Raw genomic sequence first — 55918 nt, forward strand, 5'->3', positions numbered from 1 at the left:
GGCGCCACGGCCCGGCTCTGGGCCGCCCGTCGCGCCGCCCGCGAGGCGCACCGCACCTCCACCCGGGTCCTGGAGACGTGCGAGCGGCTCGCCGCCGAGCTCGCGGCCGGGCGGCCGCCGGTGCTGGCCCTCGGCCACGCCGCCCAGGAGTGGGCGGCCCTCTCCCCGGTCGCCGAGAGCCTGCGCCTGGGCACCGACGTCGCCGAGGCGTGGCGCACGGTCGCGCGGCAGCCGGGCGCCGGTGACCTGCGCCTGCTGGCCGCGGCGTGGCAGGTCGCCCACCGCACCGGTGTGGGTCTGGCCGCCGCCGTCGACCGGGTCGCCGTCGACCTGCGCGCCGTGCGCTCCACCGAGCGGGTGGTCCGCGGCGAGCTCGCCTCGGTGCGGGCCACCGTCAAGCTCGTCGCCGCACTGCCGCTCCTCGCGCTCGCCATGGGGTCGGGTGCCGGCGGCGACCCCTGGGGCTTCCTGCTCGGCGAGCCGGTCGGCCTGGCCTGCCTGGCCGCCGGCGTGACCTGCGCCCTGGCCGGTGTGGCCTGGGTCGAGGCCATCGCCCGGTCGGTGGAGCAGGGCCGGTGACGCCCGGGCTCCTCGCGGCCCTCGCCGCAGCGGCGGCGGTGGCGCTGCTGCTGCCGAGCCCGGCGCGGCCTCCCGACCCGTGCTCCGGCGACGCGTGGGGCGGCCCCGCAGGCACCGCTGCGGCCGCCGGCGGCGCGTCCGGCTTGGGCTGGCTGCACCGCCACCGTCTGCTCTGTTCGCTCCTCGGCGCCGTCGGGGCCTGGGCCTTCGTGTCCGGCACGGCCGGCGCCGTGCTGGCCCCGGCCGTGGGCGCGGCGGTGTGGGTCGGCGTCGGACGCGCCGAGCCGGCGCCCGCCCGACGCGAGCGCGAGGCGGTGAGGCGCGAGCTGCCCCACCTCGTGGCGCTCGTGGGCTCCGCGCTGGGGGCCGGGGCCTCTCCGGGGGCCGCCGTGGAGCTCGCGACCGCTGCGCTCCCGGGGCCCGCCGCCGAGCGTCTGGAGCCGGCGGTGCACCGCCTGCGCCTGGGCCTCGACCCGGGCGAGGTCTGGCGCCTCGTCACCGCCGACGCCGACCTGGCCCCTCTGGGCCGGGCCCTGGGCCGGGCCCACGAGACGGGCGCCCCGGTGGTCGCCGCCGTCGAGCGGCTCGCGGAGGAGCTGGCGCGCTCCGCCCGGGCCGACGTGGAGGACCGCGCCCGGGCCGTCGGCGTCCGGGCGGCTGCCCCGCTGGGGCTGTGCCTGCTGCCGGCCTTCCTCCTCGTCGGGATCGTGCCGGTGGTCGCGGGCCTGCTCGAGAGCCTCGCGTGGTGAGCGACCTGACCACCAACCGTGCACACGCCCACCCTGTGGCTTGGCCCTCCACAGGCTCGGCCGCGGGCCGCACCGCCAGGGGTCGGCGGCGGCAGGGTCGAGACACGGCGCCGCGCCCGCGGCGCCACGACGCGAGGAGAGAGATGACCACGACCGCCGAGCACCACACGGCCCCTGCCGGCCCAGTCCCCGGCCCCGCCGCCAGCACCGCCGCCAGCACCGCAGCCGGCAACGCCGCCGGCAACGCCGCTGCCTCTGGCACCCCCGCCCCGACGCCTCGCCCGCCCCGGGCCCTCCGCCTGGCGCGCCCGGGCGTCGACCGCCCCGGCCCGTGGCCGGTCTCGCGGACCGGCCGCCGTCGCCGGCCGGCGCTCTACGCCGTGCCCGGCACCCGTCCGGACGCCGCGTCCCCGGCAGCGTCCCCGGCGGGGCCCCCGGCAGACACCCGCGCTGCGGCCCCCGAGGCGGGCATCACCACCGCGGAGTACGCCGTCGGCACCGCTGCGGGCGCCGGCCTGGCCGGGCTGCTCTACAAGATGCTGACCGGTGGCTTCGGCGACCAGCTGCTCACCCGGCTCTTCGATCACGTGCTCGGGCTGCTGGGCATCGGATGAGCCGGGAGCCGTCGCCCCGACGCGGCGAGCGCGGCGCCGTGACCGCCGAGGCCGCGATGGTCCTGCCGGCCATGGTGGCCGTGACCGCGGCCCTCGTGTGGGTGCTCTCGCTGGTGCTGGGCCAGGTCCGCGTGGTCGACGCGGCCCGGGAGGGAGCGCGGGTGGCGGCGCGGGGCGACGGCGAGGCGGCTGCGGTGGCAGCGGCGCGCCGGGTGGCCCCGAGCGGCGCCACCGTCTCGGTGGTCCGCTCGGGTGACACCGTCACCGTCACCGTCACCGCGCGACTCGACGGCCCGGGGGGAGTCGTCGGGTCGCTGCCGGGTGCGGAGGTGGCCGCCGATGCGGTCGCCGCGGTGGAGGTGGGCGTGTGACCGTCCCGGTCACGAGGCCCGCCGGCGGGCCGGCCGCGCCCGAGCGGGGGGAGCGGGTGGAGCGGGGGGAGCGCGGTCAGCGCGGTGCGGCCACGGTGCTCGGCGTCGCCCTGCTCGGGGTGCTGCTCCTGGTGGCGGCGGCGCTGGGCACGGTGGGGGCGGTGTTCGCCGCGCACCGCTCGGCCCAGGCCGCCGCCGATCTCGCTGCGCTCGCCGGGGCCGGCGCCCTGCAGCAGGGCGCGGACGCCTGCTCCGCGGCCGCCCGGGTGGCGGGCGACAACGGCGCCGAGGCCGTGCGGTGCACGGTCACGGGCTCCGAGGTGGAGGTCGAGGCGCTGGTGCGCGGGCCGCGGTGGCTGGGCCGGTCCGCCGATCCCGTGGGCGTCGCCCGCGCGGGCCCGGCCTGACGCGGGCGCTGCGGTCGTGGCCGGTCTCAGGCCCCGGCGGCGGACCCGTCGGGGTCGGCGCCGGTGAGCAGCAGGTCGAGCAGCCGGCCCGCTGCGGCCTTGTCGAGCGGGTTGTTCTGGTTGCCGCACTTGGGCGACTGCACGCAGGAGGGGCAGCCGTCGGCGCACTCGCAGGTCGCGATGGTCTCGCGGGTCGCGGTCAGCCACGCCCGGGCGGCGTGGAAGCCCCGCTCGGCGAAGCCGGCCCCGCCCGGGTGGCCGTCGTGCACGAAGACCGTCAGCTCGCCGGTGTCGGGGTGCATCGCGGTCGACACACCGCCGATGTCCCAGCGGTCGCACGTCGCGAAGAGCGGCAGCAGGCCGATCGAGCAGTGCTCGGCGGCGTGGGCGGCCCCGGGCAGGTCGTCGGCGGCCAGGCCCGCCGCGGCCAGGGTCGTGGCGGGCACGGTCCACCACACCGCGGTGGTGCGCAGCGCCCGCTCGGGCAGGTCGAGCAGCTCCTCCCCGACGACGTCGCCCCCGGGCTGGCGGCGCTTGAGGAAGGAGACGACCTGCTGCGACACGTCGACCTCGCCCACGCTGAGCCGGCACGGCCCCCAGGTGCGGTGACCCCGCTCGGCGACGATCGAGATGTCGGTGACCTCGCGCGCGGAGGTGGAGTAGTCGGGGTCGGCGCGGTGGATGACGGCGACGTGCTCCTCGAGGTCGAGGGAGTCGACCAGCCAGGTCTCGCCGCGGTGCACGTAGACCGCTCCGGGGTGGGCCGTGCCGTGGGCGCTGGAGGCGTCGACCGTGCCGACGACGCGACCGGTGCCGGCCTCGACGAGCGAGACCGGCGCGCCGCCGGTGGAGCGGATGTCGGCCAGGTCGGCCGCGCGGCGCGCGTCGGTCCAGTACCAGCCGCGGGGGCGGCGACGCAGCAGCCCGCCGGCGACCAGCTGGTCGAGCACGCCGCGCGTGGTGGGGCCGAAGAGGTCCAGCTCGTCGGCGGTGAGCGGAGCCTCCTGGGCGGCGGCGCACAGGTGGGGGGCCAGGACGTAGGGGTTGCCCGGGTCGAAGACGCTGGCCTCGACGGGGGCCCCGAAGAGGGCGTCGGGGTGGTGCACGAGGTAGGTGTCGAGCGGGTCGTCGCGGGCCACGAGCACCCCGACGGCGTCCTGGGCGCCGCGCCCGGCCCGGCCCACCTGCTGCCACAGGGCGGCGCGGGTGCCGGGGAAGCCGGCCATCAGCACCGCGTCGAGGCCGCTGACGTCGATGCCGAGCTCGAGGGCGTTGGTGGCGGCCAGTCCGCACAGTGACCCGTCGCGCAGCGCGGTCTCGATGGCGCGGCGCTCCTCGGGAAGATAGCCGCCGCGGTAGGCCGCGACCCGGCGGGCCAGGGACGGCTCGACCTCGGCGACCAGGGCGGCCGCGGTCATCGCCACCTGCTCCGACCCCCGTCGCGACCGCACGAAGGCCAGCGTGCGCACGTCGTCGACCACCAGGTCGGCGAGCAGGTCGGCGACCTCCGAGGAGGCGGCGCGGCGCACCGGGGCGCCGTTCTCGCCGGTGTGGGAGGTCAACGGCGGCTCCCACAGCGCCACCGACACCCGACCCCGCGGCGACCCGTCGTCGGTGACCGGCTCCACGTCGAGCCCGGTGAGGCGGTGGGCGGCGGCCGCCGGGTCGGCCACCGTGGCCGAGGCCAGCACGAAGGTCGGGTCGGCGCCGTGCAGGGCGCACACGCGTCGCAGCCGGCGCAGCACGTGCGACACGTGCGCGCCGAACACGCCGCGGTAGTGGTGGCACTCGTCGACCACGACGTAGCGCAGCGAGCCGAGGAATCCGGCCCAGCGGGCGTGGCCCGGGAGCATCGAGCGGTGCAGCATGTCGGGGTTGGTGAGGAGGTACTCCCCGTGCTCGCGGGCCCAGTCGCGCTGGTCGCGGCCGCTGTCGCCGTCGTGGGTCGTGGCGCGCACGTCGAGCCCCAGCGAGCGCAGCGAGGTCAGCTGGTCCTGGGCGAGCGCCTTGGTCGGGGCGACGTAGAGCACGCCCGCGCCGCGCTGTCCCCGGCTGCCCCGCGACTCGCGCACCGCGGTCAGCGCCGGCAGCTGGTAGGCCAGCGACTTGCCCGACGCCGTGCCGGTGGCGACGACCACGTGCCGCCCGGCCCGCACGGCCTCGGCGGCCTCGCCCTGGTGGCTCCACAGCCGCTCGACTCCGCGCGCCTCGAGCGCGCCCCGCACGTCGGACGCGACCCAGGTCGGCCACGGGGCGTGGCGCGGATCGCGCGCGGCGAGCTCCTCGACGTGGGTCAGGCGGTCCTCGCGGCCCGGCACCGCGGCGAGGCGGTCGACCAGACCGGCTCGGGGGCGCAGGGGGAGGGCGGCGGTCATGGATCCGAGTGTCCCAGGGTCCACCGACAGCCCCGCAGGGCCGGGCGGCGCGGACCGGTGGCGGCCGTCGCGGGGGCCTTCGTGCCACTGTCCGGGAGCGGCCAGGGCGCTGCGTCGGGGCGCAGCGCGGCGCGGGCGTCCGACCTTTACCCTTTTTGTGCGCCGGGGCCGCGAGCGTGGTTTCATATGGCTGGCCGAGTGTCATGGCGTCGCCCGCCCTCACGAGGTCCGCCAGCTCGACTGGCACGGATTCCGCAGGCCGACATGGGAGTAGACGTGGACCTCACTCTTGCGACGCGCGACGTCGATGGGAAGACCATCGTTGCCGTCGGTGGCGAGATCGACGTCTACACCGCCCCCAAGCTGCGCGACAAGATCACCGAGCTGGTCGCCGCCGGCACCTACGACCTCGTGGTCGACATGGAGGCCGTCGAGTTCCTCGACTCCACGGGCCTCGGCGTGCTCGTCGGCGGGCTGAAGAAGGTCCGGGCCCACGACGGCTCGCTGCACCTCGTGTGCACCCAGGACCGTCTGCTGAAGATCTTCCGGATCACCGGGCTGGCCAAGGTCTTCATGATCCACGACAGCGCCGACGACGCGCTGGCCGCCAGCTGACCGGTCCTCAGGACCGACCGCCGGCCCCTCCCCTCCTCGCTGAGGAGCACCGGACCCGACCACCGTGGGGCCCGGCCGCGACCCGCGCCCCGGGCCGACACGTGTGACCCACGACACACAGTCGTGCGGTGAAGGGCGTCGGCGTGCGTAGACTCCGGCTCGTCCGTGAGACGCAGATCACGTTCCTGCGCCTGATCGTTCACTCCACCGCTCGCTCACCCAGCACGTAGGAGGAATCAGATGACGGGGATCCGACCCTTGGTCGTGGAGCTCTCCGGCGGCAACCTCGTCCTGGTCGTCATCGTTGCCCTCGTCGCGCTCGGTGCGCTGGCGATGGCGGCGATGTTCCGCCGGGAGGTCCTCGCCGCCGGTGAGGGCACCGCCAGCATGCAGACCATCGCCCAAGCCGTGCAGGAGGGCGCCAACGCCTACCTCACCCGACAGTTCCGGACGTTGGCGATCTTCGCCGCCGTCGCCTTCTTCGCCCTGCTGCTGCTGCCCGCGGACGACACGGTGGTGCGGATCTTCCGCTCGGTCTTCTTCGTCGTGGGAGCCGGCTTCTCCGCCACCGTCGGCTACCTGGGCATGAACCTCGCGGTGCGGGCCAACCTGCGCGTCGCCGCCGCGGCCGAGACCTCGGGCCGCGAGCCGGCGATGACGATCGGGCTGCGCACCGGGGCCATGGTCGGCATGCTGACCGTCGGCCTGGGCCTGCTGGGCGCGAGCCTGGTGGTGCTCTTCTTCCAGGACGAGGCCCCCGACGTCCTGGAGGGCTTCGGCTTCGGGGCCGCCCTGCTCGCGATGTTCATGCGCGTGGGCGGCGGCATCTTCACCAAGGCCGCCGACGTCGGCGCCGACCTGGTGGGCAAGGTCGAGAACAACATCCCCGAGGACGACCCGCGCAACGCCGCCACCATCGCCGACAACGTCGGCGACAACGTGGGCGACTGCGCCGGCATGGCCGCCGACCTCTTCGAGTCCTACGCCGTGACGCTCGTGGCGGCCCTCATCCTGGGCTCGCAGGCCTTCGGCGACCAGGGGCTGGTCTACCCGCTGCTCATCCCGGCCATCGGGGCCCTCACCGCGGTGGCGGGGGTCTACCTCACCCGCCCCAAGGCCGGCGAGAACGGCCTCACCACCATCAACCGGTCCTTCTACCTCTCCTCGGGCATCGCCGCCGTGGCCAGCGTGCTCCTCTCCTACGTCTACCTGCCCGGCAGCTTCGCGGAGTTCGCCAACATCGCCCCCGACCTGGCCCAGGCCGACGGCGACCCGCGCTTCATCGCCTCGGCCGCCGTCGTCATCGGCATCGTGATGTCGGCCGGCATCCTGGCCCTCACCGGCTACTACACCGGCACCGAGTTCCGCCCGGTCAAGGACGTCGGCAAGACCTCCCTCACGGGCGCGGCCACCGTCATCCTCTCGGGCCTCTCGGTCGGCTTCGAGTCGGCCGTCTACACCACGCTGGTCATCGGGGCGGCGGTCTTCGGGGCCTACCTGCTCGGCGGAGCCGCGCTCACGGTGTCGCTCTTCGCGGTGGCGCTGGCCGGCACGGGCCTGCTGACCACGGTCGGCGTCATCGTCGCCATGGACACCTTCGGCCCGGTCTCCGACAACGCCCAGGGCATCGCGGAGATGTCCGGCGACGTCAGCGAGGAGGGGGCGCAGATCCTCACCGAGCTCGACGCGGTCGGCAACACCACGAAGGCCATCACCAAGGGCATCGCGATCGCCACGGCCGTGCTCGCCGCGACCGCGCTCTTCGGGTCCTACGCCACCTCGGTCTTCGAGTCCCTGGCCGACGCCGACCCGAGCCTGGAGGAGGCCAACCTCCTCGACTTCAGCGTCTTCAACCCCGCCGTCCTCGTCGGTGTGCTGCTCGGCGCCGCGGTGGTCTTCCTCTTCTCCGGCCTGGCCATCAACGCGGTCGCCCGTGCGGCCGGCGCGGTCGTCTACGAGGTGCGCCGCCAGTTCCGCGACATCCCCGGGATCATGGAGGGCACCGGACGCCCGGAGTACGGCAAGGTCGTCGACATCGTCACCAAGGACTCCCTGCGCGAGCTCGTCACGCCGGGCATCCTCGCGGTGTTGGCCCCGATCGCCGTCGGCTTCGGGCTGGGCGCGACCGCCCTGGCCGGCTTCCTCGCGGGCGCCATCGGCACGGGCACGCTGATGGCGGTCTTCCTGGCCAACGCCGGCGGGGCCTGGGACAACGCCAAGAAGCTCGTCGAGGACGGCCACCACGGCGGCAAGGGCTCCGAGGCCCACGCCGCCACCGTCATCGGCGACACCGTCGGCGACCCCTTCAAGGACACCGCCGGCCCGGCGATCAACCCGCTGATCAAGGTGATGAACCTCGTCTCCCTGCTCATCGCCAGCGCGGTGGTCTCCCTCAGCGTGGGCAAGGACCAGAACGACGTCCTGCGCGTCGCGATCGCGGTCGCCGCCGTCGTCGTCATCGCGGTCGCGGTCTACATCTCCAAGCAGCGCGAGACCGCCATGGGCGACGAGCCGGCGCCGCCGAGCGCGCCACCGCCGCCCCCGACCGACGGTTACGTCGACCCGACGCCCACCGTCCAGCGCGAGCTGTGAGCACCGACCCGCCCGGTCCCCGACCGGGCGGGTCGCTCTCGTCGGGGCCTACGCTCGCCTGCGTGAGCGACCTTCCCCACCTCCTGCGCGAGGCCCTCGTCAGGGCCGACTTCACCTACGACGCCGTGGCCGGCCTGCTGGGTCGCCAGGCCCACGACGCCCTGGCCCGCAACGAGACGACCCCGGGGCTGCTCGCGACGGGCGACGGCTCGCCGCTGGCGACCCTGGTGCGCCTCTTCCTGCTCCAGACCGCCGTCTCGCGCGACGCCGCGGAGCGCGCGCTGCCGGGGCTGCTCGACGCGATGGCGGCGCAGGGTCTGGTCGAGCAGTCGGTGGGCGAGGTCGCGGCGCGCCTCGACGTGCGCCCCTACGCCACCGACCACGCCGACGAGACCGCGCACCTGTGGGTCGTCAGCGACCTCACGCCGGGTCTCGACGGCCTGCCGCAGCGCGTCGGCGGCGACCACGTGCTCGGGATCAGCCCGGCCTCGACCTCCCTGGCCCAGCTCACCCTGCGCGAGGAGGTCGGCCGCAGCCTCGACCTCGGCACTGGGTGCGGGGTGCAGGCGCTGCACCTCGCGCGCCACAGCGGCCGCGTCGTCGCCACCGACGTCAACGCCAAGGCCCTGCGCCTGACCCGCTTCAACGCCGCGCTCAACGACGTCGCCGACCGCGTCGACGTGCGCGACGGGTCCTTCTTCGAGCCCGTCGCGGGGGAGCGCTTCGACCTGATCGCCACCAACCCGCCCTTCGTCATCAGCCCCGCCACCGGCGAGCGGCTGGTCTACCGCGACTCCGGTCTGCCCGGTGACCGGGTGGTGGAGGACATCGTGCGGGCCGCCCCCGACCACCTCACCGCGGGCGGCTGGTGCCAGGTGCTGGCCAACTGGGTCATCGCCCGCGACACGCCGTGGGACGAGCGCCTCGCCGGCTGGGTGGCCGACGACTGCGACGCGCTGGTGGTGCAGCGCGAGGTCCTCGACCCCGCGGCCTACGTCGAGCTGTGGCTCAAGGACGCCGGGCAGCACCCGAGCACCGGCGGCGCGAGCGCCGAGGACTACCGGCGTCGTTACGACACCTGGCTGTCGTGGTTCGACGAGCAGGGGGTCGAGGCCGTCGGCTTCGGCTGGATCAACCTGCGCCGCGGGGCGTCGGCCGCGCCGGACACCGCCGCGCGGACGCTGCTGGACTGGCCCTACGAGGTCGAGCAGCCGGTGGCGCCCGCCGTGCGCGACTGGGGCCGGGCCGCCGACGTCGTCGTCGAGGCCGGCAGCCGACTCGTGCTGCGCGTCGACGTGCTCCAGGAGACCGTCGGCGCGCCGGGCGCGGAGGATCCCGAGACCATCGTGCTGCGCCAGCAGCGCGGGCTGCGTCGCGCGCGCAAGGTCGACACCGTCGAGGCCGCCCTGGCGGGAGCCTGCGACGGCGAGCTGAGCATCGGCCAGATCCTCGACGCGGTCGCCGACCTGCTCGACCGCGACGCGGCCGACCTGCGCGCGCAGTACCTCCCCGTGGTCGCCGAGCTCGTCCGCGAGGGGTTCCTCGTCGCCTGAGCGCCCGGTCAGGCGGCCTCGCGCGCCTCGCGAGCCCGCTCGCGCAGCCGCGTCAGACGGACCCGGGTCGCGGCCGTGAGCAGGTCGGGCCTGCCCAGCGGCAGCAGGTGGGGCGCCTCCCGCGGTCGTTCGCGCCCCTCAAGGTCGCCCCACCGCAGGCCCACGAGGGCCCGCCGGACCAGCCCGCCGACCGCAGCGGGCGAGCCGGGCAGGGCGAGGGCGTCCTGGACCATCGTCAGGCGCAGCGACCCGTGGGGGTGGAACCACCCGTTGGCCCGGCCCACGGCCCAGCACAGCCCCCCGGCGAGGTGCGCGGCCGACCGCGCGCCCGTGACGACCTCCGGCTCCAGGACGCTCAGCGCCACCAGGGCCCGTCGCAGGGCGTAGGACGACTCGACGTCGAGGTGCGCGGCGGCCACGGCGTCGAGGAGCTCCCCGACTCCCTCGGCGCGGCGCCGGAGGGGCAGGTCCTCGAGGGTGTCGGGCAGATCGGTGCCGTCGTCGTCCAGCGGGAGGTCGTCGAGGGCCTCCAGGGCCTCGCGCCCCCCGCAGACCCGCTCCAGCCAGGCCTGCACCTGCTCGTGCGCCGGCGGGGGTGGGGGAGGCGGTGGCGGCAGGGGCCGCCGCTCCTGGTCGTGCCGCCGCGCGACGTGCTCCCAGTCGGTGTGCTCCACCGGCTCGCTCCAGGCGTCGACCAGGCGGCCGTCGACGAGCACCAGGTGGGTCAGGCGGTGCTCACCGACCCCTCCGGGCCGCGGGTGGCGCGGCGCCGCGGACGGCTCGAACCAGCCCTGCCGTCGGTCGCTCTCCCAGATGTCGGGGTCCTGCACGGGGTCCTCCCAGGCTGTCGTCGGTGTCGGAGGGACCACGCTGGCACGCCGCGCCGACCCTCCGCAGCGCTCGTCCACAGGGCCCCGGCGTACGGGGCCGGGAGCTGTGGAGGAGGGCGCGGCGCGGCCGCGGGCCGGCGGGGCCTCGTGCGGACCGCGGCGGGGATCGTGGGGGTCACGCGCTACCGTGAGCCGCCGTGGGCCCCGTCTGGTGGCCCTCGTGCATCCCCCGAGCTCAGAACGGCTGGTCGCGTGGCACACAAGTTGGTGATCGTCGAGTCCCCGGCGAAGGCCCAGAAGATTGGTGGCTTCCTCGGCCGGGGCTACGTCGTGGAGTCCTCGGTCGGTCACATCCGCGACCTGCCCCAGAGCGCCGCCGACACCCCGGCGAAGATCAAGGACAAGCCCTGGGGCCGTCTCGCCGTCGACGTCGAGAACGGCTTCGAGCCGCACTACGTCGTGCCGCAGCGCCAGCGCGAGCAGGTGCGCAAGCTCAAGGGCCTGCTCAAGGAGGCCGACGAGCTCTACCTCGCCACCGATGAGGACCGCGAGGGCGAGGCCATCGCGTGGCACCTGCTCGACGAGCTGAAGCCGAAGAACATCCCCGTCAAGCGCATGGTCTTCCACGAGATCACCGAGCCGGCCATCCTCGCGGCCGCCGAGAACCCCCGCGACCTCGACATGGACCTCGTCGAGGCCCAGGAGGCCCGACGCATCCTCGACCGGCTCTACGGCTACGAGGTCTCGCCGGTGCTGTGGAAGAAGGTCATGTCGGGCCTGTCGGCCGGGCGGGTGCAGTCGGTGGCGACCCGGCTGGTCGTCGACAAGGAGCGCGAGCGGATGGCCTTCGGCGTCGCGTCCTACTGGGACCTCGAGGGCACCTTCGACGCCGGCAGCAAGCACGAGCAGCGGATGTTCCCGGCCAAGGTGCACTCCGTCGACGGCTCCCGGGTGGCCCGCGGCTCCGACTTCGGGCAGGACGGCGTGCTGAAGTCGAGCGCCCAGGGCAAGGTCGTCCACCTCGACCGCGCCGCCGCCGAGGCCCTGTCCTCGGCGCTGCAGGAGACCTCCTTCGAGGTCCGCTCGGTCGAGTCCAAGCCCTACCGTCGCTCTCCCTACGCGCCCTTCCGCACCACGACGCTGCAGCAGGAGGCCAGCCGCAAGCTCGGCTTCAGCGCCTCCTCGACGATGTCGGTGGCCCAGCGGCTCTACGAGAACGGCTTCATCACCTACATGCGCACCGACTCCTCGACCCTCTCGGGCGGGGCGATCGACGCGGCGCGGGCCCAGGTGCGCGAGCTCTACGGCACCGACTACCTCCCCGACGCCCCCCGGGTCTACGCCGGCAAGGTGAAGAACGCCCAGGAGGCGCACGAGGCGATCCGCCCGGCGGGCGACACCTTCCGCACCCCGGCTCAGACCGGTCTGACCGGCGACCAGTTCCGTCTCTACGAGCTGATCTGGATGCGCACCGTCGCCTCGCAGATGAAGGACGCCGTCGGCAACACCGTCACGGTGCGCCTGGGCGGCGCGGCCGACACCGGCCAGGACGTCGTCTTCTCCGCCTCCGGCCGCACCATCACCTTCCACGGCTTCCTCAAGGCCTACGTCGAGGGCACCGACGAGGGCGCGGCCAAGGACGACGCCGAGACCCGCCTGCCCAACCTCAGCGAGGGCGACGCGCTCAGCGCCGCCTCGCTCTCCGCCTCCGGCCACGAGACCAAGCCCCCGGCCCGCTACACCGAGGCCACGCTGGTCAAGGAGCTGGAGGAGCGCGAGATCGGGCGTCCCTCGACCTACGCCGCGATCATCAAGACCATCACCGACCGTGGCTACGTCTACAAGAAGGGCACCGCGCTCGTGCCGGCGTGGCTGGCCTTCTCGGTCGTGCGACTGCTCGTGGAGCACTTCCCGCGCCAGATCTCCTACGAGTTCACCGCCGAGATGGAGGACGTGCTCGACGAGATCGCGGCGGGCCGCAAGGACCGCAACACCGAGCTCGGCGAGTTCTACTACGGCAGCGGCGACGTGGTCGGCCTCAAGCGGCTCGTCGACGAGCTCGGCGACATCGACGCCCGCGAGCTGGCGACCTTCCCCGTGGGCGGGCCCGACTCCGGCATCCACCTGCGCGTGGGCCGCTACGGGCCCTACCTCGAGGGCCCCGACGACGAGGGCAACCCGGTCGGCAAGCGCGCCAACGTGCCCGACGACCTCCCGCCCGACGAGCTGACGCTGGAGAAGGCCACCGAGCTCTTCGCCAACCCCGCGGGCGAGGAGATCCAGCTCGGCGTGCACCCCGAGACCGGTCTGCAGGTCGTGGCCAAGAACGGCCGCTTCGGGCCCTACGTCACCGAGGCGCTGCCCGAGGATGCCAAGAAGAGCGCCAAGCCCCGCACGGGCTCGCTGTTCAAGACCATGTCGCTCGACACGATCACCCTCGACGACGCCGTGCGCCTGCTCTCGCTGCCCCGCGTGGTGGGCGTGGGCGAGGACGGCGAGGAAATCACGGCGCAGAACGGCCGCTACGGGCCCTACCTGAAGAAGGGCAGCGACTCGCGCTCGCTGACCGCGGAGGAGCAGCTCTTCACCGTCACCCTCGACGAGGCGCTGAAGATCTACGCCCAGCCCAAGCAGCGCGGACGTGCCGCCGCGGCCCCGCCCCTCAAGGAGCTCGGCGACGACCCGGTCTCGGGCCAGCCGGTCGTGGTGAAGTCGGGCCGCTTCGGGGAGTACGTCACCGACGGGGAGTACAACGCCACCCTGCGCAAGGACGACTCGGTGGAGGCCATCACCCTCGAGCGCGCCGCCGAGCTGCTGGCCGAGCGCCGCGAGCGGGGGCCGGCCAAGAAGGCGGCCAAGAAGGGCGCGAAGAAGGCCCCGGCGAAGAAGACGGCGGCCAAGACCGCCGCCAAGAAGACGACCGCCAAGAAGACCGCGACCAAGACCGCCGCCAAGAAGACGGCGACCAAGACCGCCGCCAAGAAGACCGCGACCAAGACCGCCGCCAAGAAGGCCACGACGTCGACCACGACGACCACCGCGAAGAAGGCGGCGACGAAGGCGACGGCCGAGAAGGCCTGATCGGCGTGGACCGGCGTCGGCGGCTGTCGGCCCGGACACGTAGGTTCCTCGCGTGAGCTCTCCCGGCGTCTTCTCCCCCCGCGGCGTCTTCGTCTGCCTCGAGGGCGGCGAGGGGTCGGGCAAGTCGACCCAGTCGGCGCTGCTGCGCGCCTGGCTGGAGGAGGCCGGCCACACCGTGGTGTCGACGTTCGAGCCCGGTGACACCCCGGTCGGGCGCGAGCTGCGCCGCATCGTGCTCAGCCCCGAGACCGGTGCCCTCTCCGACCGCACCGAGGCTTTGCTCTACGCCGCCGACAAGGCCGAGCACGTCGACACCGTGGTGCTGCCGGCCCTCGAGCGCGGCGAGGTAGTCGTCACCGACCGGTACGTCGACTCCACGCTGGCCTACCAGGGCGCGGGGCGCACCCTGCCGGTCGCGGAGGTGGAGCGGGTCGCGCGGTGGGCCACCGGCGACCTGAGGCCCCACCTGACCGTGGTGCTCGACCTCGAGCCGGCCGCGGGGCTGGGCCGCTTCGAGGGTCGCGACCGCATCGAGGGCGAGTCGCTGGACTTCCACGAGCGGGTGCGCGCGGCCTTCACGACGATGGCCGCGGCCGACCCCGAGCACTACCTCGTCCTCGACGCGCGCGCCGACCGCGACGAGATCGCCGCCGCGGTGCGCCGCCGCGTCGAGCCGCTGCTGGTGCAGGCGGTGCGGGCATGACCGTCTGGGAGCAGCTGGTCGGCCAAGCCCGTGCGGTCGAGGCCCTGCAGACCGCGGCCGCGGGCCACGGCATGAGCCACGCCTGGCTGTTCACCGGCCCGCCAGGGTCGGGTCGCTCCAACGCCGCCGTCGCCTTCGCCGCGGCCCTGCAGTGCGACCGCGCCCCGGAGCAGGCCGGCTGCGGGCAGTGCCACCAGTGCCACACGGTGCTGGCCGGGTCGCACGCCGACGTGGCGGTCATCCGCACCCAGAAGCTCTCGATCGGTGTCGACGAGGTCCGCGACCTGGTGCGCCGGGCCGCGCTGTCCCCGGTGGGCCGGCGCTGGCAGATCCTGGTGGTCGAGGACGCCGACCGCCTCACCGACCAGGCGTGCAACGCCCTGCTCAAGGCGATCGAGGAGCCCACCGACCGCACGGTGTGGATGCTGTGCGCCCCCACCGTCGACGACGTGCTGCCGACCATCCGCTCGCGCTGCCGGCTGCTGACCCTCACCACCCCGACGGCCCGCGACGTCGCGGCCTTCCTCGAGCGCACCGACGGCGTGGCCCCCGACCTCGCGGCCTACGCCGCCCGCGCCAGCCAGGGTCACATCGGCCGGGCCCGGGCGCTGGCGCGCGACGAGGGCACCCGCGCCCGCCGCCACGAGGTGGTCTCCCTGGCGCGCCGGGTCACGTCGCTGGGCGCGGCCATGCGGGCCGCCGGGGAGCTCGCCCAGGTCGCCAAGGACGAGGCGGAGGTGCAGACCGGCGACCTCGACGCCCGCGAGCGCAGCGACCTCGACGCCTCCTACGGCGTGGTCGAGCGCGGCCGCCGCCCGCGCGAGTACGGCCCGGCACTCGCCGCCCTGGAGAAGGGGCAGAAGACCCGCGCCAAGCGGCGTCACCTCGACGTCGTCGACCGGGGCCTCATGGACCTCGTCTCGGTCTACCGCGACGCGATCGCGCTCGCCTCGGGTGCGCCCGGCGACCTGGTCAACGAGGACATCCGCGCCGACGTGGAGGAGATCGTGCGCACCTCCAGCCCCGAGCACAACCTGCGCCGGATCGCCGCGATCTTCGAGGCGCGCGAGCAGATGCTGGAGTTCAACGTGCCGCCGGCCTTGGCGCTGGAGGCCATGATGGTCGCCCTGCAGGCGCCCGAGGGGAGCAGTCGATGAGCCCGTCCACCACCCGCATCGTCGCGATCGTGCTGGCGGTGGTGCTCGTGCTGGGCGCGGCCGGCGTCGCGATCGGCTACGGCCTCTCGGCCCGCGACGGCGACGACTCCGCCGACGGTCCCGAGCGCGCGGGCCCCGCGCCCACGTCGACGCCGTCGGCCGACGCCACCGAGCCGCCCGACCCCGCGCTCGCGGCGTACTACGGGCAGAGCATCGACTGGGCGGCCTGTGAGGACGACGACGACATGGAGTGCGCCTCGCTCACCGTGCCCGTCGACTACGCCGAGCCCGACGGCGAGACCATCGACCTGCGGCTGCTGCGCGACCCCGCCGACGAGCCCGGCCAGCGGGTCGGCTCGCTCGTGGTCAACCCCGGCGGACCCGGCTCGCCCGGCACCTCCTACGCCGCGGCCGGCACCCAGGCCTTCCGCCAGCCGCTGCTCGACGCCTTCGACATCGTCGGCTTCGACCCGCGCGGCACCGGCGGCTCCGACCCGGTCGACTGCCTCTCCGACGACGAGCTCGACGCCTTCCTCGCCGCCGACCCCGACCCCGACGACGCGGCCGAGGAGCAGGCGCTGGTCGAGGACCTCGACGGCTTCTTCGCCGGCTGCGTCGAGCGCTCCGACGCCCTGGTGGGCCACGTGACGACCGTCGAGGCCGCCCGCGACATGGACGTGCTGCGCGCCGCGCTGGGCGAGACCACGCTGACCTACCTCGGCGCCTCCTACGGCACCAAGCTCGGCGCGACCTACGCCGAGCTCTTCCCCCAGCGGGTGGGCCGCCTGCTGCTCGACGGCGCCGTCGACGTCTCGCTGAGCACCCGCGAGTCGTCGCTGGGCCAGGCGCGCGGCTTCGAGACCGCCCTGCGCGCCTACGTCGAGGACTGCGTGTCCGGCGACGACTGCCCGCTCGGCGGCTCGGTCGAGGAGGGTCTCGCCACGATCACCGACCTGCTCGACGACATCGACGCCCAGCCGCTGCCGACCTCCGACGACCGCGAGCTCACCGTCGGCAGCGCCTTCTACGGCGTCGTGACCCCGCTCTACGTGCGCGACTACTGGCCGCTGCTGACCCAGGGCCTCGAGCAGGCCCTCGACGGCGACGGCACGACGCTGATGCTGCTCGCCGACGCCTACGCCTCGCGTGACTCCTTCAGCGGCGACTACCTCAACAACTCCGCCGAGGCCATCTACGCCATCAACTGCCTCGACGACCCCACCGCCCTGGCCCCCGAGGACGTCCCGGCGCAGTACGCCGACTTCGAGGAGGCCTCGCCGACCTTCGGGCGGGTCTTCGCGTGGGGCCTGGTGGGCTGCGCGGGCATCGAGGTCGAGGCCTCCGAGCCCGCCCCGCAGATCGACGGGGCGGGCGCGGCGCCCATCGTGGTCGTCGGCACGACCCGTGACCCGGCGACGCCCTACGAGTGGGCGCAGGCGCTGGCCGAGCAGCTCGACTCGGGGGTGCTCGTCACCCGCGACGGCGACGGCCACACCGGCTACAACTCCGGCAACGAGTGCGTCGACACCGCGGTCGAGGACTACCTGGTCGAGGGGACCGTGCCCGACGACGGGCTCGAGTGCTGAGGCAGTCCCGCTGACCTCAGCGGCGGTGGATCGGCTCGGCCACGGCGCGGATGCGCGCCGTGGCCAGCTCGATCATCAGTCGCGCGGCCGGTGACAGCACCGCGTCGGCGCGGTGCACCACGGCGAAGGTGTCGAACTGGCGCGGGCGCAGCGAGACCCACCCGGCGTCGGGCGCGAGGCGGGGGAGCAGCTGCTCGGCGGCACCGCGCGGGATGACGGTGTCGGCCAGGCCCATCCCGACCAGCTCGACGGCGGTCTCGATGTCCTCGACCTCGATGCGGGTCTGCGGGTTGCGGCCGGTCTCGTGCAGCATCTGGCGCAGCGTCTGCCGGGTGGAGTCGACGGCGCGGTAGGTCGTCTCGGGCATCACCAGGGAGGCCTGCGACAGGCGGTGGGCCGTGACCGGGGTGGTGAGCCGCTCGGGGTCGGCGCTGACGTAGACCAGCTCCTCGCGCGCCACCGGCGTCACGCTCATGCCCTCGCTGGAGACGTTGTGCACCGCGAGCATCGCGGCCTCCAGCCGGCCGCGGCGCAGGTCCTCCTGCACCTCGGTGGAGTTCTGCCCGATGAGCTCGACGCGCACCCCGGGGTAGCGGGCCAGGACGTCGGCGACCAGGCCGGCCCCGGCGTAGAGGCGGGCGATGCCGAACATGCCGAAGCGGATGGTGCCGGTCTCGAAGGACTTCACCCCCTGCACGGCCTTCTGGGTCTCGTCGAGGGCGGCGAGCACGCGCTCGGCGTGGGGCCGCATCTCGTCGGCCACGGTCGTGGGCACGACGCCGCGCCCGACGCGCCGGAACAGCTGCACCCCCAGCGACCTCTCCAGGGTGCGGATCTGCTCGGAGACCGACGGCTGGGCGTACCCCAGGCGCTCGGCGGCGCGGGTCAGCGAGCCCTCCTCGTAGGCGGCGAGGAAGCATGTGAGCTGGTGCACACTGAGCACAAGGTGCAGCCTATGGCATCTGATGGGAGGTGGTCCTACCCCTATGGCCGGGTGCGACAGAGAATTGATTCACCACCTCACCCGATGCCTCAGGAAGGACCCGCCGTGCTCACCCACCTCTGCAGCGCCTGCGACAAGCGCCAGCTCATCTTCCCCTCCCAGATCACCGCGGTCGCCGACTCCGACCACGGCGTCCTGGCCACCTTCACCTGCTGGTGCGGCGCCGAGCAGACCGCCCCGCTCGACCTCGTGCCGAGCCGTGCGCGCGGCGAGAAGGTCCTCGCCGCCTGAGGCGATTTCGGCGCCTGCCGGGTCCGTCCGTATACTTCGGCGGGTTGTCCGGCCTCGGTCCCTGACCGATCCGGCAGCGCGCCGCCTTAGCTCAGTCGGTAGAGCGTCTCACTCGTAATGAGAAGGTCGTCGGTTCGATTCCGACAGGCGGCTCCACCACAAGCCCCTGACCTGCAGTGATGCGGTCGGGGGCTTCGTCGTTCCCGGGCCGTGAGGGGACAACTCAACAGAAACTCCGTGGAGTCCCTGCCCCCCACGTGTTTGTGAGGCCGACCGGCTGCGTGTCCGTCCGATCTGTGGTGCTGCGTCCTGGGTAACGACACGGCGACAGAACACCCAGATGATGGCGACCCCACCAGGTTGGTTTCCCGACGCCCAGGACCAGAGCATCGTGCGGTGGTGGGACGGCCAGCAGTGGACCGGCCACACCCAGCCGCTCGTGACCCCTCCGCCGGGGCAGGGGTTTGTCACAGCGCGCGAAGCCCAGGCTGGTTGTGATTGGGCCGCGGCCGCTGATCGAAACAACTCCCACGCGGCCCGACCGCGCTTCCTGCCGGCGGCGCTGCGGGCGAGCTTTAAGTAGCCTGAGCCCGTCAGGCTGCTCAACGCTAGGCGCTGGCTCCGAGCGTCGCTGAACCCAGGGGTGACGGCACCGTTCGAAGTCGGTCCAGCCGCCAGGGGACGACCGCCCGCCACGGTCGGTCGTCCCGAAAACGGCCTGTCAGACGTTCAACTCAGCGTGCCCGACCTTTGGCCGGACCGCGCACTCTCGGCGGCATAGACGTGCGCAAGTCCGATCTGGCCCTAACGAGGTGAGCGATGTCAGCTGCAGCGGCATTGAGTGCTTCCCCCGCATCCAGGCGCAGTTCGGCTTCCACACACCAACCGGTAGACACCGCCGACTCCCGGAGCAGCACTCTGAGATTCACATGACCGTCGTGTGTGGCCTGAATGCGAAGGTCACCCTCGATGGATTCGTAGTACCGACTGCCGTTCCATCCTCGCCAGTCGGTGGCCAGCTCATTGAAGTAGCGGGCCAGACTCGTGAACCCCTCGTCGTAGCCCTCGTACACCCGCCTTGTTGCGCGGAGATCCAGATCTTCCAGGGTGACGGACAGGTACTGGGCCGGAACTGTCATCACCGGGTCCGAGTCCGGGACAGAGAAAATCATCTTCATCGGCCCCTCAGCCAAGACAACAGCGTCTATCCTGACAGCATGCCTGAGGGTTCTCGCTCATCGGTAAGGCGAGTGCGGTTCGAGGTACGCGCCGACGCGGTAATTCGGGCCAGGTCTGGTGACACCGCCTCGTGCAGCAGCCCCCTACGTCTGGCCATCGCGGTGTGGATCGAGCGTAGGTACCACCGCCAGCGCCCCCAGGACTCACTCGACGGGTTGACCCCCATCGAGTACGAGCACAAGATCACCACCAAGACCGCAGCTGCGGCCTAACCGAACCTGTCACCAACGGCTGCATCACGCCACTTGGCGGCAGCAAGATGCACTGACACCACCCTGGGGGTCACCGTGACAACACAGCCAAGAGTGACACTCGACGGCGTTGAGTTTGACGCCGGTCGCTTGTCCCTCGACGGCCGGCAGTTCCCGACCCAGTTTCGAGGTCGGCCCATCTCACGCGTGGACGGCCCGCCCGACGCATCAAGGGGTGCGGCTCCGAGCCACAGCTGGCGGCTGCTGAGCACGAACGCGCCGGGTGAAGCGGAGGCTGCCACGTTCGGGGCTCCTGCAGAAGACGGGTCGGGCGACTGGTGGCTATTGCACCTCGTAAGACAGGGCGAGAGCTGGCGCGGGGTGATCGGGTGGCCTGAGGCTCCGCGGCTGGACCCAACGGCAGTAGGGCAACTGCTGAAGCTTGATCTGCTGATCCCTCGTCGAGAACGAGCCGTTGCTGATTTGCAGTCGGCAACCGTTGTGCTAACGCGCTACGACGGGGGCCCGGTCAGCCGTGCGGAGCTTGAGAAGACCCACGTGATAGGCAGAGTGGCCCGCGAGGCAGACGGCTCTGGCTCGCCGGTCCATGCCCGAGTTGTCCTTGGTGGCTTCGGCCCGCAGCTGACTATCGACAAGTCAGGCGCGGGCCACTTGCCGGTTCAGTGGCTCGATGATATCGACAATCTAGAACCGGGTCGATACGAGGCGTCCGCCGAGCTCTTTGGCTACAATTTGCAAAGCGCGCTAGTGCCTTTTGAGATTGAGTAGTTCTTTCGAGATTGTCGGAAAATTCAAGATGCGGGGCGTCCGATCGGGCCAGCTGCTGGTCACCGACCAACGCGCCCGCTTGCGACGTGGTCAATGAGCAGTTGCTAATTGTCGTGAAGAACCGCCTGAGGTTCACGCCCGGGTCTGGTCTTCATGCCTGACTTCGAGCCCGCCGTGGCACATCGCCACGGCGGACTCGAAGCCCGTGGGCTGCTCGCGCTGTCCAGGGTGTGGGCCACTCTGCCCAGGTGACGCCACCCGGGCTGACGGTTCGGACCCGCGCGGGTTGGACTTGACCCGCTCTGATGGACACCAGATTGTGAGCCGCAGGCTCACGAAGGGAGTCCGTTATGGGCCGTCCATGGAAGTACCCAGCTGAGTTCCAGAGCGAGGCTGTTGGTCTGGTCCTGACCACCGACAAGCCGATGGCCGAGGTCGCTCGCGACCTCGGGATCAACTACAAGACCCTCGGCGCGTGGGTCCGCAAGGAACGCGAGCAGAAGACGCTCGACGCCCTGCCGGGCGCGCTCAGCGAGCATGAGCGTCTGGAGTTGAAGTGGCTGCGCAGGGAGGTCGCCGACCTCAAGGTCGAACGCGAGATCCTGCGCAAGGCAGCCGCCTAGTTCGCTAAGGAGACGACCAGGTGAGCCGCTTCCGGTTCGTCTCCGAGCACCACCAGTCCTACGGGATCAAGCGGCTCTGCCAGGTGCTCGGCGTGAGCCGATCGGGCTACTACGCCTGGACCACCCACGGCCCGTCCACGCACGCGCAGCGCGACGCTTGAGTTGGCAGCCGTAGTCACCGAGGTTCACAGCCGTTCGCGGCGCACCTACGGCTCACCGGAGGTGCATGCCGAACTCGGTCGGCTTGGGCACCGCACCGGCCGCAAGCGGGTCGCGCGTCTGATGCGTGAGCACGGCTTGGTCGGCGCGCACTCCCGCCGAAGGTGGCGCACCGGGAAGCCGAACACCGCCTGGGCACCCGACCGCGTCGAACGCGACTTCAACCCCGCCCGCCGCGACCAGCTCTGGGCCGCCGATGTCACCCAGTTCCGCACCGACGAAGGCTGGCTCCACTTCGCCGGCGTCGTCGACCTCCACTCACGTCGCGTCGTCGGCTGGGCCATGGGCACCGCACCCGACGCCGACCTGATCATCGACGCACTCGTGATGGCACTCGAACGCCGCCGACCCGACCAACGACCCATCCACCACGCCGACCGCGGCGCGGCCTGGACAAGCCTCGCCTTCAGCCAGCAGCTCGAACGGCTCGGGATCACAGCCTCGTTCGGCTCCACCGGCGACGCGTTCGTCACCGCCGCGGTCGAGTCGACCTGATCCGTTTTGAAGCGGCAACTGGCCTGGATCCACGGCCGGCAGACCCGGCCCACCCGAGACCTGCTGCGCTCAGCGAGCGTCGACTACATCGACCTTTTACAACACCACCCGCATCAAGCAGCGGCTCGCGGCGCGTTCATCGAGTGGCCTATCAGTTCCTCCCCACCGGCCTGGGTACGTCGGGTCCGGCGGTGCACGTCGTCGTTGGGGACCCCGCGGCCGGGCCGGCTGTCTCGTATGCCGCGGGTTTCACGGTCGGCGAGATGGAGGCGCGGCTCGCGGTCACCGGGTCTCGTGATGCCGCCGTCGGGGGCGCTGGGCCGACGCGCAGTGGACCACGCTGATCCGGCTCGCGGTGGGCTAAGCGCGAGGGTGGCGGTAAGGGGACAGCCAACGACCGCGGCGTGGGTCCTCCCGCTCGCGCGTCGCACGTCGCGAGTAGCAAGCCGCATCTACCGCCGAGGCGTCTCGACAGCGGTGCGCTCGCGTTCACGGCGGGCCAACCACCAGAACGCCACCCACAGCACCACCCCCACGGTGAACAATGCCGCGAAAGCCGTCCGCATCACGAGGAGCCACGTGCCTTGCGGGTCGCGGGTGGACTCGATGACGTTGGCGATGATCGACAGGGCGAACCCTGCACGCGCCATCTGTCCCCAGAGCCGGCGCCGCCTGTGGTGGGGGGATAGCCCGGCCAGGTCTGACCCGGGGTCCTCGCTGCGCATGGCAGGGACGGTAGTAGCCATCGGCCGTGGCCGACCGGGCTGACCAGTCCTGCCGGCGTGAGGGGGAGACGAGCCACTCCTGTTGAGGCATCAAGACCGGGTCACGTCAGGAGCGAGGGGGCGCGACGTGCAACGCAACGGCCGTGACCGGTCATGTATGGGCTGACAGTGACATCCGAGAGGGGCTTTCGATGGACGACGATGACCACTTCACCGCCCGGCTGCGCCGCGCGGCCCCGCAGCCACCGGCCTCGGTCGATGCTCTGGCCCGCCAGTTGGTGCGCGAGGTGGGCGATCAGGCGCGGGGCGCCGTTCCTCTTCGGCGACGGCGCGGCCGCCGAACGATCGCAGCGGGTGCGCTCGCCGGTGTGGTGGCTCTCTCGGGGGCGGGCACCCTGGCGGCACATCAACTGAGTGTGCCTCCTTTTCAGACCCTTGAGGAAGGGATCGAACGCGCGAAGACTCCGGTCACGGTCGAGTACGTCAACTCACTGGGCCAGACCGTGAAGTGCTTGGCGTTCATCGAGTACAGCAACCTCTCCTCCGAGCAGCGCGCCACGATCGAAAGCGTCTTGCAGGACGAGCAGTGGGAGGGATATGGACAGCGCACCCTTGACTCCCTCGGCATCCCCACCGCCTCGCCCAACGAACAGAACCAAAGGCTGTTCAACGTCGTGACCAACGACCTCTGGCAGGCTGCGCATCGGGCCCTCCCCGAGCTCGAGCTGCGCAGCTTCGACGACGTCCCGACCGTCACGGGGGCGTCGATGTCGTGCGCCGAGCCTGGAGGTGTCGATGGCCAGGCGTGAGGCGGGAACGGGCTCGACGGCACCAACTGAAGCCGAACGCGTCACAGAGGCGCTGGATGTCAACGCGGCCGACCTGCTCGGATACTTCTACCGACGCCTCGAGGTCCCTGAAGACGCAGCCGACCTGCTGGCCGAGACCGCCGCGACCATCTGGCGTCGGGCCGAGGCATTGCCGCGGCCCGCTGAGGAGGCGCGCATGTGGTTGTTCGGGGTCGCCCGCAACGTGCTCGCAAACCACCGGCGCACGGTCCGGCGCCGCAGCGCCTTGGAGGAGAAGTTGCGCGCTGACCTCGCGGCCTCACCGGTCGATCCCGAAGAGGTGGTCGACATCGACCTACATCACGCTCTCAGCGCCCTCGACCCCCTCGACCAAGAAATCATCCGCCTGACCTACTGGGAGGGATTCAGCCTGAAGGAGACCGCGCGGCTCCTCGAACGCCCCGAGGGCACTGTCCGGAGCCGGCACCACCGAGCTCGGGAGCGGATGCGCCGCACCCTTGAGCAATCGAGTGCGGCACAAGCACGGTGACGCGCGCGCCTGGAGACCGAGAGGGGTGCGGACCCGATCGGGGCGGTCCGCGATCCGCGGCCGTTCTGCGAGGACATCGAGTCCTTCGAGCCCCGATGAGCTTCGACTACGGCGTGGCGCCGCGCAGCGACTACCTCTTCGTCACGATCACGCCCACCCGACCCGGCGAAGCGCACCTCGCATCGGTGACCGTCGACTACCGGCGCTCGGCGGCTCATCTGGGCCAGCACGGCACCCAGACGTTGCGCGTCGTGAGGGAGATCAACGTGCGCGAGAGCTGACTGCCGCGATCCGGATCGAACGAATCACGCGCGCATCCTCCGCACCTCGCCTCCCTACCTCTGGGCCGCGTGCGCTGAAGGTCAGGAGGGGGGAAGGCCCCGTCCCTCGTCTCGCGCCGTTGGGCTAAGTCGGTTCCAGCGGAGTGAGCTCATCTTCGACGTAGAAGGCGTCGCGGTCTGCGATGCATGGCTGCCCGGTCGCTCTGAAGGTTCCGCCACCGGCGTCCAACAGACTCCCCGATCGCACGACGGCGCCGCCCTCCGGGTCACGGATGACGGGGCCCTGGTCGGTCTGCTCGGCAGTGAACCCTGCTGGCCACACGACGTCGACCCGGCTCCCGTCCTCGGTCCGGAGGATGACGCAACCGTCGCTGTCGGCGGTGAGCTCTACGTCGGTCAGCCGCAACAGCGCCTCGCGTCGCGGGTCGAGGGGGGTCCAGTCCGATGTAGCGATCTGCAGGCGCTTCGACACATCCGCCGATGTGGTGCTGCCAGGCCCCGAGGTGGCGGGTGCGACGGGGTCCTGGTCGGCGCACCCCAGGAGGGGCAGGCCCAATGCCACGGTGACTAGGACAGTGGCGATACGAATCACGGGTGATCTGACGCCGGGCGGTGCGGGTTGGTTCCCGGAGACCCCGTCCGGTGCGTCTCGCGATCGGGCGGGGCTGCCGTGGTGATGCTCGACCTGACGGTCATCGAGAGGCATCGGAGCCCGCGGCCGCCCTCCGCCAGCACACGATGCTCGCCGCCGCTGCACCTACGGCAAGAACCATCGCGAAGACGGCGAACGGCACCGACTCAGCAAGAAACAGGTTGACCCCGGCTGCGACGAAAAGCAGTGCAGCGACGACAGCCGCATTGATTGCTGCGAGCCTCATCTCAGTTCTCCCACCATGCGTAGACGACGATGGCAAGTGCGATGACGATGAACATCGACCCGCCGACCACGATGCTGATGTAGTTGCCGCCCGGCTTGCGCCGGTAACCCAGGGCGGCTGCTGCGTCGGCCCCGACCAGTATCTCAATGGTGCGACCGAAAGGACGGTTGGACAGGATTATGAACAGCCCGAAGACCCCTAATAGCAGCGCCGCGCCCAGCTGATCGTCGGTCACGGGAATTCCCTTCGGGTCGGATGTGCCTGCGGGTAGCGACGTGGCGGTCACCCAGGCGTTGAGCCTAGGGGCCAGAGTGCGAACTCATCGATACGCCGTCCTCTTGCTGGCTCGTGCGGCAACGAGTCCGACGGTGAGCAGGCCCGTGCACTGCTCGAGGCGGGCGACTCCCGAGCGGTCAGGAGCCACCAGACGGTTCCCAGGGGCGTCCGGCCCACCGTCGGACGTCGGGGGGCGCGGGCTGATCGGGGTCGAGCCAGGCTTCGTCGTGGTCGCCGGAGCCAACGCAGCCGGTGGCGTCGCGTGTGATGAAGCCCGAGGGGCCGAGGGCGTGGATGACGCCGCCGGAGGCGACGGTGCGGATGGTGTCGTCGAGCTCGGTGAGTAGGTCGGCGGACCCGTTGTCGCAGGCGTCGCAGCCACAGTCGGGAAGCTTGGCGAAGACGATCGCCCCGAGGTGGGGGCTGGTGACGGCAAGGTTGATGTTGAGTCGTGATCCGTCGGTCGTGCGGTAGCCCACGAGGAGAGAAAGGGCTCGCGGTGCGGTCGGGGTGAGCTGGTGCACAGACTCGAGTGACGTGTCAGGCGTCGGCCACTGTTGGGGGTCGACGGCCTGCGTGGTGACGATGCCCCGGGTGGTCAGTGCCTGCTGCCAGGCGGTGAGGCGGGCGTCGAGGATGGCGTACTTGCCGGGGGGAGTGCAGCGGCGGCACTCGGCTGCGGTGGGCGGCTGGCCGAAGGGGCGGGGAGCGGGCCAGGCGGGGGTGTGCCGCCCGGTCTCGATGAACGTCTCGTCGACCTCGCCCAAGACCGCAGCGAACCAGGCGGGCGCGGTCACGACGATGCTGACCCCTCCACCATGCCGTATTCGTGGGCCGCTGGCGGCGCAGCTCTCACGGAGGTGGTCCGGTTGCTCGCGGTATCGCCACTGGGCGCCAGGGCGTTGGGTAGCCGGTTACGCTTCCCCTCGCGAGATCGACATTGGTCAGTGCGACGTGGGAGAAGTTCGTGGTAAACGTTTGGAGAGCGCTTGCGGTGCTTGGATTGTTTGCCGCATTTCTCACGATCGCTTATCTGAAAAGCCAGAGCTAGGCGAGATGGCGTGGAATATAGAGACTTGGCGTACCTGATCATTCTGATTGCCGTCTGTATTGTGGCCGCGTTCCTGGGCGTGCGTCGCAATCGTGGTCGGAGATGAAGCTGTCCGCTCCGCCCCGCGTCTCGTTGCTGCCTGACGCGACCGACGACCTCGGCGAAGAATGGCTGTGAAGGTGCGCCAATGGCGGCGGCAGTAGCAATAGTTATCGGGCTGGTAGCCGGCATTGCCTCTGCTGGTCTCTTGTGGCAGTACGCAGGTTGGGTGCGAATGAAAGTGCGTGCATCCGCACTCGGATCCACGAACCCTGCCACCGAAGGTGCACTCACGCGAGCCGGGCTGATCCCGTTCATCGTGGTGCCGACCTTAGTACTGATCACTGCGCGGAACAGCCTGGCGTCCGACGATCTGACCGCGTTCCATCTGGCGTATGCGGCAAGCGCAGCGACGTACTTGATCGCTGTTCTGGTCAGGAAGTGGCGGAATGGCTAGATCGGAACCGGTGCCGGTGGTCTTCCGTGTTGAGCGCGGTTTGATCGGCGAACAGAACCGATCTTGGGTCGACCCCAATGCCGGCGCCAGCAGCAACGACGGCGCCGAGAACGCGTCACTCGCCGCCCCGAACAATGACAACAGACCACGGCGCCACGCCGCCGGCTACTACGACACGACCACCAAACTCCTCACGTTCGGCACCCGTTCATGCGTACCTCAGCTCGCACGGTGGACCCAGATGGATCCCGTGCGGGATCAGGTGACGCCCCGACCACCCGCAGCCCCTACTTGTGCACCAGCGGAGATCCCGTGAACCGATCCGACCGGAGCGGCCGGTATCGGGGTGAGGACGTGGTGGAGTCTGTAACGGAGTGGGATGAATGGGATGAAACCTGGCAGTGGGCTTCCACCACATGCGGTTGCTATTCGGCGGGCTCTGTAGCTGTCGAGGCCGTTGCGCCTCTGTCGCTCTATGCGTCGGCCGTCGCAACGCCAGCGGTCGGACTTGCTGCCGCGGCAGCTGCCGCAGTTGGTGGCTGCCACGTTGGAGGGGCGGCAGCATACTCCGGTCCGGACCAAAGGCCGCTCTGGTAGTGTTCCGATTCCTCATGGCCATTGTCGGTATCGCGATTGCGGCAGTTGCATTCGTTATGGGTTACGTGATTGCGGCAGCCCTGGCCGCACTTTTCAGCGCCATCTGGACATGGCGCTGTCTCCGTACCTCACTTCGTTCCTGAGATGGAGGGGTTGACCATTAAAATTTACTTGTGGTCAGTAATGGTTGCGACGGTTCTGCTTGGGACTGCGACCGTCGTGGGTTTCGTTCTGGAGGATCGTCCAATGAGGTGGGTGCTATTGATGGCTTCCCTGGCAATGTACTTCTTGACTGCCGTCGCCGCGATGGTCCTTTACCGATCGCGCCGCCATTCGCCGTGACGCGACAGGCTGCGGCTGAGCCTGGCCTGGGGGCCTGTTCGGCTTTAAGTGTGGATGGCGGAAGCCAAAACCACCCGCCGTGGTAGCGGCGCCGTGTGACGTGAACAGGCGTGTCAATCGTGCTGCCTGAGCGGGCGCGGCGCCGCATTTCGGGCCTGCTCGGCGCGGCAAACCCTGGCTGTAGCCGTCGAACCCCAGCACAATGGCTCTCATGTCCGCGCTCGTCGCCCTACTCGGGTCGGTGGCTCTCGTCGTCGTCGCGGCCCTCGTGGTCCTGACGAGCGCCGGCAGTCGCCGGCGGGGGGCCGGTTGGTCGGCGACGCTGGCCAGCGGCTTGCTGTTCCCGCTGGCCTGGGTGGTCTGGTACGTCCGGGACGAGCGTCCTCTCGCGCACTACCGCGGCCGGTAGCGCTGCCTGCCGCTCACGGCAGGTACGGGTTGGCGTTCACTCGACCATCAGGGCGGGCCAGCCTGACGACGCGGATGGCGCGCGGTTGCGCCGCCCTGGCGGCGCGGGCTGCCGCGTGCTCCCGCCAGGTCAACCAGGAGGCGAGTTCGTCCCGGGCGGGGTCGCTGGTGCGGTTCGCCAGCGCGGGCGTTGCCTCGGCGCGGGCCAGATCGAGGCTGTGGGTCGAGGCGAGGTCCTCGCAGACCAGCCGGGCCAGGCGCGGGTCGTGGAGGTGCTAGCCGTCGGCGTGGGCCTGGGCCAGGTGCTTGGCTGCGGTGGTGATGTTGTCGTGCTCGGCGGACCAGGCCACGACCAGCCAGACCATGTGGGCCACGCAGCGGGGTCGGCCCAGTCGAAGTAGACGCGCTTGGGGGTGCGAGCCCCGCCGGTGCGGTCGAGCAGCCGGTCCTTGATGTGGCCTTGTCCAGCCGTCGGCGTTGACCGAGCGTGGCGATGCGGGTGATGGGCCGGTAGAACCGGTCTCGAGGGCATCCGGCCTCGTCGCGGCAGTCTGGGCAGGCTTGGGCGCCATAGGACGTCCAGGCGGCGGTGTTCTCGACCGTGGCCCAGCCTGGCGCTGGGCTCGGCCCAGTTGGCGTGCAGGCTGGTGACGCTCTTTGCCAGGTCGCCTCGCACCCGGGGGTCGTCGAAGAACTCGTGGCGTTGCTGTGTTGAGCGCGGTCGGGGCTGTGGTGGCCGCCGACGGGCACACGTTGATCGGTCCTTTGCTCATCGTGGGCGGCTTCTTGGCTGCCGTTGTGGTGGCGGTGGTGGCCTACCAGCGGCGAGCTCCCGGCGATCCGCTCTGACGTGGCCTGCTGGATAGGCCGGCCCGCTTGAGAGGACCAGACCGGCAGGGGCGTGTGAGCTAGCCCAGCGTTAAGTCTCGCCCCGTCAACTGAGGTGATTGACGGATACGTTACGGGGCTTCCACCTGCTTCGGGCGAACAGTATTGACGGGCGGCTGCCGTCACGAAATGGCTACGCTCAAGAGGTGATACTCGGAATCGCCCACACGCCCCCGCGCGAGGACCCCGACGTCGCTTCGGTGGAACAGTTGCTAAGGGCGGCCGCCCTCTGTGCGACAGAAACTCCGCCTCTCCTGAACGGCCGGATGGTCGTCAGCCACGCGGTTTGGCTGTGCGCGTGCGAGACGCTGGACACCTCACCGACCTGGCTGATCTATGCCGTAGGTAAGCATGGAGTTGCCTGGCAGAGGCTTCGACCCGGCCAGGATGCCCGCCGGGTCGTTGACGCCCAGCATCTGACCGGTGACCATCCCTCACCTTCGTCGGTCTTGCGATGGTTGCGGGGCGCCCCGCCCACCTTCGACTCACTATCTCCGGGCGACCCAGCAATCTACGCAGAACTCCTCGATCGAATCAGGCGGCCCGGTTACCCGGGGTCACCCGACTAGGGCAGAGAAGAGCCGCGAGCCATGACACGCGGCGATATGAGGCATGGCCGATCGACGCGCGGGAGGCGACGACCTAGTCGAAGACGGTCACTTCCTCGGCATGATGACGACCGTGGGCGGCGATGCCACCGCGCCATGTAAACCGGACGCGCTGATCGGCGGCAAGCGATCGGTACCCGTCAGCAACAATGCTCGAAAAGTGCACGAACAGAACCTCGCCATCGTCGGCGGTGATGCGTCCGTAGCCCTTTTCCTCCCTGAACCAGCGGACCGTCCCCGCGCGCTCCACGCCCCGTAGCTCTGGTCGGCGCACGTCCAGGTTATTGCTCACTTTTCGAGCCTAGGGTGCACCCACGATCTTCACATCAGGTTATCGCCGTCAGCGGGTCCCCCGGCGTCCGTCACGGCGCTATGACGTTCGCCGGGTCTGGTAGAGGCGACTGCCTACTCGTTCAGCTGTCGACGTGCGCGCTGCATGGTGAGGGCCATCGCTGCCATGACAAGACCGATGAGGCACATCGCAATGCCTCCACCCAATTTTCCTTGGACCATGAGAAGCAGCCCGAATGCAACCAGAAGAAGACTTCCCACAATTCCCGACACGATGCCTGTTCGGGACTGAATGGGGCTCGAGGCGGCGAATTTTCGATGATTCTCCATGAACTTGCTCACGCAGTCACCATACGGCTACTGCGGATGCCTCCGCTCAGCCGAGCGGGTGAATTCGGCTCTGCCCGAGCCACCTCAGGCCAATCTCCACGCCACCGCGCCGATAGCCGTAGCTGCAAGTACAGCCACAACGGCCCACTGCGTCCCACTGGGCCGAGGGTTATGGGTTAGTGGCAGGAGGGCCTGCAGAATCGCTGATCCCGCCACCGAGAGTCCGGTCCCGATTGCGACCATGAACCAAGGCGCACCCGCTGCCGCGCCGGCCGCCAAGCTGATGAGTCCTACGGCCGCGTCAGTGAGTACTCGGATGGGACTCGAGAATCTGGCCGCACCAGAATCCTTCATTTCTGCCCACCTCGATTCCCTCGCGTTACGCACTATCGTGCACCCCCTGATGCACGCTGGCCGCCCAATCTATCGGGGGTGTCCTGGCCGCCGACGGTCGCACGCTGATCGGTCCCTCGCTTATCGTGGGAGGTTGCTGGTCGCCGCTGTGGTGCCGGTGTTGGCATAGATGCGGCGAGCTCCCGGCGATCCGCTCTGACGTGGCCCGCTGGATAGGCTGCCCCGCTTGCGAGGAGCAAGCGTTCGCGTGCTCCGTCCCTCGCGTCTCGAAGGACCTGCGTCCTAGCGCTCTTGCATGCCGTCGCCCTGGGGAGGCTGGGCTCGCCGCTCCACCCTCCGGTAGATCACCACTGCTGCCACGAACCCGACAACTGCAGCTACCAGCAACGCGACCATGCTCGTGACGGCGCCCGTGATAGCCAACACGAGTCCGCTCGCAGCTCCAATGAAGAAGCCGCCTTGAACCGCCGAGTTTCCAGCGCGACGTTCTTGACTCATCACTGCAGCACCTTCACGTAGAAGGCGAAGGCAAGACCCGCGATGATGAAGATGGCGAAAGCCACCTGCTGTAACGGACCCACGTAGGACTCCCCTTTCAGGCCGCTAGATGTCTTCGCGGTCGCCCCAACAGTATTCACCGTAGGTTCCTTCGGCCGGACTGATGCAACCCGCTGCCGTCGCGGTCAGAGGGTCGCTCCGTGCTCGAGAGCGGCTCCGACACCGTATCCGCCGTTCTGCGGGGCCTGTGGCGGGGCCAGCTGGTCGAGCGCGATCCACTCCTCCAGCAGTGGCGTTCGCGGAGAAGCGCAGGGCGCGACAGCGCCGTCCCTGAGCTCAACAGAAACTCAACAGAAAGCCCGGGATCCGCCCCTCCTGTCGATGACGCAGCGTGAGCCACGAGGTAGGCCCGTGACTAGTTTAAGCAGGTCAGAGCGCTGTATGCGGTCTCCGCTGACGGTGTAGGCCGCGGCTAATCGACAGGAGAAGGTCGTCGCTTCGATTCCGACAGGCGGCTCCACCACCAGCCCCTGACCTGCAGTGATGCGGTCGGGGGCTTCGTCGTTCCCGGCCCCCGTGGGGAGCGGCCTCCTCGGCGGTTGTGGGCGCGCCGTCGGAGTCAGTCGTCGGCGTCGTCGAAGCGGGTCCGCGCCTGGGCGACCGCCTCGCGGTGCTCGACCGTCCACCGCAGGAGGGCCTCGATCGGCTCGCGGAGGGTCTTGCCCAGGGGAGTGATGTGGTAGCGGACCGCGACGGGACGGCTGCGCATCACCTCCCGGTCGACGATGCCGTTGCGCTCCAGTCGACGCAGGGTCGCCGTGAGCGACTTCTGGGTGACGGGGATCAGGCGCCGCAGCTCGTTGAAGCGCCGGGGTGCCTCGCACAGCTCCTCGAGCACCAGCACGGACCACGTGTCGAGCACCTGCCCCAGCAGCTCGCGGTGCTCCGCGGTGACGACGAGCCGGTCGGAGGTATCACTCACGATACCTAGGCTAGTTGAAGTGCCCTTTCGCTACCAGGTATCACTGCGATACCTACTAGCCAGGAGTGCCGCCATGACAGTCAGACTTCTCGACCCCCGCGGAATGATGGAGCAGGAGGCCTACCACCACGTGGCCGGCGCTCGCGGCACCACGTGGGTCACCGTGGCGGGCCAGGTGGGTCGGCGCGGCGGTGAGGGGTCGGCGGAGGTGGGGGACCTCGCGACCCAGGTCGGCCAGGCGCTGCGCAATGTCGGTCTCGGCCTCGCCGGCGCCGGTGCCGGCTTCTCGGACGTGGTCCGGCTGACGTTCTACGTCACCCGGTGGTCCCCCGAGGACCTCCCCGCCTTCATGGGCGGGGTGCAGTCGGTCGCCGAGGAGCTCGGGTTGCCGATGCCGATGCCGCCGGCCTCGCTCATTGGGGTCGAGACGCTCTACGAGCCCGACGTCAGGGTCGAGGTCGAGGCGACCGCGGTGCTCGACTGAACGGTCTCGCCCAGGGTGGCGGGTGGACCCCGGCATGGTCGATCTTGACGCCGTCAACATTCAGCGTCACGATGATGTTGCCACTGTCCACACGAGGAGCCGCCATGACCCGTCGACACCTGACGCTGCTGACCGTCTGCCTGGCAGCGCTGACGATCAACGCCAACACCACGGTGGTCAACATCGCGCTGCCGACGCTCGCCGAGGAGCTCGACGCCGGCACCCGGTCGCTGCTGTGGATCGTCGACGGCTACAACCTCTCCTTCGCCGCCCTGGTGCTCGCGATGGGCAGCCTGTCGGACCGCTTCGGGCGCCGGCCGGCACTGGTGCTCGGGCTGCTCGGCTTCGCGGTCGCCAACGCGGCCGCGGCCATGGTCGACAGCAGCGAGGCGCTCGTCGCGCTGCGCTTCGTCACGGGGGTCAGCGCCGCGGTGATCTTCCCGACGACCCTGTCGATCATCGCCAACGCCTTCACCGACCGGCGTGAGCGCGCGTCGGCCCTGGGAGCGTGGGGCGCCTCGGTCGGGGTCGGCGTGGCAGCGGGGCCGGTCATCGGCGGGGCGCTGCTGGAGCACTTCTCCTGGCACAGCGTCTTCTGGGCCCAGGTGCCGCTCGCCCTGGTGACCGCGGCGATGGCCCTCGTGCTCGTGCCCGAGTCGCGCGACACCGGCGTACCCCGCATCGACAAGCCGGGCCTCGTCGTCTCGGTGGCCGCGCTCGGCACCCTGACGTGGACGATCATCGAGGCCCCCGAGCACGGCTGGCCGAGCCTGGAGACGGTCCTCGGGCTGGCCCTCGCCGTGGTCCTCGTGCTCGCGTTCGTCCTGGTGGAGCGGCGCGTCGAGCACCCCATGATCGACGTGACCCTCTTCCTCGACCGCCGCTTCAGCGCCGCGTGCGGCGCGGTGACGATCGCCTTCTTCGCGATGTTCGGGTTCATCTTCCTCATCACCCAGTACTTCCAGTTCATCCAGGAGTACTCCCCGCTGCAGACGGGGGTGCGGTTCCTGCCCGTGGCGGTCTCACTGGCCCTGGCCTCGGTCGCCGGGGGGCTGCTGGCGCCGCGCCTCGGCACCAGGCTCGTCGTCACCCCGGGCCTGGTGATGCTGGGCTCGGCGTTCCTGTGGATCTCGACCATCGGCGCCGACGCGCCCTACGCCAGCGTGGTCGTGCCGCAGATGCTGCTGCTCGGGTCGGGCATCGGGCTCATCAGCACCCCCGCCACGGAGTCGATCCTGCGCGTCCTGCCGCCCGCGCGCGCCGGGGTCGGCTCGGCGGTCAACGACGCGACCCGCGAGCTCGGCGGCACCCTCGGGGTCGCGGTCGTCGGGTCGCTCTTCGCCTCGCAGTACGGCGACCGCCTGGTCGCGCTGGCCCAGGGGAGGCTGCCCGACGGCGTCCTGGCCGAGGCTGCCGACTCGGTCGGTTTCGCCTACGGCGTCGCCCAGCAGGCGCCGCCGTTCCGAGCCGCCCTCGACGCCGCCTTCCTCGACGGGCTCGCCTTCGGCTGCGTGGTGGTCGGCGTGCTCTGCCTCCTCGGTGCGGTCGCCGCCCTGGTCGCGCTGCCCGGTGACCGCTACGACCCGAGCGGGGACCCGACGCTCGTCGAGGAGGAGCAGGGCGTGGCCACGTCGCTACGGTGAGCGGCATGTCGCGCACCGCCTACCACCACGGCAACCTGCGGGAGGCCCTCGTCGCCGAGGCCGTCAGCGCCGTCCGCGCCGACGGCGCGGAGGCCCTCTCGCTGCGCGAGCTCGCCCGGCGCGTCGGGGTCTCCCACAACGCGGCCTACCGCCACTTCGCCCACCGCGACGACCTCGTGGCCGTCGTGGCCGAGCGGACCATGACGGCCCTGGGCGGGGCCATGGAGCGTGAGCTGGGCGGGGTCGACGAGGCCGACCCGGTGCTGCGGGCCCGGCTCAGGCTGGCCGGGGTGGGGCGCGCCTACGTCGAGTACGCCCTGGCCGAGCGGGGGCTCTTCCAGGTCGCGTTCGGCTCACGGGCCGGCGAGAACGCCGACCAGGTGCTCAAGGAGACGCCGTACGTGCTGCTCGGCCAGGCGCTCGACGACCTGGTGGCGGTCGGCTTCCTCTCGACCGAGGCCCGCGTCGGGGCCGAGGAGCTGTGCTGGTCGACCGTCCACGGGTTCGCCTCGCTCGTGCTCGCCGGGCACGTCCAGGTAGCCGACCTCGCCGACCACCTCGACCGCCTGCTGGGAGCCGTCGACCGCTCGCTCGGCGCCAGCACCTACCGGGCCGACCGGGCCGCCACCTGAGCGACGCCCCGCCGCAGCGCGTGCGCCGCGTCGGGAGCCGCGCCGCCGTCGGACCGTCTCACCCCGATCGGCCTGGTGCACGTCAGGGTCGGGGTGGTTGTGTGGAGGGACGGCCGTGACGTGCGTTACAGGACATGTCCGTGTGGGGCCGCGCCGTGCACCAGGTGAGGAGTGAAGATGTCCGGAAACAGGATCGTCGTCTACAAGGGTCCCGGAGAGGTCGCCGTCGAGTCGATCGACTACCCCAAGCTCGAGATCCCGGGAGAGGTCTCGAAGTCCATGGGGATCAAGCAGCGGGCACCGCACGCGGTGATCCTGAAGCTCGTGACCACCAACATCTGCGGCAGTGACCAGCACATGGTCCGCGGCCGCACGACGGCCCCCGTGGGCCAGACCCTCGGTCACGAGATCACCGGCGAGGTCGTCGAGGTCGGCGACGACGTCCTCTTCGTCAAGGAGGGCGACATCTGCTCGGTGCCCTTCAACATCGCCTGCGGTCGCTGCCGCATGTGCAACGAGGGCAAGACCGGCATCTGCCTCAACGTCAACCCGGCCCGCGCCGGAGCGGCGTACGGCTACGTCGACATGGGCGGGTGGCACGGCGGCCAGGCGGAGTACGTCATGATCCCGTTCGCCGACTTCAACCTGCTGAAGTTCCCCGACCGGGACGCCGCGCTGGAGAAGATCCTCGATCTCACGATGCTCTCCGACATCTTCCCCACCGGCTACCACGGCGCCTACACCGCCGGTGTCACCACCGGCTCCACCGTGTACGTCGCGGGCGCCGGACCCGTCGGGCTCGCGGCCGCCTTCTCCGCGCAGCTGCTGGGTGCCTCCGCGGTGATCGTCGGCGACATGAACGCCGACCGCCTCGCGCAGGCGGCGAGCTTCGGCTGCGAGACCGTCGACCTGAGCAAGGGCGACGACCTGGCCGACCTGATCGAGCAGGTGCTGGGCGAGCGCGAGGTCGACGCCGCCGTCGACGCGGTCGGCTTCGAGGCCCGCGGCCACGGTGAGGGAGCGGCCGAGGCGCCGGCGACGGTGCTCAACGACATCATGACCGTCTCGCGGGCGGGCGCCTCGCTGGGCATCCCGGGCCTCTACGTCACCGGTGACCCCGGCGCCGTCGACGACGCCGCCAAGGAGGGCCAGATCGGGGTGAAGCTCGGGCTGGGCTGGGCGAAGTCCCACGCCTTCGTCACCGGTCAGTGCCCGGTGAAGAAGTACAACCGCCAGCTGATGAACATGATCCTGGCCGACAAGGCCCACATCGCGAAGGCCGTCAACGCCACCACGATCAGCCTCGACGACGCCCCCCGGGGCTACCAGGAGTTCGACGCCGGGTCGGCGAAGAAGTACGTCATCGACCCGCACGGCATGGTCGCCTGACACAGCACGGCAGCGGTGGTCGCCCCCCGCGGCGACCACCGCCGCCGGCTCGCGGTGCCGGGCCGACGCGGTGGCCGGCGTCGTGGGCTCGGCCGAGGAGTCCCTGGTCGGCCGCCCGGGCGGCAGCCGTGCTGTCGGGTCTGCCGCACGAGCTGGTGACAGCCCGGCCCGTCACAGGTCGAGCACGTCGGCGAGGGGACGTCGGGGGGTGCGGGGGAGGTCGCTGCGGCTGATCGCCTGCCACCCGACGCGCACCAGCAGCAGCGGCTCGCCGTAGCCGTGGAGCAGACGTGCCGTGATGCCTGCGCGCGTCGACTCGTCCTCGACGGCCTGGCTGAGCGGCACCACGGAGAGACCCTGGCGCGTCGCCTGGAGCCACAGGGCGCTCAGGCCCCGGCCCGCGTCGAGCCAGGCCTGCACCGTCGGGGCCGCCGTGCAGAGGACGACGAGACCGTCGGTGCCCTCCAGCTCGCGTCCGGGGTCGTCGGCGCCACCCGGAGGGAAGCGGCCGGGAGGGTGGGCACCGTCGGGAGCCGCCCCCGGCAGCGCGTCGCTCGGTACGCCGTCGGCCGTGCCGTGGTCCACCCAGTCCTGCTGCTCGGCCACGAGGTCGGCCGCGGCGCGGTGGTGCGCCAGCGCCGTCGCCACCAGTGCCTCGGCGTCGTGACGGGCGGTCTCGTCGAGCAGGGCGACGGCGCGGACGTGGTCGCCCTCCGCGCACGCCGCGAGGTGCAGCAGCACCTCGTCGGGCACGGGCCAGGAGGTGAACCGCCGTCGGTCGGTGCAGCGGTGCTCGATGGCCTCGACGACCTCGCCCGCCTCGGGGGTGGGCGGGGCGGGTGACAGCGTGAGCCGCGCCAGCAGGTCGGGGCGGCGGGGGTCCGGCTGCAGGCGGGTGTCGGCGGACCAGCCGAGCGCGCCCGCGGCGGTGACGGCGTGGTGGAGCGCCGCCCCGCAGCTGAGGGTCAGGTTGCGTCCCTCGGGGTCGCTGAGCCCGAGCTGGCGGGAACGGTCGGCCCAGAGCTCCATGGTGGCGCCTCGCGCGCGCCACCGCCACGGCTGGGTGTTGTGGAAGCTGGGGGCCCTGGTGGCGAGCTCGGCGATCCGGCGCACCACGGCAGGTGGTGGGGCGGTGGCGGTGGTGGCGGTGGGCATGATGGTCTCCTTCACGGGTGGCGGGCTGGAGCCGGAGGTGGGTCTCACGGGGCGTAGTGCTCGCGCGGCACGACGACCGCACGGCCGTCGACGGCCCCGGCGGCGAGCGCCTCGTAGGCCGCGGGTGCCTCGTCGAGGGAGTAGGGGTGCACGTCGGCGTGCACCAGTCCGCGAGCGGCGAGGTCGAGCACCTCGACCAGCTCGCTGCGGTTGCCCCAGTAGGTCGACTGCACACTCGTCTCGTAGGGCAGCCCGAAGAACGACACCGGCAGGCTCCCGCCCCCGAGGCCGACGATGGTGAGGTCGCCCAGCTGCCGGACCACGGCCGCGGCCGCGGCGAGGGTCTCGTCGGACCCCACGAAGTCCAGGACGACGTCGGCCCCGACGCCCCCGGTGAGCTCGCGGACCTGCGCGGTGAGGTCAGGACCCGGGGCGAGCACGTGCTCGGCCCCGCTCCTCTTCGCCGCGTCGCGCGCCGACTCCCTCGTGTCGACGGCGATGACGCGGGCGGCCGTCGTCGCGCACAGCACCTGGACGCCCAGGTGGCCCAGGCCCCCGACGCCGATGACCACCGCCGTCGAGCCCGGCGTCAGCTTCAGCCACGACCGGCGCACGGCGTGGTACGGCGTGAGCGCCGCATCGGTCAGGGGCGCGGCGTGCAGGGGATCCAGGCCCTCGGGCAGCGGCACCAGATAGCGCGCGGCGGGCACGAGGAGGTAGTCCGCCATGCCCCCGTCGAGGCCCAGGCCCCCGCCGCCGCCCGCCACCGGAGCCAGGTCGGGCCGCTCGCAGGCGGTCTCCAGCCCGGCCCGGCACCGGGCGCACCGCCCGCACCCCCACGCGCCGACGACGGCGACCGGCTGGCCGGGCTCCAGGCCCGACACGTGGGCGCCGACGCGGTGCACCCAGCCGGCGTTCTCGTGTCCGAGGGTGAAGGGCGGCTCCCAGGGCAGCTGCCCGGGCCCGAAGTCGTGCATGAGGTGGAGGTCGGAGTGACAGGCGCCCGCCCCACCAACCTGCACCACCACCTCGCCGGGGCCCGGGGTCGGCACGTCGACGTCGGTCAGCACGGCCGGGCTCTGCCAGGCCATCAGTCGTAGGGCTCTCACGGGCGCTCCTCAGGTCGGGTGTCGCCCCAGCGTCTCCAGGGCGGGGCCGGCTGGGGAGGGCCGCAGGTCGCGCGGGTGCGGGGCCGTTGGTCCCGAGCGGCCAGGCGGCGGCGAAGTGCCCCTCCGACCGGGCCGAACGGCACTCATGCCCGGGGCCGGACCCGCCTAGCGTCGACGCATGACGAGATCCGGATCCGCCGCAGCCAGGGCGCGCAGCGCCGTCGTCGGGGTCGCCGTGGCCGTGCTGTGCCTGACGGCCTGCGGCGACGCCTCCCCCCGGGCCGACGACCGGACGTCGTGGCGCGAGGACCCGGGCGCCGGCATGCCGATGGACGGCGGCACGGGCAGGGACGACGGCATGGGCAGGGACGACGGCATGGGCATGGACGACGGCATGGGCATGGACGACGGCATGGGGGCGGGCACGGGCATGCGGTCCGAGAGCGAGGCCGGCTTCCTCACCGTCATGGTGGCCCACCACGAGGAGGCCGTCGTCGCGGCCGGCCAGCTCGAGCGCTCCCCGGAGCCTGCGATGCGTCGGCTGGGTCGCACGATCGTGCGTGGTCAGACGGCGGAGGTCGAGCAGATGCAGCGCTGGGTGTCGCGGTGGCACCCGTCGGCCGGCCCCGCGGACTACGACCCCATGATGGAGGACCTGTCCGGACTCGGCGGATCCGATCTCGACACGACGTTCCTCGCCGAGATGCTCCCCCACCACATGGCGGCCGTGATGATGTCGCGGCACCTGCTGATGTCGGGGAGGGTGGAGCACGAGGCGGTGGCGGAGCTGGCCCGCTCCATCGTGCGCACGCAGACCGCGGAGATCCACTGGATGCGGGCCCGGCTGGCCGAGCAGTGACCGCACCGCCGGCGCCGAGCGGCTCCTGCCCGACGGCACACGGCCGGTGCGACCGCGGCGCCGTCACCACGGGCCGAGGTCCCGACCTGTCGGGACGTCTGCATCTGGGCCGCTCGTGAGGCCCGCGATGGGGTGGAGGCATGACAGCACAGCGTCCGCACGTGGTGGTCGGGGTAGGGGAGTCGGCCCCGGGTCGAGCGGCTCTGAGGTGGGCCCACGACCTGTGCCGTGACCGCGGGTGGGTGCTCGACGTGGTCACCGCGTGGCCCGACCTCGGTGAGCAGCTCGTGCGCGAGGTGCCCGGGCACTTCTGCGAGGCGCGCCACCGGCTCGTCACGGCCCAGGCCGAGGCCCTGGGGGAGGCGGGGGTCGACGTCGACGGGCCCGACGTCCAGGTGCACGTCGTCAACGGCGACCCCGTCGACGCCCTGGTGGATCGCTCCGCGCAGGCCGTCATGCTGGTGGTCGGGACGTCGGGCGAGGGCCGGTCGGCCGCAGCCGGGCACCCCGCGATCGGCGAGAGGTGCCGCGCAGCCGTCACCTGCCCGGTGGTCGTCGTCGATGCCGACCGGGTGCCCACCGGGGCCGGCCCGGTGGCCTGCGAGACCGGCCGCCCGTGGGTGACCGGCGTCGAGCCCTGGGTCGAGCTGCGACGCACCCACTCCGGCGCTGTGCTGCTCGTCGGGGACCACGCCCTCAAGCTCAAGCTGCCGGTGCGCCTCGGCTTCCTGGACTTCTCGACCCGCGAGGCCCGGGTGGCCGCGGTCAGGCGCGAGCTGCAGCTGAACCGTCGCTTCGCCCCGGGGGTCTACGAGGGGCTCGCGACGCTGGGGCCCGCCGAGGACGACGGCGAGCCCGTCGTGGTGATGCGCCGCCTGCCCGACGGGGCTCGGCTCGGCACCCGGGTCAGGGGCGGGGCGGAGGTGTCGGACAGCGTGGTGGCCGTCGCCCGGCTCGTGACCTCGCTGCACGACCAGTCGCCGCGCCGGGCCGAGATCGACCACGAGGGCACCGCTCTCGCGACCCGCGAGCGGTGGCGGTCCACCCTCGACCAGATGCGGGCGGCGAGCCACCCCGGCGTCGACGACGCGGACCTGGCCGAGATCGACCGGCTGGCACAGACCTACCTCGCGGGCCGTGCCGCGCTCTTCGAGCGACGGGTCGCGGACGGGCGTGTGGTGGACGGTCACGGTGACCTCCTCGCCGAGGACGTCTTCGAGGTCGACGGACGACCACAGCTGCTCGACTGCCTCGACTTCGACGACCGGCTCCGCTACGTCGACGGGCTCGACGACGTGTGCTGCCTGGCGATGGACCTGGAGCGCCTCGGAGACCCTGCGGCGGCCCGGCTCCTGGTCCGCTCCTACACCGCTCGGGCGAGCGACCCGGCCCCCACCTCGCTGGTGCACCACTTCACGGCCTACCGGGCGCTGGTGCGGGCCAAGGTCGGGTGCCTGCAGGGAGCGGCCGACGGCGAGGGCGAGGTCGCTCGCCACGTCAGGCTCGGCCTCGACCACCTGCGTGCCGGCGCGGTGCGGCTGGTGCTGGTCGGAGGGCCGCCCGGCACGGGCAAGACCACCCTCGCCGAGGGACTCGCACAGCGGTGCGGCCACGCCGTCGTGAGCAGCGACCGGATCCGCAAGGAGCTCGCCGGCCTCGATCCCGACACGCCGGCGCCCGCGGCGTACGCCACCGGCCTCTACGCCCGCGACGTCACCGCACGCACCTACGAGGAGATGCTGCGGCGTGCGGGCCGGCTCCTCGCGATGGGCGAGACGGTGGTGCTCGACGCCACCTGGGGCGACGACGCGCACCGGGAGCAGGCACGTCGCCTGGCCGCCGGGTCGAGCGCCGCCCTCGTCGCCCTGCGGTGCTCGTTGTCGCTCGCGTCGGCCCAGGAGCGCATCGGGCGCAGGAGCGCGGGCCCCTCCGACGCCGACGCCGACATCGCGGCCCGTGCGCGGGCGGCGTGGTCGCCGTGGCCCGACGCGCACCGCGTCGACACCGCGCTGCCGGCCGAGGAGTGCGTGGACCGGGCGGCCGACGTCGTGGCGCGCACCAGCGCTGCGGTCGAGGGGGTCCAGCTGGGGTGAGGCACGCCCCCGCTGGACGGCACCCGACGTACGGCACGCGACGTGCGGCACGCGAGGGGCCGCGCTCAACCGACGGGCGTCGGCGTGGCGCGGGCGGCCGCGGACCGGTGGGCCAGGGCCAGCAGCGCGAGGGCCGTGAGGGGCGCGAGCGGCCAGCGGACGGTGCCGTCGGGCTGACCGAGGCCGTAGGCGGCCATGGCGCCGACGCCGGCGCAGACGACGCCGACCTCGGCGAGGGGGACCAGGGGGCGGCGGCGTCGCGGCACGTGGGTGGGGGCGGTCTCGACCCGGCCGAGGACGAGGACGACCAGCGCGGTGGCGAGGACGAGGACGCCCAGCCACGCAGGACGCAGCACCCACCACGCCGCCGTCGCCGGGTAGGCGTGGAGGCCGAGGCCTCCCAGCGCCAGGGAGCCGGCCGCCAGCAGGGAGAGGACGGTGAGGTGCCACAGGTAGACCGTCATCGACCGGGGCCCCACCGCGAGGAGCAGTGCCGCCACCCCGCGCACCGCACCGACCCGCTGCAGCCACGGCTCGACGGCCAGCACCACCGCCGCCTGGGCCAGGCCGAGCAGCAGGAGCGGGAGGCGCGGGGGGTAGGTGTTGTTGAGCCCGAAGCCCGACACCCCCACCATCGAGACCCCCCACGGGCCCACCGCCACCAGACCGACCGCCGCCGCGACGGCTGCGACGGCGGCCGTGCCGAGCACGGCCGGGCGGGGCGAGCGGCGGCGGTCGAGCCAGCAGTACCCGAGCTGGTGCACGGTGCCCCAGACGAGGACCACGTCGAGGGCGCCGACGGCCATGCTGCCGGTGGCGATCTGTGCGAGGTCGACGACGGCGACCGCCACGCAGGGCGCCGCGATGCTGCGCCAGCCCCAGCGCAGCCACAGGGCGTCGGTGAGGGGCACGGCGGCGACGGCGACGACGTAGACGGCCAGGAACCACGTGGCTCGCAGGGACGTGTCGGAGCCGACCTCGAGCCACCGGCGCTGCGGCGCGAGGGCCAGCGACAGGGGGGCCGCGAGCGACCAGAGCAGGAGGAGCGGCACGAGTGGCCGGGTCAGACGCGAGAGTCGTCCGCTCAGCCAGGTGCCGTAGGTGTCACCGCGGCCACGGGCGTGGCGCCACGACCGCGCGTTGACGTAGCCACCCACCAGGAAGAACAGCGGCATGACCTGGAGCAGCCAGGTGAGCGGGTGCGTCCACTCGGCGCGCGCGAGCAGCCCGGAGCGCATCAGGACACCGGAGTCGTCGACGTAGAGACCCTGCTTGAGCCAGTGCCCCGCGACCACGGTCAGCAGGGCCGACACCCGTACGACGTCGACCGCGAGGTTGCGACCGGGGGCCCCCGCCTCCAGGGTGCCCGGGCCCCGGCTCGTCCTGGTGCGGTCCATGTGCCCATCCAGGCCCGGCGGGGGCGACCGCGACACCGTCGTAGGACGTGCACCGGGGGGACCTAGGTCATGCGCTGCACCCTGCGGCCCCACGGCGGGCGCGCGAACGCCGGCGGACGACCTGGGACCGCAGGGCACTGCCGGCCTCACCCGACCCGCGCACGGACGGCCGCGCTCAGCCCGCCCCGACCCGGAAGACGGGCCAGCCGATCTCGGTGCGCCAGGCGGTGGGGTCGGCGGTGTCGGCGGGGCCGACCAGGTAGGTCTCGCGGACCGGGCCCGCGACCGTGAGGGCGTTGGCGACCAGCCAGGCGCCCACCTCGCCGTAGGTGACGTCGATGTCGTCGTGCGGGCCGACGTGGGTGGCGACGGCGAGCTCGACGGCCGGCAGCGTCGCCGGACGCACGCGCCCGACCGTCGGGGGTCGCGCCGTCGGCCGGTGGACCAGGGCGTGTCCCCGGCCGGTCTCGAACAGCGCGTTGTCGTAGAGCCCGCCGGGCGGGCCGGTCGGCTCGGGCACCGCGGCGGCGAGCTCGGCCGCGGCGCCGGCATACCACGCCAGGACGTCGTCGAGCCCGACCTCGGCCTCGACGGCGGCGACGACGGTGGGGCTGACCGAGCGCAGCTCCACCGCCACCGGGGCGGGGTCGGGGCGCAGCAGCCGCCGCAGCGACACGACGGCGGCGCGCGTGCGGGACAGCTCGGCCTCGAGGCGGCGGAGGTGGTCGCCGACGAGGGTGGCCCGGTCGCCGGGGTCGGGGCATGCCACGATGCGCTGGACGTCGGCGAGCGGCACGTCGAGCTCGCGCAGCCGGTGGATGACCTGCGCGGTCGGGATCTGCTCGGCGGTGTAGCGGCGGTGACCGGTCGTCGTGTCGACCGAGTCGGGCAGCAGCAGCCCCGCCTCGTGGTAGCGCCGCAGGGTGCGCACGCTCAGGTGCGTCAGGCGCGAGAACTCTCCGATCGTCAGCACCCCGGCAGTGTGCCCCCTCCCCCTGGGGGAGGGGCCAGCCCTTGCCCCTCTCCCGGGCGGAGCGCTCAGGGTGGGCCCCATGACGACGACCCCGAGCACCCTGCCCGCCGTGATCCGGACCTACCTCGCCGCGCACACCTCCGGCGAGGTCGACGCCGCCGCCCGCACCTTCGCACCCGACGCCGAGGTGACCGACCAGGACGAGGTCTTCACCGGCGCCGAGCGCGTCCGCGGCTTCCTGGAGGGGGCCGGCTCGGAGTTCACCTACACCACCCGGGTGCGCGGCGCGGAGCGCCACGACGCGGGGCGCTGGGTGGTCCTGGTGCGGCTGGAGGGCGACTTCCCCGGCGGCGTCGCCGACCTGCGCTACCGCTTCCTGCTGTCGGGCGACCTCATCGCCCGGCTGGACATCGCTCCCTGACCTGCTCCCTGACCCGCTCCGGGACCGGCCCCGGCCTCGGGTCCCGGGGTGAGGCGGTGACGTGGGCGCTGCGGTTGGCTGGCGCCATGAGCCCCCACAGCGTCGGTCCCTGATGGCCCTGGTCGACCGCACGGCCCGCCTGCTCGTAACGGCCGCCCCCGGCACCGGGAGCACGGCCCTGCGCGAGGCCCTCCTCGCCCGGCCCGGGGTCGAGGAGGTGCCGGCGGCCGGGGAGGTGCGCCGGCACGGCGTCGACGTCAAGCACGGCACGGTCGGCGAGCTCGTCGCCGCCGGGCTGCTGCCCGCCGACCACGGCCTGCGGGTGGTCACCACGACCCGCAACCCCTTCGACTTCTACGTCGCGGAGCACGAGCGCACCCGCACCCGCTGGGTCCACGAGCTGCGCGACCCCTCGTCGTGGGTGCACCAGACCCCCGGCGCGGTGGACCGCATCGTCGACGCGGTCACCACGGACTTCGTCGCCTGGGTCAGCGCGGCGATCGGGCGGGACGCGACGCCCCGCCGGATCAACGAGGGCCACGTGCGCGAGGCCGACGTCGTGCTGCGCATGGAGCACCTCGAGCGCGACCTGCGCGAGCTGGTGGGCCTCGAGCTGGCGGTGCCGCCCACCAACGTCACCGACCGCGAGCGCGCCTACTGGCGCTCCTACGACGTGACCACCCGCCACCTGGTCGAGACGGCCCACGCCGAGGACCTCGAGCGCTTCGCCTACCGGTTCTGAGTCTCGCCCGGGTCGGGCACGACGTCGACCGACAGGAGCACCCAGCCGCTCGGCACGGCCGCCATGAGGTCGGTCAGCACCGAGGCGTAGTCGTCGCCGACGAGGACGTAGCAGTCAGCGGGTCGGTCCGCTCCGAGCGGACCGGCGGTGGCGTGGATCTCGATGCGACGTCTCCTGAGCGGGTGGGGAAGGGGTGCCGCACGACCGGCGCTCCCGCGGCGCGTGCACCGCGGGAGCGCCTCCCGACCGAGCGCCTACCGGGGGGACGTCGGCGCCGATCGGGGTCGTGCGCCGCGTGGGCGGCAGTCAAGGAAACGTGAAATATCCGTGATACCACCACCGTTCCCGCGGCGCCCCGGACCAAACCTCGACCCCGTGACGGGTGGACCGGGCGGGTGCGGTCGACGCACTGTGGACCCATGCCGGAGCCCATCGCCCGCCCTGACGACCTCGACCCGATCGAGACGGCCTCGCTCGACGAGCTGCGCGCCCTGCAGACCGAGCGGCTGCGCCGCAGCGTGCGCCACGCCTGGACCCACGTGCCGCACTACCGCGCCGCACTCGACGGTGCCGGCGTCCACCCCGACGACGTCCGCGACCTCGGCGACCTCGCCCGGCTGCCCTTCACCACCAAGGCCGACCTGCGCGAGAACTACCCGTGGGGGATGTTCGCGGTGCCCCGCGAGCAGGTGGTGCGGGTGCACGCCTCCTCCGGCACGACCGGCAGACCCACGGTGGTCGGCTACACCCGCGACGACGTCGACACCTGGGCCGCGGTGATGGCGCGCAGCATCCGCGCCGCGGGCGGCCGACCGGGCCACGTGCTGCACAACGCCTACGGCTACGGCCTCTTCACCGGCGGCCTCGGTGCCCACTACGGCGCCGAGCGGCTGGGGTGCACCGTCGTGCCGGTCTCGGGCGGGATGACCGAGCGCCAGGTGCAGCTGATCGTCGACTTCCGCCCCGACCTCATCATGGTCACGCCCTCCTACATGCTCGCCATCGTCGAGGAGATGGAGCGCCAGGGCGTCGACCCCCGGTCGACCTCGTTGCGGGTCGGCATCTTCGGCGCCGAGCCGTGGACCGACGACATGCGCCGCGAGATCGAGGAGCGTCTCGACATGCACGCCGTCGACATCTACGGGCTCTCGGAGGTGATCGGGCCCGGCGTGGCCAGCGAGTGCGTCGAGACCAAGGACGGTCTGACGGTCTGGGAGGACCACTTCTACCCCGAGGTGATCGACCCCGTGACCGGGGACGTGCTGCCCGACGGCGAGAAGGGCGAGCTCGTGCTCACCTCGCTGACCAAGCAGGCCATGCCGGTGCTGCGCTACCGCACCCGCGACCTGACCCGGCTCCTGCCCGGCACCGCGCGCACCATGCGGCGCATGGAGAAGGTCACCGGACGCACCGACGACATGATCATCCTGCGCGGCGTCAACCTCTTCCCGACCCAGGTGGAGGAGCTGGTGCTCACCACCACGGAGCTCTCACCGCACTTCCAGTGCGTGCTCGAGCGCACCGGCACCCTCGACACGATGCGGGTGGTCGTGGAGCGGCGCGAGGCGGCCGACCCGGCCGCGGCGACCGAGGCCGGCCGCCGCGTCGAGCACCTGGTGAAGAGCCGGATCGGGGTGAGCGTCGAGGTCGACGTCGTCGACCCCGGGAGCGTGGAGCGCTCGGTGGGCAAGATGCGGCGCCTGGTCGACCGCCGCCCCGTCCGCTGAGCCCCGTCCGCTGAGCCCCGTCCGCTGAGCCCCGTCCGCCGAGTCCCGTCCGCTGAGGAGGGGCGGGTCAGCCGAGCTCGGGGACGACCTCGCCGGCGAACATCGTGCGCGGCACGCCGATCTCGTCGGCGTCGGCGCCCGCGGCGGCCATCTCGGGCGACGACAGCGCCGCCGTCATCGCCTCGCGGTCGTCGAAGTCGAGCTGGGCCACCATGTAGGGCCCGGCGGCCGGGTCGCCGCCCATCGGTCGGACCTTCGACCACGTGAAGGAGCGCAGGCCCGGCACGGGCAGCACGAGCGGCACGTGGCCCTCGGCGTAGCGGCGGTCGAAGGCCTCGGGGTCCTCGGGCACGGCGTACTGGATGGTCACGCGGTACATGCGCTCTCCTGCGGGTCGGGGTGCGGGTCTGGGGGTGCGGTCGGGCCCGTTGCACGGCGTCGGGCCGCGTGACAGACTATTCCTGACCGGTCGGTCTGTAAATCAGCCGGTCTGTCAATCAGGAGGCCCTATGACGACGGCACCCGCGCAGGCCGAGCAGGCCTCCTTCGAGGCGACCCTCGCGCGCCACGACCGCATCGAGCCGCGCGACTGGATGCCCGAGCGCTACCGCGCCACGCTCGTGCGCCAGATCGCGCAGCACGCGCACTCCGAGATCATCGGCATGCAGCCCGAGGGCGCCTGGATCACCCGCGCCCCCTCGCTGCGGCGCAAGGCGATCCTGCTGGCCAAGGTGCAGGACGAGGCCGGCCACGGGCTCTACCTCTACTCCGCCTGCGAGACCCTCGGCGTCTCCCGTCAAGAGTTGACGGAGAAGCTGATCGAGGGCAAGCAGAAGTACTCCTCGATCTTCAACTACCCCACGCTGTCCTACGCCGACGTCGGCACCATCGGCTGGCTGGTCGACGGCGCGGCCATCTGCAACCAGGTGCCGCTGTGCCGCACCTCCTACGGCCCCTACGGCCGCGCGATGATCCGCGTGTGCAAGGAGGAGTCCTTCCACCAGCGCCAGGGCTTCGAGCTGCTGGCCACGATGATGCGCGGCACCGACGCGCAACGCGCGATGGTGCAGGAGTCGGTCGACCGCTTCTGGTGGCCGGCGCTCATGATGTTCGGCCCGCCCGACGCCGACTCCTCCCACACCGCGCAGTCGATGGCCTGGGGCGTCAAGCGCGACACCAACGACGAGCTGCGCCAGAAGTTCGTCGACATGACCGTGCCGCAGGCGCGGGCCCTCGGCGTCACCCTGCCCGACCCCGACCTGGTGTGGAACGACGAGAAGGGCGGCCACGACTTCACCCAGCCCGACTGGGCGGAGTTCCGCGACGTCGTCAGCGGGTCGGGGCCGTGCAACGCCCAGCGGGTCGCGCACCGCCGCCGTGCCCACGAGGACGGCGCCTGGGTCCGCGAGGCCGCGAGCGCCTTCGCCCGGCGCCAGCAGCAGGAGCCGGAGCAGCAGGAGGCGGTCTCGTGAGCGGGGCGCCGCAGGGGGAGTGGCCGCTCTACGAGGTGTTCGTGCGCGGCAAGCGCGGCCTCAACCACGTGCACGTCGGCTCGCTGCACGCCGCCGACGACCAGATGGCCGTGCACAACGCCCGCGACGTCTACACCCGCCGCAACGAGGGCGTGAGCATCTGGGTCGTGCGCGCCGACGCGATCACCGCGTCGAGCCCGGACGAGAAGGACCCGCTCTTCGCCCCCGCCGGCGACAAGGTCTACCGCCACCCGACCTTCTACGACATCCCCGACGACGTCCCCCACATGTAGGAGGCGGCCCCCATGACCGACCACGCCAGCGACCACGCCAGCGACCATGCCAGCGACCAAGCCAGCGCCTACGACGGGCTGCTCGGCGACGACAGCGCGCAGTGGGCGTTCGGCCAGGACTTCGAGGACCCGCTCGCGGGCGTCGACACCACGCCGGCCGCCGGCGTCGACGGCGCGGCGCTCGCGGCCTACTGCCTGATGCTCGGCGACGACGCGCTCGTCTACTCACACCGGCTCTCGCAGTGGGCCAGCAACGCCCCCGACCTGGAGGAGGACATCGCGCTGGCCAACATCGCCCTCGACCTCCTCGGCCAGGCGCGCCTGCTGCTGGCGCGAGCGGCGGCCGCCGACCCGTCGGTGGTGCCGACGCTGCCCGCGGGGTCGCCGGTGCCGCCCGAGGACGCACTCGCCTTCTTCCGCGACGACGCGGGCTTCCGCAACGTGCGCCTGGTCGAGGGGGAGAACGGCGACTTCGCGGTCACCACCGCCCGCCTGCTGCTCTTCGCGACCCATCGCCTGGCGCTGCTCGAGCGGCTGCGCGACAGCATCGACCCCGTGCTCGCCGCGATCGCCGCGAAGGGGGTCAAGGAGGTCGCCTACCACCGCGACCACGCCGCCCGCTGGTGCGTCACGCTGGCCCGCGGCACCGAGGAGTCGCGCCGACGGATGCGCGCCGGCCTCGACGTGGTCTGGCCGCTGCACCACGAGCTCTTCCGCACCCACCCGGTGGAGGCGACCGCGGCCGAGCAGGGCTTCGGGGTCGACCCCGCCGGGCTGGCCGCCGGCGTCGACGTGCTGCTCGAGCAGGTGCTGTCGGTGGGCGGGCTCGACCGGCCCACCGTGCCCCCGACCGGTCCGCTGGGGCGCGGCGCCGGCCGCGACGGGCGCCACACCGAGGCTCTCGGCCGGATGCTCGCCGAGATGCAGGTCGTCGCCCGGGCCCACCCCACGGGGCGCTGGTGAGCGCCGTGGTCGACGCAGGCGCCGCGACGCTCGCCCGCCGGGCCGCGGAGGAGGTCACCGACCCCGAGATGCCGATGCTCACGCTCGCCGACCTCGGTGTGCTGCGCGAGGTCGCGGTCGAGGGCGGGACGGTGGTGCTCACCGTGACCCCGACCTACTCCGGCTGCCCGGCCCTGGCCACCATGCGCGACGACCTGGTGCACCGCCTGCGCGAGCACGGCTTCGCCCACGTCGACGTGCGGGTGCGGCTGGCCCCGGCCTGGACCAGCGACTGGATCACCGAGCGCGGTCGCGCCGCGCTGCGCGCCCACGGGATCTCCCCGCCCGGCGCGGCCCCGGCCACCGAGGGCCCCACCGTGCTGCGGCTGCTGCCGACGCGCCGGCAGGTCGCCTGCCCGCGCTGCGGGTCGGGGCGCACGGCGCTGACCTCGGAGTTCGGCGCGACGGCCTGCAAGGCGATGTACCGCTGCGAGGAGTGCCTCGAGCCCTTCGACCACGTGAAGGAGATCTGATGGCGCGCGCCCGCTTCCACGAGCTGAGGGTCGCCGCCGTCGACCCGCTGACCGACGACTCCGCGGCCATCACCTTCGCCGTGCCCGAGCCGCTGCGCGCGGCGTACGACTTCGCGGCGGGGCAGGCGCTCACGCTGCGCCGCACGATCGACGGCGAGGAGCACCGCCGCAGCTACTCGATCTGCGCGCCGGCGGGGGCGGCGCCGCGGGTGGGCGTGCGCGAGATCCCCGGCGGGCTCTTCTCCACCTGGCTGGTGCGCGAGGTCGCGGTCGGCGACGTCGTGGAGGTGCAGACCCCCACCGGCGCCCTGCGCGCCGACCCCGCCCGCCCGGCCCGGCACCTGTGCGTCGCGGCCGGCTCGGGCATCACCCCGATGCTCTCGATCGCCGCGACCGTGCTCGCCGACCCCGACGCGCGCGTCACCCTGGTCTACGCCAACCGCCGCGCGAGCACCGTGATGTTCGCCGAGGAGCTCGCCGACCTCAAGGACCGGTACGCCGCACGCCTCGACGTCGTCCACGTGCTCAGCCGCGAGCCCCGCGAGGTGGAGCTGCTCTCGGGGCGCCTCGACGCCGACCGGCTCCGGAGGCTGCTGCGGGCGCTGGTGCCGGTGGAGGCGCTCGACCACGTCTGGCTGTGCGGTCCCTTCGGGCTGGTCACCGACGCCCGCGCGGTGCTCGCCGAGCTCGGCGTCGGCGCCGACCGGGTGCACGTGGAGCTCTTCCACGTCGACGAGCCGCCGCCCGAGGTCGTGCGCGAGGAGGCCGGGCCGGCCGCCGACGGGGAGACCAGCGAGGTCACCCTCGTGCTCGACGGACGCACCACCACCGCCCCCCAGCGACGCGGCCAGAGCATCCTCGACGGCGCTGCCGCCACCCGCAGCGACCTGCCCTTCGCCTGCAAGGGCGGGGTGTGCGGCACGTGCCGGGCCCACGTGGCCGCCGGTGAGGTGGACCTGCGCCGCAACTACGCCCTCGACGACGACGAGCTGGCCCGCGGCTACGTGCTCACCTGCCAGGGCTACCCGGTGGGCGACGCGGTCACGGTCGACTTCGACGCCTGACCCGCGGGCCCCTCCGGCGGGGGCGACGCGGGGCCGCGCAGCCCGTCGAAGGCGATGGCGCCGACGGCACGGGCCAGGGCGTCGGTGTCGAGCGGACCGCCGGGGCGATACCACTCCACCAGGGAGTTGACGAGCCCGAAGAGCAGCCGGCTCAGCAGCTCGGGAGGGAGGTCGGCGCGCACCGAGCCCTCCTCGGCGGCCGCGGCCACGAGCCCGGCCAGCCGGTCGTCGAGCACGCGGCGGCGGGCGAGGGCGGCCTGCTCGACCTCGCTGTTGCCCCGGACCCGCAGCAGCAGGGTCACGGCGGGCAGGTGGTCGACGAGGATGCGCACCGAGCGGTGCACCACGTCGTGGAGGCGCTGGGTGGCCGTGGTGCCGGTGCTGGCGTCGGCGGCCTCCTCGATCGCCGCGGTGAGCTCGCCCAGCGCCTCGTCGAGCGCGGCGCTGAGGAGGTGCTCCTTGCTGGGCACGTGGTGGTAGATCGCCGACTTGGTCAGGCCGAGCTCCTGGGCGATGTCGCCCATGGAGGTGCCGTCGTAGCCCTGCCGGTTGAAGAGCTCGATCGCACGCCGCAGCACGGTCGCCTGGTCGTATCCGGGACGACCCCGCCGCACGGGAGCGTCAGGTGGGGGGCCGGCCATGGCGCCAGCGTCTCACGACCCGCCGCGGTCGGGCCGCGGTCAGGTGGCCACGGCGTAGGCGGTGAGCGCGGCCGAGACGGCGTCCTCGACGACGGCTCCCGCGGCCTCCCAGGACCGGTCGGCGCACAGGTCGCGCCACACCGAGCCGAGGACCGTGCCGGCCACGGCGCCGACGGCGCCCGCGGCCACGGCCGGCCACACGCCGGCCGCGCCCTCGTGACGGGCCAGCACCCCCGCGCCGCCGGCCGCGCTCAGCACCCGCGCCACGGTCGGCCCGCCCACGCGCGACGGGGTCGAGGGCAGCTTGTCGAAGACCAGCTCGGTGCCCACCAGGCCACCCGCGAGCGCCAGCGGCGCCTTCCCGGCGACCAGGCCGGGCGGCACGAGACCCCAGGAGCTGCGCGCGCCGGTGGCCAGGCCGATGGCCAGGCTGCGCAGCAGCAGCCGTCCTGGGCGCGCCGGGCCCTCGTCGTCGCGCCCGTCGTCGCGCTCGTCGTCGGGCTCGGTGACCCGCAGGGCGCACGCGACCGCGGCGCCGTAGACCAGGTGAGGCACGACGTCGCGACCCCAGTCGGTGGCCGACCACGTGGTGAGGTCGGTGACCTGGAGCACCGCCATCGGACCGTCGGTGGCGGCCATCGCGCCGAAGCCGATGACGGCCGACTCGGCCAGCCACGGCAGCCGCACCCCGGCCGAGCGGACGAGCGCGGCGACCGCACCCACGCCGACCCCGACGCCGAGCCCGGCCAGGGCGCCGTACGCCTCCTCGCGGCTGCCGGCGGTGGGCAGGTCGAGGTGCACCAGGTCGGCGGCGGCGGTGACGGTGTCGGCGGGCGCGCTGCTCGCCGAGCGGCCGGTGAGGGCCATGTCGAGGTAGGTCGTGGCGTTGAGGACGGTGGTGCCGGCAGCGCCGGCGACGAGACCGCGGACGAGGGATCGCATGGTGCCCACCTTGCGCCCGTCACCGCCGCGAGCGGACCACCGGAGGGGGTGAGAGGGCCAGGAGGGCCTCAGCGCGACGCGCGGCGCCGGGCGAGGAGCGTGGCACCCGCGAGGACGGCGAGGGCGGCCAGGGCGGTGACGACGACGGCGGCGGTGCCGTCGGCGGAGCCGGTGACCGCGATGCCGACGAGGGCCCAGCCGCCGGCGACGGCGTAGGCGACCAGGCCGCGGGTGGCCAGGGTGACGACGACGAGGGTCGCCGCGGCGACGGCGAGGGCGCCGAGCTGCCAGCCGAGGTCGGCCACGTCGGCGAGGTCGAGCGCGACCGCGGCCGTCGAGAGGTTGAGGAAGAGGGCGGCGGTGACCCAGCCGCCGTAGAGCCCGGCGGCGGCGCGGGTCAGCGCGCCGAACCACCCGGCGGGCAGGGCGCCGCGCGCGGCCACGAGGGCGCCGGCGACCCCGGCGACGGCCATGACCAGCAGCGCGACGGCGGTGGCGACGCTGCTGTCGACCGCGGCGCAGACGATCCACACCGTGCCGCCGAGGTAGAGCACGACCTGCGCGACCTGGAGCGCGCGCGGCACGGAGTCGGCACCCCGCACGAGCACGGCGACGGCCTGGGCCAGCGCCAGGGTGTAGATGACCCCCCAGATCGAGAACGCCCAGCCCACGGGGGTGATGAGCAGGTCGGCCCCCGCACCCTCGCCGGGGGAGGAGCCCAGGCCCAGCGACTGCACCACGGGCGCCACGACCTGCAGCACGGCGCCGGCCAGCACGGCCCAGGCCAGGCCGCGCGAGCCGGCCGGGCCGCGGCGCGCGGAGGTCGGGGCGGCCGAGCCGTCGGAGGTGCGGGGGTGCGAGGTCGAGGTGGCCATGCCCCGAGGCTAGGCACGTCCCTCACCGACCGCCCCACCCCTCGGCACAGACCGGTCGGCCCAGATGGTCGGCCCAGATGGTCGGCCCAGATGGTCGGCCCAGATGGTCGGCCCAGATGGTCGGCCCAGCTGGTCGGCGCAGATGGTCGGCCCGGACCGTCGACCCTGCCCTGCCCTGCCCTGCCCGAAGGGGTGGGGAGCGAGGCAAGCGCGCCCGAAGGGGGGAGCCCGGGCCCCCCGGGGCCCGCCGACGATCGAAGGGATCCGCACCACCCAGCAGACCCCCGCCACAGATCGGACACCCACGATGACCGCCATCCTCTTCGGCTCCATCAGCACCATCGCCGACACCTCCGAGCTGCAGCGCGAGGCCTTCAACCGGGCCTTCGCCTCCCACGGCCTCGACTGGCAGTGGGGCCAGGAGGAGTACGCCGAGATGCTGGCCACCAGCGGGGGCCGCGACCGGATCGCCGAGCACGCGCGCAGCACCGGCGCCGACGTCGACGCCGACGCGGTGCACCAGACGAAGTCGGAGATCTTCCAGCAACTGCTGGGCGAGGCCGACCTGACCCCCCGCGACGGCGTGGTCGAGACCATCACCGCGGCGCGCGAGGCCGGCCACAAGGTCGCGCTGGTGACCACGACGTCGCGTGAGAACGTCATGGCCCTGGGCCGCGCCGTGGCCGACCGGATCTCCTTCGACGACCTCGACCTCGTCGTCGACCGCACCCAGGTCGAGCAGCCCAAGCCCGACGGCGAGGCCTACACCTTCGCGCTGGCCGCCCTGGGCGAGCCGGCCGGCTCCTGCGTGGCGGTCGAGGACAACCTCGGCGGCGTCGAGGCGGCCGCCCGCGCCGGTCTGAGCGTCGTGGCCTTCCCCAACGCCAACACCGCCGGCCACGACTTCGAGCGCGCGACCGCCCGCCGCGACCGCCTCGAGCTGACCGACCTCCAGTCCTTCACCCAGACCGCCTGACCCCGGCGACCAGAGGAGCCGAGATGACCCAGACCACCGACGTGCCCACCCCCGTGCCGGCGCAGGAGCCCGGCGCCCCGCTGGCCCGGCTCGAGGCCACCGAGACCGCCTTCCACGTGGAGGCCTACGAGAAGATCGACTACTCCCTGGTGATCGTGCCGGGCGTCTTCGACCCGGCCAACACCGAGCTCGCCGACACCTTCCGCGACTTCGGCCGCTGCCTGGCCGTCGTCGACGAGGCCGTCGAGCGGCTGCACGGCGAGCGGATGGCGGCGTACTTCGCCCACCACGACATCGCCCTCACCACCGTGCCGGTGCGGATCGCGGAGACCGCGAAGTCGCTGCGCACGCTGGAGCGCATCGTCGACGCCTTCGCCGACTTCGGGCTGATGCGCAAGGAGCAGGTGCTGGTCGTCGGCGGCGGACTGACCACCGACGTGGCCGGCTTCGCGTGCGCCTCCTACAAGCGCTCCACCGACTACGTGCGCATCCCGACGACGCTGATCGGCCTCATCGACGCCAGCGTCTCGATCAAGGTCGGCGCCAACCACGGCAAGCACAAGAACCGGCTCGGCGCCTACCACGCCTCCAAGAAGGTGCTCCTCGACTTCTCGCTGCTGGAGACCCTGCCCGTCGACCAGGTGCGCAACGGCATCGCGGAGATCATCAAGATCGCCACCGTGGCCCACCTCGACACCTTCGAGGCGCTGGAGAAGTACGGCGAGGACCTGCTGCACACCGCCTTCGGCCACGCCGCAGACGGCGAGCACCTGCGCGAGGTCTCCGACCGGATCACCTACGACGCCATCCGCACCATGCTCGAGCTCGAGGTGCCCAACCTCCACGAGCTCGACCTCGACCGGGTCATCGCCTACGGCCACACCTGGAGCCCGACCCTCGAGCTGACCCCCTCGCCGCCCTTCTTCCACGGCCACGCGATCAGCATCGACATGGCCTTCTCGGCCACGATCGCCGAGCAGCGCGGCTACATCGGCGCCGACCAGCGCGACCGGGTGCTGGCCCTCTTCAGCGGCCTCGGTCTGGCCGTCGACAGCCCGCTCTTCACCCCCGAGGTGCTGGAGAGGGCGACGGCCTCGATCCTGCAGACCCGCGACGGCCTGCTGCGCGCGGCCGTGCCGCGCCCGATCGGCACCTGCTACTTCGTCAACGACCTCGACGTGCCCGAGCTCGTCGAGATCCTCGCCGAGCAC

At 72.6% G+C, this 55918-nt stretch carries 56 protein-coding genes, 1 tRNA gene and 1 pseudogene (1 of these 58 cut by a window edge); 39 read left to right on the forward strand and 19 right to left on the reverse strand.

The window, feature by feature from the left end:
* The 5 genes from LPA27_RS04195 to LPA27_RS04215 form a co-directional block, all read left to right on the forward strand.
* Positions 1-579 (forward strand): type II secretion system F family protein (locus LPA27_RS04195; RefSeq protein WP_228941616.1); only part of this gene is annotated, 579 nt, incomplete at its 5' end.
* Positions 576-1328: a type II secretion system F family protein gene (locus tag LPA27_RS04200; RefSeq protein ID WP_228941617.1), complete on the forward strand. Its 753-nt coding sequence runs from the start codon at positions 576-578 to the stop codon at positions 1326-1328. The genes LPA27_RS04195 and LPA27_RS04200, both read left to right, overlap by 4 nt.
* Before the next feature lie 143 nt (positions 1329-1471).
* The gene (locus tag LPA27_RS04205; protein WP_228941618.1) at positions 1472-1942 is read left to right on the forward strand and encodes a DUF4244 domain-containing protein; all 471 of its coding nucleotides are present in this window, start codon (positions 1472-1474) and stop codon (positions 1940-1942) included.
* Positions 1939-2313, forward strand: coding sequence for a TadE family protein (locus LPA27_RS04210; protein ID WP_056863196.1), 375 nt, complete (start codon positions 1939-1941; stop codon positions 2311-2313). The genes LPA27_RS04205 and LPA27_RS04210 overlap by 4 nt, the downstream gene beginning before the upstream one ends.
* Positions 2310-2720 (forward strand): Rv3654c family TadE-like protein, encoded by a 411-nt coding sequence (locus LPA27_RS04215; RefSeq protein WP_165699028.1) that lies wholly within the window; start codon positions 2310-2312, stop codon positions 2718-2720. The genes LPA27_RS04210 and LPA27_RS04215 overlap by 4 nt, the downstream gene beginning before the upstream one ends.
* A gap of 26 nt (positions 2721-2746) precedes the next feature.
* Here the strand turns inward: LPA27_RS04215 and LPA27_RS04220 are convergent, their stop codons facing one another.
* Entirely contained in the window at positions 2747-5095 is a 2349-nt protein-coding gene (locus LPA27_RS04220; protein WP_228941619.1) for a DEAD/DEAH box helicase, read from the reverse strand.
* A 276-nt stretch (positions 5096-5371) separates the two neighbouring features.
* On the opposite strand from LPA27_RS04220, the gene LPA27_RS04225 reads away from it, so the two are divergent.
* The 3 genes from LPA27_RS04225 (at position 5372) to LPA27_RS04235 (ending at position 9855) form a co-directional block, all read left to right on the forward strand.
* Positions 5372-5710, forward strand: a complete 339-nt coding sequence (locus LPA27_RS04225) for an anti-sigma factor antagonist (RefSeq protein ID WP_056863198.1) — start codon at positions 5372-5374, stop codon at positions 5708-5710.
* A gap of 240 nt (positions 5711-5950) precedes the next feature.
* Positions 5951-8302 carry a sodium-translocating pyrophosphatase gene (locus tag LPA27_RS04230; RefSeq protein ID WP_228941620.1) on the forward strand — a complete coding sequence of 784 codons (2352 nt, stop codon included), beginning with the start codon at positions 5951-5953 and terminating at the stop codon, positions 8300-8302.
* Between the two features lie 62 nt (positions 8303-8364).
* Positions 8365-9855 (forward strand): DUF7059 domain-containing protein, encoded by a 1491-nt coding sequence (locus tag LPA27_RS04235; RefSeq protein ID WP_228941621.1) that lies wholly within the window; start codon positions 8365-8367, stop codon positions 9853-9855.
* 8 nt (positions 9856-9863) lie between these two features.
* On the opposite strand, the gene LPA27_RS04240 is transcribed toward LPA27_RS04235, so the two are convergent.
* The gene (locus tag LPA27_RS04240; protein WP_228941622.1) at positions 9864-10685 is read right to left on the reverse strand and encodes a hypothetical protein; all 822 of its coding nucleotides are present in this window, start codon (positions 10683-10685) and stop codon (positions 9864-9866) included.
* A gap of 252 nt (positions 10686-10937) precedes the next feature.
* On the opposite strand from LPA27_RS04240, the gene topA reads away from it, so the two are divergent.
* The 4 genes from topA to LPA27_RS04260 are packed head-to-tail and all read left to right on the forward strand — an operon-like array spanning position 10938 to position 17212.
* Complete coding sequence (topA, locus tag LPA27_RS04245) at positions 10938-13766, forward strand: type I DNA topoisomerase (protein ID WP_228941623.1); 2829 nt, start codon at positions 10938-10940, stop codon at positions 13764-13766.
* A gap of 52 nt (positions 13767-13818) precedes the next feature.
* Positions 13819-14469: a dTMP kinase gene (gene tmk / locus LPA27_RS04250; RefSeq protein ID WP_228941624.1), complete on the forward strand. Its 651-nt coding sequence runs from the start codon at positions 13819-13821 to the stop codon at positions 14467-14469.
* Positions 14466-15626, forward strand: coding sequence for a DNA polymerase III subunit delta' (locus LPA27_RS04255; RefSeq protein WP_193665915.1), 1161 nt, complete (start codon positions 14466-14468; stop codon positions 15624-15626). Before tmk ends, LPA27_RS04255 begins: the two co-directional genes overlap by 4 nt.
* Entirely contained in the window at positions 15623-17212 is a 1590-nt protein-coding gene (locus LPA27_RS04260; protein ID WP_228941625.1) for an alpha/beta hydrolase, read from the forward strand. Before LPA27_RS04255 ends, LPA27_RS04260 begins: the two co-directional genes overlap by 4 nt.
* A 16-nt stretch (positions 17213-17228) precedes the next feature.
* On the opposite strand, the gene LPA27_RS04265 is transcribed toward LPA27_RS04260, so the two are convergent.
* Positions 17229-18155: a LysR family transcriptional regulator gene (locus LPA27_RS04265; RefSeq protein WP_056863206.1), complete on the reverse strand. Its 927-nt coding sequence runs from the start codon at positions 18153-18155 to the stop codon at positions 17229-17231.
* A 105-nt stretch (positions 18156-18260) separates the two neighbouring features.
* On the opposite strand from LPA27_RS04265, the gene LPA27_RS04270 reads away from it, so the two are divergent.
* The 3 genes from LPA27_RS04270 (at position 18261) to LPA27_RS19380 (ending at position 19029) form a co-directional block, all read left to right on the forward strand.
* Positions 18261-18446, forward strand: a complete 186-nt coding sequence (locus LPA27_RS04270) for a hypothetical protein (RefSeq protein ID WP_056863207.1) — start codon at positions 18261-18263, stop codon at positions 18444-18446.
* Between the two features lie 80 nt (positions 18447-18526).
* Positions 18527-18602, forward strand: a tRNA-Thr gene (locus tag LPA27_RS04275).
* A gap of 187 nt (positions 18603-18789) precedes the next feature.
* A complete protein-coding gene (locus LPA27_RS19380; protein ID WP_416383228.1) occupies positions 18790-19029 on the forward strand; it encodes a DUF2510 domain-containing protein in 240 nt (79 codons plus the stop codon).
* A 151-nt stretch (positions 19030-19180) separates the two neighbouring features.
* On the opposite strand, the gene LPA27_RS04280 is transcribed toward LPA27_RS19380, so the two are convergent.
* Positions 19181-19624 (reverse strand): DUF6228 family protein, encoded by a 444-nt coding sequence (locus LPA27_RS04280; protein ID WP_228941626.1) that lies wholly within the window; start codon positions 19622-19624, stop codon positions 19181-19183.
* A 144-nt stretch (positions 19625-19768) separates the two neighbouring features.
* Here LPA27_RS04280 and LPA27_RS04285 point away from each other — a divergent pair.
* The 4 genes and pseudogenes from LPA27_RS04285 to LPA27_RS04300 form a co-directional block, all read left to right on the forward strand.
* Positions 19769-19897: pseudogene (locus tag LPA27_RS04285) on the forward strand (IS3 family transposase); the annotation flags it as partial.
* A 1118-nt stretch (positions 19898-21015) separates the two neighbouring features.
* Positions 21016-21288, forward strand: a complete 273-nt coding sequence (locus LPA27_RS04290; protein ID WP_228941627.1) for a transposase — start codon at positions 21016-21018, stop codon at positions 21286-21288.
* A gap of 20 nt (positions 21289-21308) precedes the next feature.
* Positions 21309-21449, forward strand: coding sequence for a hypothetical protein (locus LPA27_RS04295; RefSeq protein ID WP_228941628.1), 141 nt, complete (start codon positions 21309-21311; stop codon positions 21447-21449).
* A 1-nt stretch (position 21450) separates the two neighbouring features.
* Positions 21451-22002, forward strand: coding sequence for an IS3 family transposase (locus tag LPA27_RS04300; RefSeq protein WP_228941629.1), 552 nt, complete (start codon positions 21451-21453; stop codon positions 22000-22002).
* 452 nt (positions 22003-22454) lie between these two features.
* On the opposite strand, the gene LPA27_RS04305 is transcribed toward LPA27_RS04300, so the two are convergent.
* Positions 22455-22727, reverse strand: coding sequence for a hypothetical protein (locus LPA27_RS04305; protein WP_228941630.1), 273 nt, complete (start codon positions 22725-22727; stop codon positions 22455-22457).
* A gap of 191 nt (positions 22728-22918) precedes the next feature.
* Between LPA27_RS04305 and LPA27_RS04310 the strand changes: the two genes are divergently transcribed.
* The 3 genes from LPA27_RS04310 (at position 22919) to LPA27_RS04320 (ending at position 24346) form a co-directional block, all read left to right on the forward strand.
* Complete coding sequence (locus LPA27_RS04310) at positions 22919-23536, forward strand: hypothetical protein (RefSeq protein ID WP_228941631.1); 618 nt, start codon at positions 22919-22921, stop codon at positions 23534-23536.
* Positions 23523-24065, forward strand: a complete 543-nt coding sequence (locus LPA27_RS04315; protein WP_228941632.1) for an RNA polymerase sigma factor — start codon at positions 23523-23525, stop codon at positions 24063-24065. Before LPA27_RS04310 ends, LPA27_RS04315 begins: the two co-directional genes overlap by 14 nt.
* 95 nt (positions 24066-24160) lie before the next feature.
* Positions 24161-24346, forward strand: coding sequence for a hypothetical protein (locus LPA27_RS04320; protein WP_228941633.1), 186 nt, complete (start codon positions 24161-24163; stop codon positions 24344-24346).
* Positions 24347-24470: 124 nt separating this feature from the next.
* Here LPA27_RS04320 and LPA27_RS04325 read toward each other — a convergent pair whose 3' ends face one another.
* The 3 genes from LPA27_RS04325 to LPA27_RS04335 all read right to left on the reverse strand — a co-directional run bounded on the left by LPA27_RS04325 (position 24471) and on the right by LPA27_RS04335 (position 26297).
* Entirely contained in the window at positions 24471-24938 is a 468-nt protein-coding gene (locus LPA27_RS04325; RefSeq protein WP_228941634.1) for a hypothetical protein, read from the reverse strand.
* 287 nt (positions 24939-25225) lie between these two features.
* On the reverse strand, positions 25226-25459 hold the full coding sequence (locus LPA27_RS04330) for a hypothetical protein (RefSeq protein ID WP_228941635.1): 234 nt from the start codon (positions 25457-25459) through the stop codon (positions 25226-25228).
* 178 nt (positions 25460-25637) lie between these two features.
* On the reverse strand, positions 25638-26297 hold the full coding sequence (locus tag LPA27_RS04335; protein ID WP_228941636.1) for a DUF6226 family protein: 660 nt from the start codon (positions 26295-26297) through the stop codon (positions 25638-25640).
* Between the two features lie 1900 nt (positions 26298-28197).
* On the opposite strand from LPA27_RS04335, the gene LPA27_RS04340 reads away from it, so the two are divergent.
* Complete coding sequence (locus LPA27_RS04340; protein WP_228941637.1) at positions 28198-28395, forward strand: hypothetical protein; 198 nt, start codon at positions 28198-28200, stop codon at positions 28393-28395.
* Between the two features lie 1529 nt (positions 28396-29924).
* Here the strand turns inward: LPA27_RS04340 and LPA27_RS04345 are convergent.
* From LPA27_RS04345 to LPA27_RS04355, 3 genes are all read right to left on the reverse strand, one after another.
* The gene (locus LPA27_RS04345; RefSeq protein WP_228941709.1) at positions 29925-30140 is read right to left on the reverse strand and encodes a cold shock domain-containing protein; all 216 of its coding nucleotides are present in this window, start codon (positions 30138-30140) and stop codon (positions 29925-29927) included.
* Between the two features lie 155 nt (positions 30141-30295).
* Positions 30296-30523, reverse strand: a complete 228-nt coding sequence (locus LPA27_RS04350) for a hypothetical protein (protein ID WP_228941638.1) — start codon at positions 30521-30523, stop codon at positions 30296-30298.
* 1459 nt (positions 30524-31982) lie between these two features.
* Positions 31983-32345: a winged helix-turn-helix transcriptional regulator gene (locus LPA27_RS04355; RefSeq protein ID WP_228941639.1), complete on the reverse strand. Its 363-nt coding sequence runs from the start codon at positions 32343-32345 to the stop codon at positions 31983-31985.
* 73 nt (positions 32346-32418) lie between these two features.
* On the opposite strand from LPA27_RS04355, the gene LPA27_RS04360 reads away from it, so the two are divergent.
* From LPA27_RS04360 to fdhA, 4 genes are all read left to right on the forward strand, one after another.
* Complete coding sequence (locus LPA27_RS04360; protein ID WP_228941640.1) at positions 32419-32829, forward strand: RidA family protein; 411 nt, start codon at positions 32419-32421, stop codon at positions 32827-32829.
* Between the two features lie 104 nt (positions 32830-32933).
* Positions 32934-34472, forward strand: coding sequence for an MFS transporter (locus tag LPA27_RS04365; protein ID WP_228941641.1), 1539 nt, complete (start codon positions 32934-32936; stop codon positions 34470-34472).
* Between the two features lie 5 nt (positions 34473-34477).
* Positions 34478-35104: a TetR/AcrR family transcriptional regulator gene (locus LPA27_RS04370; protein WP_228941642.1), complete on the forward strand. Its 627-nt coding sequence runs from the start codon at positions 34478-34480 to the stop codon at positions 35102-35104.
* Between the two features lie 177 nt (positions 35105-35281).
* Positions 35282-36493, forward strand: coding sequence for a formaldehyde dehydrogenase, glutathione-independent (gene fdhA / locus LPA27_RS04375; RefSeq protein WP_056863208.1), 1212 nt, complete (start codon positions 35282-35284; stop codon positions 36491-36493).
* A gap of 171 nt (positions 36494-36664) precedes the next feature.
* Here fdhA and LPA27_RS04380 read toward each other — a convergent pair whose 3' ends face one another.
* The gene (locus LPA27_RS04380) at positions 36665-37648 is read right to left on the reverse strand and encodes an Acg family FMN-binding oxidoreductase (RefSeq protein WP_228941643.1); all 984 of its coding nucleotides are present in this window, start codon (positions 37646-37648) and stop codon (positions 36665-36667) included.
* Between the two features lie 44 nt (positions 37649-37692).
* Entirely contained in the window at positions 37693-38757 is a 1065-nt protein-coding gene (locus LPA27_RS04385) for an NAD(P)-dependent alcohol dehydrogenase (protein ID WP_228941644.1), read from the reverse strand.
* Between the two features lie 178 nt (positions 38758-38935).
* On the opposite strand from LPA27_RS04385, the gene LPA27_RS04390 reads away from it, so the two are divergent.
* Both LPA27_RS04390 and LPA27_RS04395 read left to right on the forward strand, forming a co-directional pair.
* Positions 38936-39616, forward strand: a complete 681-nt coding sequence (locus tag LPA27_RS04390) for a DUF305 domain-containing protein (RefSeq protein WP_228941645.1) — start codon at positions 38936-38938, stop codon at positions 39614-39616.
* 140 nt (positions 39617-39756) lie between these two features.
* Complete coding sequence (locus LPA27_RS04395) at positions 39757-41709, forward strand: AAA family ATPase (RefSeq protein WP_228941646.1); 1953 nt, start codon at positions 39757-39759, stop codon at positions 41707-41709.
* Between the two features lie 65 nt (positions 41710-41774).
* On the opposite strand, the gene LPA27_RS04400 is transcribed toward LPA27_RS04395, so the two are convergent.
* On the reverse strand, positions 41775-43106 hold the full coding sequence (locus LPA27_RS04400) for an acyltransferase family protein (RefSeq protein ID WP_228941647.1): 1332 nt from the start codon (positions 43104-43106) through the stop codon (positions 41775-41777).
* Between the two features lie 175 nt (positions 43107-43281).
* Positions 43282-44079 (reverse strand): MerR family transcriptional regulator, encoded by a 798-nt coding sequence (locus LPA27_RS04405; RefSeq protein ID WP_228941648.1) that lies wholly within the window; start codon positions 44077-44079, stop codon positions 43282-43284.
* Between the two features lie 79 nt (positions 44080-44158).
* Between LPA27_RS04405 and LPA27_RS04410 the strand changes: the two genes are divergently transcribed.
* From LPA27_RS04410 to paaK, 3 genes are all read left to right on the forward strand, one after another.
* Complete coding sequence (locus LPA27_RS04410; protein ID WP_056863211.1) at positions 44159-44500, forward strand: nuclear transport factor 2 family protein; 342 nt, start codon at positions 44159-44161, stop codon at positions 44498-44500.
* A 112-nt stretch (positions 44501-44612) separates the two neighbouring features.
* Entirely contained in the window at positions 44613-45242 is a 630-nt protein-coding gene (locus tag LPA27_RS04415) for a hypothetical protein (protein ID WP_228941649.1), read from the forward strand.
* A gap of 419 nt (positions 45243-45661) precedes the next feature.
* Positions 45662-46969, forward strand: coding sequence for a phenylacetate--CoA ligase PaaK (gene paaK, locus LPA27_RS04420; RefSeq protein WP_228941650.1), 1308 nt, complete (start codon positions 45662-45664; stop codon positions 46967-46969).
* Positions 46970-47036: 67 nt separating this feature from the next.
* On the opposite strand, the gene LPA27_RS04425 is transcribed toward paaK, so the two are convergent.
* Positions 47037-47348 (reverse strand): EthD family reductase, encoded by a 312-nt coding sequence (locus LPA27_RS04425; RefSeq protein WP_193666002.1) that lies wholly within the window; start codon positions 47346-47348, stop codon positions 47037-47039.
* Positions 47349-47478: 130 nt separating this feature from the next.
* Here LPA27_RS04425 and paaA point away from each other — a divergent pair, with 130 nt between their 5' ends.
* Genes paaA through paaE form a run of 5 tightly spaced genes read left to right on the forward strand, consistent with a single transcriptional unit; the run spans position 47479 to position 51273 of the window.
* Positions 47479-48441, forward strand: a complete 963-nt coding sequence (gene paaA / locus LPA27_RS04430; RefSeq protein ID WP_228941651.1) for a 1,2-phenylacetyl-CoA epoxidase subunit PaaA — start codon at positions 47479-47481, stop codon at positions 48439-48441.
* On the forward strand, positions 48438-48734 hold the full coding sequence (gene paaB / locus LPA27_RS04435; RefSeq protein WP_056863217.1) for a 1,2-phenylacetyl-CoA epoxidase subunit PaaB: 297 nt from the start codon (positions 48438-48440) through the stop codon (positions 48732-48734). The genes paaA and paaB overlap by 4 nt, the downstream gene beginning before the upstream one ends.
* Before the next feature lie 12 nt (positions 48735-48746).
* Complete coding sequence (paaC, locus tag LPA27_RS04440) at positions 48747-49697, forward strand: 1,2-phenylacetyl-CoA epoxidase subunit PaaC (RefSeq protein ID WP_228941652.1); 951 nt, start codon at positions 48747-48749, stop codon at positions 49695-49697.
* Positions 49694-50209 (forward strand): 1,2-phenylacetyl-CoA epoxidase subunit PaaD, encoded by a 516-nt coding sequence (paaD, locus tag LPA27_RS04445; RefSeq protein ID WP_228941653.1) that lies wholly within the window; start codon positions 49694-49696, stop codon positions 50207-50209. Before paaC ends, paaD begins: the two co-directional genes overlap by 4 nt.
* Positions 50209-51273, forward strand: coding sequence for a 1,2-phenylacetyl-CoA epoxidase subunit PaaE (gene paaE / locus LPA27_RS04450; protein ID WP_056903247.1), 1065 nt, complete (start codon positions 50209-50211; stop codon positions 51271-51273). Before paaD ends, paaE begins: the two co-directional genes overlap by 1 nt.
* On the opposite strand, the gene LPA27_RS04455 is transcribed toward paaE, so the two are convergent.
* The 3 genes from LPA27_RS04455 to LPA27_RS04465 form a co-directional block, all read right to left on the reverse strand.
* Complete coding sequence (locus LPA27_RS04455) at positions 51231-51851, reverse strand: TetR/AcrR family transcriptional regulator (RefSeq protein WP_228941654.1); 621 nt, start codon at positions 51849-51851, stop codon at positions 51231-51233. The genes paaE and LPA27_RS04455 overlap by 43 nt on opposite strands.
* Before the next feature lie 102 nt (positions 51852-51953).
* Positions 51954-52856, reverse strand: coding sequence for a hypothetical protein (locus LPA27_RS04460; protein ID WP_228941655.1), 903 nt, complete (start codon positions 52854-52856; stop codon positions 51954-51956).
* 68 nt (positions 52857-52924) lie between these two features.
* On the reverse strand, positions 52925-53731 hold the full coding sequence (locus LPA27_RS04465; protein WP_228941656.1) for a hypothetical protein: 807 nt from the start codon (positions 53729-53731) through the stop codon (positions 52925-52927).
* Between the two features lie 307 nt (positions 53732-54038).
* Between LPA27_RS04465 and LPA27_RS04470 the strand changes: the two genes are divergently transcribed.
* Complete coding sequence (locus LPA27_RS04470; protein WP_228941657.1) at positions 54039-54707, forward strand: HAD family hydrolase; 669 nt, start codon at positions 54039-54041, stop codon at positions 54705-54707.
* Positions 54708-54730: 23 nt separating this feature from the next.
* Positions 54731-55918, forward strand: the 5' portion of a protein-coding gene (locus LPA27_RS04475; protein ID WP_056903250.1) for a sedoheptulose 7-phosphate cyclase. The gene runs 81 nt beyond the window's last position; the window shows 1188 of its 1269 coding nt (coding positions 1-1188); it begins with the start codon at positions 54731-54733; the stop codon falls past the right edge of the window.

The sequence above is a fragment of the Nocardioides sp. Leaf374 genome (assembly GCF_916862475.1).
Taxonomy (GTDB): domain Bacteria; phylum Actinomycetota; class Actinomycetes; order Propionibacteriales; family Nocardioidaceae; genus Nocardioides; species Nocardioides kribbensis.

Bases quoted from the DNA above. Each gene is read 5' to 3' on its own strand.
- LPA27_RS04390 (WP_228941645.1), top strand. From the start codon at position 38,936: ATGACGAGATCCGGATCCGCCGCAGCCAGGGCGCGCAGCGCCGTCGTC.
- LPA27_RS04365 (WP_228941641.1), top strand. From the start codon at position 32,934: ATGACCCGTCGACACCTGACGCTGCTGACCGTCTGCCTGGCAGCGCTG.
- LPA27_RS04425 (WP_193666002.1), bottom strand. From the start codon at position 47,348: ATGTACCGCGTGACCATCCAGTACGCCGTGCCCGAGGACCCCGAGGCC.
- LPA27_RS04470 (WP_228941657.1), top strand. From the start codon at position 54,039: ATGACCGCCATCCTCTTCGGCTCCATCAGCACCATCGCCGACACCTCC.
- LPA27_RS04395 (WP_228941646.1), top strand. From the start codon at position 39,757: ATGACAGCACAGCGTCCGCACGTGGTGGTCGGGGTAGGGGAGTCGGCC.
- LPA27_RS04380 (WP_228941643.1), bottom strand. From the start codon at position 37,648: ATGCCCACCGCCACCACCGCCACCGCCCCACCACCTGCCGTGGTGCGC.
- LPA27_RS04465 (WP_228941656.1), bottom strand. From the start codon at position 53,731: ATGGCCACCTCGACCTCGCACCCCCGCACCTCCGACGGCTCGGCCGCC.
- LPA27_RS04415 (WP_228941649.1), top strand. From the start codon at position 44,613: ATGGCCCTGGTCGACCGCACGGCCCGCCTGCTCGTAACGGCCGCCCCC.
- LPA27_RS04400 (WP_228941647.1), bottom strand. From the start codon at position 43,106: ATGGACCGCACCAGGACGAGCCGGGGCCCGGGCACCCTGGAGGCGGGG.
- LPA27_RS04460 (WP_228941655.1), bottom strand. From the start codon at position 52,856: ATGCGATCCCTCGTCCGCGGTCTCGTCGCCGGCGCTGCCGGCACCACC.
- LPA27_RS04255 (WP_193665915.1), top strand. From the start codon at position 14,466: ATGACCGTCTGGGAGCAGCTGGTCGGCCAAGCCCGTGCGGTCGAGGCC.
- LPA27_RS04210 (WP_056863196.1), top strand. From the start codon at position 1,939: ATGAGCCGGGAGCCGTCGCCCCGACGCGGCGAGCGCGGCGCCGTGACC.
- LPA27_RS04290 (WP_228941627.1), top strand. From the start codon at position 21,016: ATGGGCCGTCCATGGAAGTACCCAGCTGAGTTCCAGAGCGAGGCTGTT.
- LPA27_RS04310 (WP_228941631.1), top strand. From the start codon at position 22,919: ATGGACGACGATGACCACTTCACCGCCCGGCTGCGCCGCGCGGCCCCG.
- LPA27_RS04370 (WP_228941642.1), top strand. From the start codon at position 34,478: ATGTCGCGCACCGCCTACCACCACGGCAACCTGCGGGAGGCCCTCGTC.
- LPA27_RS19380 (WP_416383228.1), top strand. From the start codon at position 18,790: ATGGCGACCCCACCAGGTTGGTTTCCCGACGCCCAGGACCAGAGCATC.
- LPA27_RS04360 (WP_228941640.1), top strand. From the start codon at position 32,419: ATGACAGTCAGACTTCTCGACCCCCGCGGAATGATGGAGCAGGAGGCC.
- fdhA (WP_056863208.1), top strand. From the start codon at position 35,282: ATGTCCGGAAACAGGATCGTCGTCTACAAGGGTCCCGGAGAGGTCGCC.
- LPA27_RS04305 (WP_228941630.1), bottom strand. From the start codon at position 22,727: ATGCGCAGCGAGGACCCCGGGTCAGACCTGGCCGGGCTATCCCCCCAC.
- LPA27_RS04260 (WP_228941625.1), top strand. From the start codon at position 15,623: ATGAGCCCGTCCACCACCCGCATCGTCGCGATCGTGCTGGCGGTGGTG.
- LPA27_RS04220 (WP_228941619.1), bottom strand. From the start codon at position 5,095: ATGACCGCCGCCCTCCCCCTGCGCCCCCGAGCCGGTCTGGTCGACCGC.
- paaC (WP_228941652.1), top strand. From the start codon at position 48,747: ATGACCGACCACGCCAGCGACCACGCCAGCGACCATGCCAGCGACCAA.
- LPA27_RS04315 (WP_228941632.1), top strand. From the start codon at position 23,523: ATGGCCAGGCGTGAGGCGGGAACGGGCTCGACGGCACCAACTGAAGCC.
- paaK (WP_228941650.1), top strand. From the start codon at position 45,662: ATGCCGGAGCCCATCGCCCGCCCTGACGACCTCGACCCGATCGAGACG.
- LPA27_RS04280 (WP_228941626.1), bottom strand. From the start codon at position 19,624: ATGAAGATGATTTTCTCTGTCCCGGACTCGGACCCGGTGATGACAGTT.
- LPA27_RS04340 (WP_228941637.1), top strand. From the start codon at position 28,198: ATGTCCGCGCTCGTCGCCCTACTCGGGTCGGTGGCTCTCGTCGTCGTC.
- paaE (WP_056903247.1), top strand. From the start codon at position 50,209: ATGGCGCGCGCCCGCTTCCACGAGCTGAGGGTCGCCGCCGTCGACCCG.
- LPA27_RS04205 (WP_228941618.1), top strand. From the start codon at position 1,472: ATGACCACGACCGCCGAGCACCACACGGCCCCTGCCGGCCCAGTCCCC.
- paaA (WP_228941651.1), top strand. From the start codon at position 47,479: ATGACGACGGCACCCGCGCAGGCCGAGCAGGCCTCCTTCGAGGCGACC.
- LPA27_RS04320 (WP_228941633.1), top strand. From the start codon at position 24,161: ATGAGCTTCGACTACGGCGTGGCGCCGCGCAGCGACTACCTCTTCGTC.
- LPA27_RS04230 (WP_228941620.1), top strand. From the start codon at position 5,951: ATGACGGGGATCCGACCCTTGGTCGTGGAGCTCTCCGGCGGCAACCTC.
- LPA27_RS04410 (WP_056863211.1), top strand. From the start codon at position 44,159: ATGACGACGACCCCGAGCACCCTGCCCGCCGTGATCCGGACCTACCTC.